General features: G+C 70.2%; 47 protein-coding genes and 1 pseudogene (1 of these 48 cut by a window edge). 28 read left to right on the top strand and 20 right to left on the bottom strand.

From position 1 onward, the window contains the following. The 3 genes from fdhA to ABKA17_RS33500 form a co-directional block, all read right to left on the bottom strand. Nucleotides 1-599, bottom strand: the 5' portion of a protein-coding gene (gene fdhA / locus ABKA17_RS33510) for a formaldehyde dehydrogenase, glutathione-independent (protein WP_353696080.1). Its footprint begins 634 nt before the window's first position; 599 of the gene's 1,233 nt are visible here — the first part of the coding sequence; it begins with the start codon at nt 597-599; its stop codon lies off the left edge, out of view. Nucleotides 600-861: 262 nt separating this feature from the next. Continuing rightward, nucleotides 862-1,416 (bottom strand): methylated-DNA--[protein]-cysteine S-methyltransferase, encoded by a 555-nt coding sequence (locus ABKA17_RS33505; protein ID WP_353696079.1) that lies wholly within the window; start codon nt 1,414-1,416, stop codon nt 862-864. Between the two features lie 80 nt (nt 1,417-1,496). Further along, nucleotides 1,497-2,369, bottom strand: a complete 873-nt coding sequence (locus ABKA17_RS33500; protein ID WP_353696078.1) for a glycerophosphodiester phosphodiesterase — start codon at nt 2,367-2,369, stop codon at nt 1,497-1,499. Between the two features lie 280 nt (nt 2,370-2,649). Between ABKA17_RS33500 and ABKA17_RS33495 the strand changes: the two genes are divergently transcribed. The 7 genes from ABKA17_RS33495 (at nt 2,650) to ABKA17_RS33465 (ending at nt 11,342) form a co-directional block, all read left to right on the top strand. Further along, entirely contained in the window at nt 2,650-3,519 is an 870-nt protein-coding gene (locus ABKA17_RS33495) for an MHYT domain-containing protein (protein WP_353696077.1), read from the top strand. Between the two features lie 40 nt (nt 3,520-3,559). Continuing rightward, nucleotides 3,560-5,689, top strand: a complete 2,130-nt coding sequence (gene uvrB / locus ABKA17_RS33490; protein ID WP_353696076.1) for an excinuclease ABC subunit UvrB — start codon at nt 3,560-3,562, stop codon at nt 5,687-5,689. A gap of 151 nt (nt 5,690-5,840) precedes the next feature. Beyond that, complete coding sequence (locus tag ABKA17_RS33485; RefSeq protein WP_046263565.1) at nt 5,841-6,419, top strand: TerD family protein; 579 nt, start codon at nt 5,841-5,843, stop codon at nt 6,417-6,419. 50 nt (nt 6,420-6,469) lie between these two features. Next, nucleotides 6,470-8,497 carry a TerD family protein gene (locus ABKA17_RS33480; RefSeq protein ID WP_353696075.1) on the top strand — a complete coding sequence of 676 codons (2,028 nt, stop codon included), beginning with the start codon at nt 6,470-6,472 and terminating at the stop codon, nt 8,495-8,497. 243 nt (nt 8,498-8,740) lie between these two features. After that, nucleotides 8,741-9,742, top strand: a complete 1,002-nt coding sequence (locus ABKA17_RS33475; RefSeq protein ID WP_353696074.1) for a TerC/Alx family metal homeostasis membrane protein — start codon at nt 8,741-8,743, stop codon at nt 9,740-9,742. Nucleotides 9,743-9,870: 128 nt separating this feature from the next. After that, nucleotides 9,871-10,173 (top strand): hypothetical protein, encoded by a 303-nt coding sequence (locus ABKA17_RS33470; protein ID WP_353696073.1) that lies wholly within the window; start codon nt 9,871-9,873, stop codon nt 10,171-10,173. Between the two features lie 68 nt (nt 10,174-10,241). Further along, nucleotides 10,242-11,342, top strand: coding sequence for a calcium:cation antiporter (locus ABKA17_RS33465; RefSeq protein ID WP_353696072.1), 1,101 nt, complete (start codon nt 10,242-10,244; stop codon nt 11,340-11,342). Here the strand turns inward: ABKA17_RS33465 and ABKA17_RS33460 are convergent. Both ABKA17_RS33460 and ABKA17_RS33455 read right to left on the bottom strand, forming a co-directional pair. After that, nucleotides 11,332-12,639, bottom strand: a complete 1,308-nt coding sequence (locus tag ABKA17_RS33460; protein WP_353696071.1) for an MFS transporter — start codon at nt 12,637-12,639, stop codon at nt 11,332-11,334. The two genes, ABKA17_RS33465 and ABKA17_RS33460, sit on opposite strands and share 11 nt — an antisense overlap. A gap of 63 nt (nt 12,640-12,702) precedes the next feature. Continuing rightward, the gene (locus tag ABKA17_RS33455) at nt 12,703-13,749 is read right to left on the bottom strand and encodes a S66 family peptidase (RefSeq protein ID WP_353696070.1); all 1,047 of its coding nucleotides are present in this window, start codon (nt 13,747-13,749) and stop codon (nt 12,703-12,705) included. Nucleotides 13,750-13,853: 104 nt separating this feature from the next. On the opposite strand from ABKA17_RS33455, the gene aroQ reads away from it, so the two are divergent. Then, entirely contained in the window at nt 13,854-14,327 is a 474-nt protein-coding gene (gene aroQ, locus ABKA17_RS33450; RefSeq protein ID WP_353696069.1) for a type II 3-dehydroquinate dehydratase, read from the top strand. Between the two features lie 56 nt (nt 14,328-14,383). Here aroQ and ABKA17_RS33445 read toward each other — a convergent pair whose 3' ends face one another. The 5 genes from ABKA17_RS33445 to ABKA17_RS33425 form a co-directional block, all read right to left on the bottom strand. Beyond that, a complete protein-coding gene (locus tag ABKA17_RS33445) occupies nt 14,384-15,136 on the bottom strand; it encodes an amino acid ABC transporter ATP-binding protein (RefSeq protein ID WP_353696068.1) in 753 nt (250 codons plus the stop codon). Beyond that, on the bottom strand, nt 15,133-16,029 hold the full coding sequence (locus ABKA17_RS33440; protein WP_353696067.1) for an amino acid ABC transporter permease: 897 nt from the start codon (nt 16,027-16,029) through the stop codon (nt 15,133-15,135). The genes ABKA17_RS33445 and ABKA17_RS33440 overlap by 4 nt, the downstream gene beginning before the upstream one ends. Continuing rightward, the gene (locus tag ABKA17_RS33435) at nt 16,026-16,913 is read right to left on the bottom strand and encodes an ABC transporter substrate-binding protein (RefSeq protein WP_353696066.1); all 888 of its coding nucleotides are present in this window, start codon (nt 16,911-16,913) and stop codon (nt 16,026-16,028) included. The genes ABKA17_RS33440 and ABKA17_RS33435 overlap by 4 nt, the downstream gene beginning before the upstream one ends. Before the next feature lie 410 nt (nt 16,914-17,323). After that, nucleotides 17,324-17,980 carry an MBL fold metallo-hydrolase gene (locus tag ABKA17_RS33430; RefSeq protein ID WP_353696065.1) on the bottom strand — a complete coding sequence of 219 codons (657 nt, stop codon included), beginning with the start codon at nt 17,978-17,980 and terminating at the stop codon, nt 17,324-17,326. A gap of 77 nt (nt 17,981-18,057) precedes the next feature. After that, the gene (locus tag ABKA17_RS33425; RefSeq protein ID WP_353696064.1) at nt 18,058-18,744 is read right to left on the bottom strand and encodes a maleylpyruvate isomerase family mycothiol-dependent enzyme; all 687 of its coding nucleotides are present in this window, start codon (nt 18,742-18,744) and stop codon (nt 18,058-18,060) included. 224 nt (nt 18,745-18,968) lie between these two features. On the opposite strand from ABKA17_RS33425, the gene uvrA reads away from it, so the two are divergent. Then, nucleotides 18,969-22,010 (top strand): excinuclease ABC subunit UvrA, encoded by a 3,042-nt coding sequence (gene uvrA, locus ABKA17_RS33420; RefSeq protein WP_353696063.1) that lies wholly within the window; start codon nt 18,969-18,971, stop codon nt 22,008-22,010. A 186-nt stretch (nt 22,011-22,196) separates the two neighbouring features. Here uvrA and ABKA17_RS33415 read toward each other — a convergent pair whose 3' ends face one another. The 4 genes and pseudogenes from ABKA17_RS33415 to ABKA17_RS33400 all read right to left on the bottom strand — a co-directional run bounded on the left by ABKA17_RS33415 (nt 22,197) and on the right by ABKA17_RS33400 (nt 26,256). Further along, nucleotides 22,197-23,108 carry a carbohydrate kinase family protein gene (locus ABKA17_RS33415; RefSeq protein ID WP_353696062.1) on the bottom strand — a complete coding sequence of 304 codons (912 nt, stop codon included), beginning with the start codon at nt 23,106-23,108 and terminating at the stop codon, nt 22,197-22,199. 356 nt (nt 23,109-23,464) lie between these two features. Beyond that, nucleotides 23,465-24,466: pseudogene (locus ABKA17_RS33410) on the bottom strand (LacI family DNA-binding transcriptional regulator); the annotation flags it as partial. Nucleotides 24,467-24,713: 247 nt separating this feature from the next. Beyond that, complete coding sequence (locus tag ABKA17_RS33405; protein ID WP_353696061.1) at nt 24,714-25,670, bottom strand: hypothetical protein; 957 nt, start codon at nt 25,668-25,670, stop codon at nt 24,714-24,716. Nucleotides 25,671-25,881: 211 nt separating this feature from the next. Continuing rightward, nucleotides 25,882-26,256, bottom strand: a complete 375-nt coding sequence (locus ABKA17_RS33400; protein ID WP_353696060.1) for a response regulator — start codon at nt 26,254-26,256, stop codon at nt 25,882-25,884. Between the two features lie 208 nt (nt 26,257-26,464). Here ABKA17_RS33400 and ABKA17_RS33395 point away from each other — a divergent pair, with 208 nt between their 5' ends. Beyond that, the gene (locus tag ABKA17_RS33395; protein ID WP_353696059.1) at nt 26,465-27,856 is read left to right on the top strand and encodes an ABC transporter substrate-binding protein; all 1,392 of its coding nucleotides are present in this window, start codon (nt 26,465-26,467) and stop codon (nt 27,854-27,856) included. Between the two features lie 81 nt (nt 27,857-27,937). Further along, the gene (locus ABKA17_RS33390; protein ID WP_502994463.1) at nt 27,938-30,598 is read left to right on the top strand and encodes a nitrate- and nitrite sensing domain-containing protein; all 2,661 of its coding nucleotides are present in this window, start codon (nt 27,938-27,940) and stop codon (nt 30,596-30,598) included. 107 nt (nt 30,599-30,705) lie between these two features. Here ABKA17_RS33390 and ABKA17_RS33385 read toward each other — a convergent pair whose 3' ends face one another. Further along, a complete protein-coding gene (locus ABKA17_RS33385; protein ID WP_353696057.1) occupies nt 30,706-30,867 on the bottom strand; it encodes a hypothetical protein in 162 nt (53 codons plus the stop codon). Nucleotides 30,868-31,073: 206 nt separating this feature from the next. Between ABKA17_RS33385 and ABKA17_RS33380 the strand changes: the two genes are divergently transcribed. The 16 genes from ABKA17_RS33380 to ABKA17_RS33305 all read left to right on the top strand — a co-directional run bounded on the left by ABKA17_RS33380 (nt 31,074) and on the right by ABKA17_RS33305 (nt 49,655). Continuing rightward, nucleotides 31,074-31,748 carry a response regulator transcription factor gene (locus ABKA17_RS33380; protein WP_353696056.1) on the top strand — a complete coding sequence of 225 codons (675 nt, stop codon included), beginning with the start codon at nt 31,074-31,076 and terminating at the stop codon, nt 31,746-31,748. Nucleotides 31,749-31,779: 31 nt separating this feature from the next. Next, nucleotides 31,780-32,154 carry a hypothetical protein gene (locus tag ABKA17_RS33375; RefSeq protein WP_353696055.1) on the top strand — a complete coding sequence of 125 codons (375 nt, stop codon included), beginning with the start codon at nt 31,780-31,782 and terminating at the stop codon, nt 32,152-32,154. Between the two features lie 67 nt (nt 32,155-32,221). Then, the gene (uvrC, locus tag ABKA17_RS33370) at nt 32,222-34,294 is read left to right on the top strand and encodes an excinuclease ABC subunit UvrC (protein WP_353696054.1); all 2,073 of its coding nucleotides are present in this window, start codon (nt 32,222-32,224) and stop codon (nt 34,292-34,294) included. After that, nucleotides 34,291-35,250: an RNase adapter RapZ gene (gene rapZ / locus ABKA17_RS33365; RefSeq protein ID WP_353696053.1), complete on the top strand. Its 960-nt coding sequence runs from the start codon at nt 34,291-34,293 to the stop codon at nt 35,248-35,250. Before uvrC ends, rapZ begins: the two co-directional genes overlap by 4 nt. Then, nucleotides 35,247-36,314, top strand: a complete 1,068-nt coding sequence (locus ABKA17_RS33360) for a gluconeogenesis factor YvcK family protein (RefSeq protein WP_353696052.1) — start codon at nt 35,247-35,249, stop codon at nt 36,312-36,314. The genes rapZ and ABKA17_RS33360 overlap by 4 nt, the downstream gene beginning before the upstream one ends. Continuing rightward, nucleotides 36,305-37,294: a DNA-binding protein WhiA gene (gene whiA / locus ABKA17_RS33355; protein WP_030039584.1), complete on the top strand. Its 990-nt coding sequence runs from the start codon at nt 36,305-36,307 to the stop codon at nt 37,292-37,294. The genes ABKA17_RS33360 and whiA overlap by 10 nt, the downstream gene beginning before the upstream one ends. Before the next feature lie 179 nt (nt 37,295-37,473). Beyond that, nucleotides 37,474-40,425: a M14 family metallopeptidase gene (locus ABKA17_RS33350; RefSeq protein WP_353696051.1), complete on the top strand. Its 2,952-nt coding sequence runs from the start codon at nt 37,474-37,476 to the stop codon at nt 40,423-40,425. A 230-nt stretch (nt 40,426-40,655) separates the two neighbouring features. After that, complete coding sequence (gene gap, locus ABKA17_RS33345) at nt 40,656-41,666, top strand: type I glyceraldehyde-3-phosphate dehydrogenase (protein WP_353696050.1); 1,011 nt, start codon at nt 40,656-40,658, stop codon at nt 41,664-41,666. Between the two features lie 142 nt (nt 41,667-41,808). Beyond that, nucleotides 41,809-43,020 carry a phosphoglycerate kinase gene (locus ABKA17_RS33340; protein ID WP_353696049.1) on the top strand — a complete coding sequence of 404 codons (1,212 nt, stop codon included), beginning with the start codon at nt 41,809-41,811 and terminating at the stop codon, nt 43,018-43,020. Between the two features lie 6 nt (nt 43,021-43,026). Beyond that, nucleotides 43,027-43,803: a triose-phosphate isomerase gene (gene tpiA / locus ABKA17_RS33335; protein WP_353696048.1), complete on the top strand. Its 777-nt coding sequence runs from the start codon at nt 43,027-43,029 to the stop codon at nt 43,801-43,803. Nucleotides 43,804-43,905: 102 nt separating this feature from the next. Then, nucleotides 43,906-44,136, top strand: coding sequence for a preprotein translocase subunit SecG (secG, locus tag ABKA17_RS33330; protein WP_194080280.1), 231 nt, complete (start codon nt 43,906-43,908; stop codon nt 44,134-44,136). A 199-nt stretch (nt 44,137-44,335) separates the two neighbouring features. After that, nucleotides 44,336-44,671, top strand: a complete 336-nt coding sequence (locus ABKA17_RS33325) for an RNA polymerase-binding protein RbpA (RefSeq protein ID WP_078637775.1) — start codon at nt 44,336-44,338, stop codon at nt 44,669-44,671. Nucleotides 44,672-44,821: 150 nt separating this feature from the next. Further along, complete coding sequence (locus ABKA17_RS33320) at nt 44,822-46,090, top strand: MFS transporter (RefSeq protein WP_353696047.1); 1,269 nt, start codon at nt 44,822-44,824, stop codon at nt 46,088-46,090. Nucleotides 46,091-46,142: 52 nt separating this feature from the next. After that, on the top strand, nt 46,143-47,795 hold the full coding sequence (gene pgi, locus ABKA17_RS33315; RefSeq protein WP_353696046.1) for a glucose-6-phosphate isomerase: 1,653 nt from the start codon (nt 46,143-46,145) through the stop codon (nt 47,793-47,795). Between the two features lie 91 nt (nt 47,796-47,886). After that, a complete protein-coding gene (locus ABKA17_RS33310; RefSeq protein WP_353696045.1) occupies nt 47,887-48,786 on the top strand; it encodes a hypothetical protein in 900 nt (299 codons plus the stop codon). Nucleotides 48,787-48,857: 71 nt separating this feature from the next. Further along, nucleotides 48,858-49,655, top strand: coding sequence for a DsbA family protein (locus ABKA17_RS33305; RefSeq protein WP_502994461.1), 798 nt, complete (start codon nt 48,858-48,860; stop codon nt 49,653-49,655). Nucleotides 49,656-49,685: 30 nt separating this feature from the next. On the opposite strand, the gene pgl is transcribed toward ABKA17_RS33305, so the two are convergent. The 5 genes from pgl to tkt are packed head-to-tail and all read right to left on the bottom strand — an operon-like array spanning nt 49,686 to nt 56,271. After that, on the bottom strand, nt 49,686-50,468 hold the full coding sequence (gene pgl, locus ABKA17_RS33300) for a 6-phosphogluconolactonase (RefSeq protein ID WP_353696043.1): 783 nt from the start codon (nt 50,466-50,468) through the stop codon (nt 49,686-49,688). After that, on the bottom strand, nt 50,465-51,508 hold the full coding sequence (gene opcA, locus ABKA17_RS33295) for a glucose-6-phosphate dehydrogenase assembly protein OpcA (RefSeq protein WP_353696042.1): 1,044 nt from the start codon (nt 51,506-51,508) through the stop codon (nt 50,465-50,467). Before opcA ends, pgl begins: the two co-directional genes overlap by 4 nt. Then, nucleotides 51,505-53,028 carry a glucose-6-phosphate dehydrogenase gene (zwf, locus tag ABKA17_RS33290; RefSeq protein ID WP_353696041.1) on the bottom strand — a complete coding sequence of 508 codons (1,524 nt, stop codon included), beginning with the start codon at nt 53,026-53,028 and terminating at the stop codon, nt 51,505-51,507. The genes opcA and zwf overlap by 4 nt, the downstream gene beginning before the upstream one ends. Before the next feature lie 3 nt (nt 53,029-53,031). Further along, nucleotides 53,032-54,150, bottom strand: a complete 1,119-nt coding sequence (gene tal, locus ABKA17_RS33285; protein WP_353696040.1) for a transaldolase — start codon at nt 54,148-54,150, stop codon at nt 53,032-53,034. Between the two features lie 33 nt (nt 54,151-54,183). Continuing rightward, nucleotides 54,184-56,271, bottom strand: coding sequence for a transketolase (gene tkt, locus ABKA17_RS33280; RefSeq protein WP_353696039.1), 2,088 nt, complete (start codon nt 56,269-56,271; stop codon nt 54,184-54,186). A gap of 402 nt (nt 56,272-56,673) precedes the next feature. Between tkt and ABKA17_RS33275 the strand changes: the two genes are divergently transcribed. Next, on the top strand, nt 56,674-57,627 hold the full coding sequence (locus ABKA17_RS33275; RefSeq protein ID WP_353696038.1) for a heme o synthase: 954 nt from the start codon (nt 56,674-56,676) through the stop codon (nt 57,625-57,627). Nucleotides 57,628-57,671: the final 44 nt, after the last annotated feature.

The raw sequence follows: 57,671 nt of genomic DNA, 5'->3' as shown, positions 1-57,671 counted from the left end.
GTCGAACCGACGCCGGCCCCCGAGCTCACCACGCCGTGGAAGCCGGTCGGGAAGATGTCCGACAGCATGGTCAGATCGAGCAGCTTCTCGCGCGCCTGGTCCCGGTCCGGGAACTTCAGCAGGTTGAAGTCCGCGTACGGCACCATGGCGTACTCGGCCTGGCCGCCGACCCAGCCGCCCATGTCGACATATCCGTAAGCCGCCCCCGGTCGGGCCGGGTTGACGTTCAGGCAGATGCCGGTCTTGCGCTCCTTGCAGTTACGGCATCGCCCGCAGGCGATGTTGAACGGCACCGAGACGATGTCGCCCACGTCGAGGGTCTCGACGTCCGGCCCCCGTTCGACGACCTCTCCGGTGATCTCGTGTCCGAGGACCAGCCCCTCGGGCGCGGTCGTCCGCCCGCGCACCATGTGCTGGTCGCTACCGCAGATGTTGCTGGCGAGCACCTTGAGGATCACACCGTGCCGGCACTTGCGGCCGACGTTCTCGCGTGCCACCCCCGGCCCGTCCTGGAGCTCGAGCGTGGGGTGGTCGATGGTCCTGACCTCCACCGCGCCCGGCTTGAGATACGCGACTGCCCTGTTCCCGGTTCCGCCCATGCGTGATCGCCGTCCCTTCGGCTCCGAAGTCTTCGGATGCCAGTGGCTGTGCGCATGGCGGAGTCTGCTACCGCGCAGGCCTTCCGACCAGCCGTCGCGCGAGCACCGGATGAGTCACCTCAGAACCCCGGACCGGACCAGCTGTGCCTCAGAAGCGCGGACCCGGATCGGCGCTTCTCGTTGGAGCTGCTCGGAGTGGCCAGGTCTGAGGGGAGCCGTTCGAATCGGCCAGGTCTCAGCGGAGCGGTTCGGATCGGTCGTCTCAGAAGAGCGGCTCCGGCAGCACGCCCTCCAGGGCGAGCAGCTTCCGCTTGGTCTCCAGGCCGCCCCCGAAGCCGCCGATGCCCCCGTCGCTCTCGACGACCCGGTGGCAGGGCACGACCACCGGCAGCGGATTGGCTCCCATCGCCGCCCCCACCGCCTGGGCCGCACCCGGCTGGCCGACCCGCCCGGCCAGGTCGCCGTAGCCCACGACACTGCCGTACGGCACCCCCGACGCCAGCTCACGCAGCACCTGACGGTTGAAGCCGGAGATCAGCGACCAGTCCAGCGGCAGCTCGAAATCATGCCGGGCACCCGCGAAGTACGCCTCGACCTGGCGTATCGCCTCGGCCAGCAGCGGCGAGCCGGGCTCCTCGACGGGCTCGCTGCCCAGCCGGGACGCCAGGCGGCCGAGCGCGCTGTCGCGCACCGCCTCGGTGGCGTGGAACACGACGTTGACCAAGCCGTCGCGGGTCGCGGCCAGCAGCAGCGGACCGATGTCGGTGCCCACGACGGCCCACACGACCTGCTGCTCGTACCGCCCATCGCTGTTCATGCGACCCACCGTACGACCCGCCACTGACATCGCCCGGGGAACAGGCTCCTCGGCCCTTTTCCCCAGGCGTGGACCGCGGCTCAGGACCCTTCCACCGCGTCCCGCACCACGTCCGGTGTGTTGGTGATGATGCCGTCGACGCCGTACCCGGCGACCCGCCTCGCGGACTCGGCGTCGTTGACGGTCCAGGTGAAGACCTCCAGCGGTCTGTCGTGCGCCCCCGTGAACGCCTGCACGGCGGAGACGTACCCGGCGGAGATGGTGCTGTAGGACGGGTTGATCTGGTCGGTGAACTGCGCGTAGTACGCCAGGTCCGCCACGTTGGGCGTACCGAGCAGGGCCGTCTTGATACGGGGTTTCAGATCGTGGACGGTCCGCACGCTGTCCGCGCTGAAGCTCTGCACGATCAGCTTCGACATGTGCCGCCGGTCGAGCCAGTCCTCGTTGGCGAGAACCTTCAGGGTCTGCTTTTCGATACCCGGGTAGAGCGCGGGGTTCTTGATCTCCAGGAGCAGCTTCTGGCGGTTGCGGTCGATCCGGTGCACGAACTGCTCCAGGGTCGGCACGCGCGCGCCCGCGTAGGCGGGACCGAACCAGCTGCCCGCGTCCAGCAGCGCGATCTCGGCGGCGGTGAAGTCCTTCACCTTCCAGGGCGCCCGGTCGGGGAAGCGCTCCTCGACATCGGTGGTGCGCCGCAGGTTGTCGTCGTGCAGGACGACGAGCTCGCCGTCCCTGGTGCGCTGGACGTCGTTCTCGACCCAGGAGATGCCCAGCTCGGCCGCCTTGTCGACGGCGGCGAGCGTGTTCTCGGGGGCATAGGCGGAGGCACCCCGGTGGGCGATCACCGTCGGTTGTTCCCCGACCTCGACGGCCCGTACGTCGGGGGCGGGGAGCAGAAGGGCGGCGGTCCCCAGGAGCGCGGTGGTCGTGGCGGCAACTGCGCGCGCGTGCATGCTGACTCCTTGCGTCGAGCTATCACGGACAGCTCAACTGTGACAGCAGAGGGTCAACAGCAGGGGGGTACAGAATGACCACAGATTGAATGGGGTTGCCCAACTCCGCTCACTGGTGCCGCACAACTGCGGCAAGGGCGTGTTTCTTTGCCGGAAAATCGTTCGACCATTCCGGTGGGAGTCATACTCTCTGCCTCAACCCTGACCGCTCGGGCGGCCCTGGGAGGGGGCGCTTTTCAGCACATTCCGGGACGCAAGAGGGTGGGAAGGACAGCCGCGCATGCAAGGCACGGTCGACGGATTCAGCTACGGACTCGTCACACCGCTGGTGGCCTACCTCATGGCCTGCCTGGGGGGTGCCCTCGGCCTGCGTTGCACCACCCGGTCCATGCTGGTCTCGAACTCCTGGCGACCAGGGTGGCTCGCCCTCGGCTCCGCGGCGATCGGCTCCGGCATCTGGACCATGCACTTCGTCGCCATGATGGGCTTCACGGTCAAGAACGCGCCGATCCACTACGACAAGCCGACGACGTTCGCGAGCCTGGGCGTCGCGATCGTCATGGTGGGGGTCGGGATCTTCATCGTCGGGTACAAGGGCGCGAGCGGGACGGCCCTGTTCACCGGGGGCACCATCACCGGCCTGGGCGTCGCCTCCATGCACTACCTGGGCATGGCCGGGATGCGGTTCAACGGAAAGCTGGAGTACAACACCCTCACGGTCGCCGCCTCCGTCGTCATAGCCATGTGCGCCGCCACCGCGGCCCTGTGGGCGGCCGGCCAGGTCAGAGGCTTCCTGTGGAGCGTGGGCGCGAGCCTCGTCATGGGGCTCGCCGTCAGCGGCATGCACTACACCGGCATGGCCGCCGTCAGCGTCCATCTGCACGGCGCCACCGGCGCCCCCTCCTCGGGCGACTCTCCCGCCGAACTGCTGGCGCCCATGATGGTCGGCCCGCTGGCCTTCCTGCTGATCGCGGGTGTCGTCGTGATGTTCGATCCGCTGATGGTCATGGGCAAACCCGACTGGACCCGCGTCGAGAACAAGCCCGGTATCCCGGCCCACGGCGACCTTCCGCACGCGACCCGCCGCCCCTCGATCCGCCCCCGCCGAGGCGTGAGCCACCGTAGCCCCCGCACCCCGCAGAACCGCTGATCCGACCGCGTTGTCAGTGGGGGGTCGTACGGTGGACTCCATGCGGCCCGTTTCCCAGATCGAACGCACGGTGGCGCCCTTCGAGGTCGTCAGTCCCTACCAGCCCAGCGGCGACCAGCCGGCGGCCATCGCCGACCTCGTCAAGCGCATCGGGGCCGGTGAGAAGGACGTCGTCCTCCTCGGCGCGACCGGCACCGGCAAGTCCGCCACCACGGCGTGGATGATCGAGAAGCTCCAGCGACCCACCCTTGTCATGGCGCCGAACAAGACCCTGGCCGCCCAGCTGGCGAACGAGTTCCGCGAGCTGCTGCCGAACAACGCGGTCGAGTACTTCGTCTCGTACTACGACTACTACCAGCCCGAGGCCTACGTCCCGCAGTCGGACACCTACATCGAGAAGGACTCCTCGATCAACGAGGAGGTCGAGCGCCTGCGCCACTCCGCGACCAACTCGCTGCTCACCCGCCGCGACGTCATCGTGGTCGCCTCGGTCTCCTGCATCTACGGCCTCGGTACTCCGCAGGAGTACGTGGACCGCATGGTCCCCCTCAGGGTCGGCGACGAGATCGACCGCGACCAGCTGCTGCGCCGCTTCGTGGACATCCAGTACACGCGCAACGACCTGGCCTTCAGCCGCGGCACCTTCCGCGTCCGCGGCGACACCATCGAGATCTTCCCGGTCTACGAGGAGCTCGCGGTCCGCATCGAGATGTTCGGCGACGAGATCGAGGCGCTGTCCACCCTGCATCCGCTCACCGGCGAGATCATCAGCGACGACCGTCAGCTGTACGTCTTCCCGGCCACCCACTACGTCGCCGGCCCCGAGCGCCTGGAGCGGGCGGCCAACGACATCGAGAAGGAGCTGGGCGAGCGCCTCACCGAGCTGGAGAAGCAGGGCAAGCTCCTGGAGGCCCAGCGTCTGCGCATGCGAACGACGTACGACCTCGAGATGCTCCGCCAGATCGGCTCCTGCTCCGGTGTCGAGAACTACTCGATGCACTTCGACGGCCGTGAGCCCGGCTCCCCGCCGAACACCCTGCTGGACTACTTCCCGGACGACTTCCTGCTCGTCATCGACGAGTCGCACGTCACCGTGCCGCAGATCGGCGCCATGTACGAAGGCGACGCCTCCCGCAAGCGCACCCTCGTCGACCACGGCTTCCGGCTGCCCTCCGCGCTCGACAACCGTCCCCTGAAGTGGGAGGAATTCCAGGAGCGCATCGGGCAGACCGTCTACCTGTCGGCCACGCCCGGCAACTACGAGCTCTCCCGCGGGGACGGCGTCGTCGAGCAGATCATCCGCCCGACGGGTCTCATCGACCCGGAGGTCGTGGTCAAGCCCACCGAGGGCCAGATCGACGACCTGGTCCACGAGATTCGCAAGCGCACCGAGAACGACGAGCGCGTCCTGGTCACCACCCTCACCAAGAAGATGGCCGAGGACCTCACGGACTACTTCCTGGAGCTCGGCATCCAGGTCCGCTATCTGCACAGCGACGTCGACACCCTGCGCCGTGTCGAACTGCTGCGGGAGCTGCGCTCCGGCGAGTACGACGTCCTGGTCGGCATCAACCTGCTGCGGGAGGGCCTCGACCTGCCCGAGGTGTCCCTGGTGGCCATCCTCGACGCCGACAAGGAGGGCTTCCTGCGCTCGGGCACCTCGCTGATCCAGACCATCGGCCGCGCGGCGCGCAATGTCTCCGGCCAGGTCCACATGTACGCCGACAAGATCACCCCGGCGATGGAGAAGGCCATCGACGAGACCAACCGGCGCCGGGAGAAGCAGGTCGCGTACAACACGGCGAACGGCATCGACCCCCAGCCGCTGCGCAAGAAGATCAACGACATCGTGGCGCAGATCGCCCGCGAGGACATCGACACCGAACAGCTGCTCGGGTCCGGCTACCGCAAGCAGAAGGACGGCAAGGCCGCCAAGGCCCCCGTGCCGGCTCTCGGCGGCAAAGCGGCCAAGGGCGCCAAGGGCAAGGCCAAGGAGGGCGTGCCGACCGACCGCCCCGCGGCCGAGCTCGCCGAGCAGATCGAGGAGATGACCGAGCGGATGCGTGCCGCCGCCGCGGATCTCCAGTTCGAGATCGCGGCCCGGCTGCGCGACGAGGTCTCGGAGATGAAGAAGGAGTTGCGGCAGATGCGGGAGGCCGGTCTGGCCTGACCGGCGCCCGACCCCGCTTCCCACGCGCTGTGTTGCAAGACCGACACAAAGTGCCGACCTGGGTAGCGGCACTGTCAGTGCCCCTCAGTAGGGTTCTGGTCAACCGCGCACTCCGCGGCAACAGGGGACAGTTCGAGAGGGGAATCAGCGCGTGACCGTCAACATGACCAAGGGTCAGGCCATCAGTCTTCAGAAGAACGACGGCGGCAGCCTGACTTCTGTGCGCATGGGTCTCGGCTGGCAGGCGGCTCCCCGTCGCGGCCTGTTCGGCTCGCGCACCCGGGAGATCGACCTCGACGCCTCGGCCGTCCTTTTCGCGGACAAGCAGCCGGTCGACGTCGTCTTCTTCCGCCACCTGGTGAGCGACGACGGCTCGGTGCGCCACACCGGTGACAACCTCGTCGGCGGTGTCGGACAGGGCGGCGACGACGAGGCGATCCTCGTGGACCTGGCGCGTATCCCGGTCCATATCGACCAGATCGTCTTCACCGTGAACTCCTTCACGGGCCAGACGTTCCAGGAGGTGCAGAACGCGTTCTGCCGTCTGGTCGACGAGACCAACGGCCAGGAGCTGGCCCGCTACACCCTCGCCGGCGGCGGCGCCTACACGGCGCAGATCATGGCGAAGGTGCACCGTACGGGCCCCGGTTGGACGATGACGGCCCTCGGCACTCCCGCCAACGGCCGCACCTTCCAGGACCTGATGCCGGCGATCCTGCCGCACCTGTAGGCCGCGTCGGCGGCACCCGACACCGAACAGCGACACAGGGGGACGAAGGCATGACGGCCGAGCTGGTGCGGGGGCAGAACCACCCGCTCTCCCAGGCCCGTCTCGAGATCCGGGTCTCGGCCGGCAAGCCGATCGTGGCCGGGGCCACGCTCAGCGACGAGCAGGGCAAGGTCCACGGCGTGGAGTGGGTGGCCCATCCGGGCGCACCCACCCTGCCCGGTCTCGAGGTCTCCCGGCAGGCCGCCGCCGATCACCGCCTCGCGGTGGATCTGGGCGCCATGCCGGAGGCCGTGCACCGGATCAGCGTGCTGCTCGCGCTGCCCACCGGGGTGGCGGGCCCGGCCCGCTTCGGCGGTCTCGCCGCCCCCTTCGTCGCGGTCACCGGCCTCGACGGCACGGAGGTCGCCAGCTACACCATCACCGGCCTGGAGGCGGAGTCGGCCGTCGTCGCCCTGGAGCTCTACCGCCGCCAGGACGCCTGGAAGGTGCGCGCGGTCGGCCAGGGGTACGCCGACGGCCTCGCCGACCTTCTCGCCGACCAGGGCCTGCCGGAGGCCCACACCCTCGCCGGCAGCATCAACGAGGCCGTGGCGCAGGGGTTGGCCCGCTCCGTACCGGCGCCGACGCGCACCGCCGACGGCGACCGCTCCCGGCAGACGGCCGCCCCGGCGCTCGGCTCCGACCAGGCGGGTACGGCCCCGCAGAGCCCCGTACCACCACAGCCGCCGATCTCTCCCTACGGTGGGCAGACATCCGGCCGGTCCACCACTCCGCACGGCGCGCAGGGCACCCCGCAGGGCTCCACGGACCCCGCCGCGGCCACCCAGCCGTCCGCACCCACGACGCCCACCGCGGGCGGCCCGGTCGACTACAGCCACCCGCGCCGACAGACCACCGCACCGCCGCCGCCCCCGCCGACCGCGCCCCCGGCGCAGCCCGGACAGCCCCAGCAGCCCGTCGCGGGGGACGCGACCGGCTGGTCCATGGACGAGCGGCTCTACAACCAGGTGTGGGGCATGTTCGAGGACCTGGCCCGCAGCACGGCCGCGTACCGCAGTGCCGTCGACTTCGCCGACTCGCGCATGGAGAAGGAACTCGACCAGGCCTTGTCCGACCCGCGCAGCCGGATCGGCGGCCAGGGCGACGCCGCGCGCGAGGCGGCCCGCGCCAAGCACGCCCAGCTCGTCGAGCAGGCCCAGGCGGTCCTCGACCGGGACCTCGCCCAGCTCGCCGCCGAGGCCGACGTCGTGGAACCCGCGCTACCGGCGGCGTACGCCCGCTGGGACAACCCCGTCTGGCACAACTACCGGGTGCCGATGGAGATCCCCATGGCCCTGCGCCTGGGCGACCTCCATCTGCCCGAGGCCCCGGCTGTCAGCATCCCGATGCTGGTCAGGCTGCCGCTGGAGCGCGGGCTGTGGATCGACAGCGGGCGGGCCGGCACGATCGACGGCTCGTTCACCGACTCCCATGAAGTCAAGCGTCTGGCCATGGACACCGCGGTGGCGATCGCGGCCCGGCTGCTCGCCGTCTACCCGGCGGGTGAGTTCGCCGTGCACGTCATCGACCCGGCGGGCTCGGGAGGTCAGGCGCTGGTGCCGCTGGTACAGCCCGGCGTGCTCGCGGGTCCGCCCGCCGTCGGCGCGGCGGGTGTGACGGACGTCCTCGCCCGGCTCACCCAGCGCGTCGATCTGGTGCAGATGGCGGTGCGCGGCGGTGCGTCCGACGCGCTCCCGCCCGGCTTCGACACCGCCGAGCAGCTGCTGATCGTCAACGACTTCCCGCACGGCTTCGACGACCGTGCCGTGACCCAGCTGCGCTACCTCGCCGACGAGGGCCCGGCGGTCGGCGTCCATCTGCTGATGGTCGCGGACCGCGAGGAGGCCTCGGCGTACGGCCCGTTGCTCGACCCGCTGTGGCGTTCGCTGCTGCGACTGACGCCGGTGCCCGACGACCACCTCGCCGACCCGTGGGTGGGGCACGCCTGGACGTACGAGCCCTCGCTCGTGCCGTCGGGCAGCCAGGTCCTCCAGCGGGTCCTCCAACTGGTGGCGGTGGCCCGTACCAAGCATACGTAAAGTCGCCCGACCAGGCACTTTGACCTTTCTTTTGCCAATCACTTTACCGTTCCTTGGTGATTGGGGTACGGTTGTCTTCACGGAGGGGAGTACTCCCTGTCGATGCGGCGTTCCCGTCAATACGGATCAGGCCATTCGGATCAGGCCTGAATCCCGGGGCGTCGGCCCACCCTGGGTGGAAGAGACCTCCGGCAGCGCGACGACGCTGGTTATTTGCCGTTACGTATTGCCGGAGGCGCAGTAATGGATGTTTCCGTGACCCTGTGGGTCCTGACGATCGTGGGCCTCGCCGCCCTGATCGCGGTCGACTTCTTCATCGGCCGCAAGCCGCACGACGTGTCCATCAAGGAAGCCGGAATCTGGACGATCGTCTGGATCGCCCTGGCCGGCCTCTTCGGGCTCGGCCTGCTCATCTTCGGCGGTGGCCAGGCCGGCGGAGAGTTCTTCGCGGGCTTCATCACCGAGAAGTCCCTGAGCGTCGACAACCTCTTCGTCTTCGTCCTGATCATGGCGAAGTTCGCGGTCCCCTCGCAGTACCAGCAGCGGGTCCTGCTCGTCGGTGTCCTCATAGCCCTGGTGCTGAGGGCCATCTTCATCGCCGCGGGTGCCGCGATCCTCGCCAGCTTCGCGTGGGTGTTCTACATCTTCGGCGCCTTCCTCATCTGGACCGCCTGGAAGCTCATCCAGGAGGCCCGAGCCGACGAGGAGGACGAGGAGTTCGAGGAGAACAAGCTCCTCAAGGCCGCCGAGCGCCGCTTCGGTGTCGCCGACCGGTACCACGGCACCAAGCTGTGGATCGAGGAGAACGGCAAGCGGATCATGACCCCGATGCTGGTCGTCATGCTCGCGATCGGCACCACCGACGTGCTCTTCGCCCTCGACTCCATCCCCGCGATCTTCGGCCTCACGCAGGACCCGTACATCGTCTTCACGGCCAACGCGTTCGCGCTGATGGGTCTGCGTCAGCTGTACTTCCTCATCGGCGGTCTGCTGCGGAAGCTGGTCCACCTCAGCTACGGCCTGTCGATCATCCTCGGCTTCATCGGCGTCAAGCTGGTGCTGCACGCCCTGCACGAGTCCGGCGTCCACGTCCCGGAGATCTCGATCCCGGTCTCCCTCGGCGTGATCTGCGGGGTCCTGATCGTCACCACGATCACCAGCCTCCGCGCTTCCAAGAAGCAGGCGGCGGCCGAGGCGGCGCAGGCGCAGAGCGATGGCGCTCCGAAGGACAGCATCGACGTCTGACCACGTCGGTCGTAGAAACAACCAGCACCGGGAGCGACTCGTGGCGAATTGCCGCGCACCGCTCCCGGTGCTTGCTTGGTTCTGTGCGCGTTCCCTGCCGGGGGACGCCGTGACCGGCGGAGGCAGTCATGAAGTTCGTGCAGATCATCGACTTCGAAACCGAGCGGCTCGACGAGATGGAGCAGCTGCTCGAAGACGCCAGGCAGCGCGGCGCGGGCCAGGAGGGTGGCCCCAGCCACCGCATCCTCCTCAAGGACCGTGACACTCCCGGGCGCTACCTCGCGGTGATCGAGTTCGAGTCGTACGAGGAGGCCATGCGCAACAACGAGCGTCCCGAGACCGCCAAGATGGCCGAGCAACTGGGTGCGCTGTGTACCCGGCCGCCCCGCTTCACCAACTGCGACCTGGTGGACTCGCGCGAGCTCAAGTAGCCCGTGCCCGTGGCGGGGTCCGAAACGGCCGGCGTGCGGGCCCCCGCCACCTTTGCGACGATCACCGCATGGTCACTCGGCTCAGGGCGCTCACCACCCAGTGGACGATCCTCGTGCCGGTGCTCGCGGTCGTGCTCCTGGCGTTCACCTGGGGGCGTGACCTGCCGGGCGCGATCGTCGCCCTGGTGACCGTGGTCCTCGCGGGCGCCGTCCTGGCCGCCGTGCACCACGCCGAGGTGGTCGCCCACCGGGTCGGCGAACCCTTCGGCTCGCTCGTCCTCGCCGTCGCCGTCACCATCATCGAGGTCGCCCTCATCGTCACCCTGATGGCCGACGGCGGCGACAAGGGTTCGACCCTCGCCCGGGACACCGTTTTCGCGGCCGTGATGATCACCTGCAACGGCATCGTCGGCATCTGCCTCCTGGTCGCCTCCCTGCGCCACGGCATCGCCGTCTTCAACCCCGAGGGCACCGGCGCCGCCCTCGCGACGGTCGCCACCCTCGCCACGCTCAGCCTGGTGCTGCCGACCTTCACGACCAGCAAGCCGGGCCCCGAGTTCTCCGGTGTGCAGCTGACCTTCGCCGCGTTCTCCTCGCTGGTCCTGTACGGCCTGTTCGTGGCGACCCAGACCGTGCGGCACCGCGACTACTTCCTCCCCATCACCCGCCAGGGCGAGGTCATCACCGTCGACGACCACGCCGACGCGCCGACCGCCCGCACCGCACAGATCAGCCTCGGGCTGCTGGGCCTGGCCCTGATCGGCGTCGTCGGTCTGGCCAAGGGTGTGTCGCCCACCATCGAGTCCGGGGTGGAGGCCGCCGGGCTGCCGCACGCCGTCGTCGGTGTGATCATCGCCCTGCTGGTGCTGCTCCCCGAGACCATCGCCGCGCTGCGCTCCGCCCGCCGCGACCGGGTGCAGACCAGCCTCAACCTCGCGCTCGGCTCGGCGATGGCCAGCATCGGCCTGACCATTCCCGCGGTCGCCCTGGCCTCCATCTGGCTCGACGGCCCGCTCGTCCTCGGACTGGGCTCCGCCCACATGGTGCTGCTCGCCCTGACAGTGGTCGTCAGTTCCCTGACCGTGGTGCCGGGCCGGGCGACCCCGCTCCAGGGCGGCGTACACCTGGTGCTGTTCGCGGCCTATCTGGAGCTGGCGATCAATCCATGACCGGCTCCGGCGCGGCGACCGCCGGCACCGGACGGGTCTCCGGCAGCAGCGCGAAACACCCCAGGCTCAGCAGCGCGATCCCCGTCAGATACGCCCCCACACCCCACGGCACCCGGCCGCCCTGCTCGGCGAGCGCCGTCGCCACGATCGGAGTGAGCGCGCCGCCCAGGACCCCGCCGAGGTTGTAGCCGACCGCGGCGCCCGTGCAGCGCACCCGCGGCTCGTAGAGCTCCGGCAGATACGCGGCGATCACCGCGAACATCGTGATGAACGCGAGCATCGCGCCCAGGAACCCCACGAACATCAGCAGCGGCTCGCCGGTCGAGAGCAGCGCGACCATCGGGAACATCCACAGGGCCGCCGCCGCACACCCGGTCAGACACAACGGCCGCCGCCCGTACCGGTCGCCGAGCAGCGCCATCACCGGGGTGAGCGAGCCCTTCACCAGGACCGCGGCCATGATGCAGGCCAGCATGACCGTACGGCCCACCCCCAGCCGTTCCGTCGCATAGGCGAGCGACCAGGTCGTGACGGCGTAGAAGAGCGCATAGCCGACCGCGAGCGCCCCCGCGGTCAGCAGGACGAGCCGCCAGTGGTGGCGGACCACTTCGACGAGCGGCACGCGCGCGTGGTCGTCGATCTCGAGGAAGCTCGGGCTCTCGGTGAGCGAGGAGCGCAGCCACAGCCCCGCCACGGCCAGCGCGCCTGCCGCCCAGAAGGGCACCCGCCAACCCCAGGCGGCGAACTGGGCCTCGGTCAGCGCCGCGGAGAGGACGAGCATCACGCCGTTGGCGAGCAGGAAGCCCACCGCGGGCCCGATCTGCGGGAAGCTCGACCAGAGGGCCCGCCGCTCGGGCGGCGCGTGCTCCGCCGTCAGCAGTACGGCTCCGCCCCACTCCCCGCCGAGGCCGAGCCCCTGAAGGAAGCGCAGCACGAGCAGCAGCAGGGGAGCGGCCACCCCGATCGAGTCGTACGTCGGTACGCAGCCGACCGCGACCGTGGCGCCGCCGGTCAGCAACAGCGAGGCCACGAGGACCGGCCGCCGCCCGTGCCGGTCCCCGATGTGCCCGAACAGCACCGAACCCAGCGGCCGGGCGACGAACCCCACCCCGAACGTGCCGAACGCGGCCAGCGTCCCCGCGAGCGGCGAGAACGTCGGGAAGAACAGCGGGCCCAGCACCAGCGCCGCCGCGGTCCCGTAGACGAAGAAGTCGTAGAACTCGATGGCGGTCCCGGCGAGGGAGGCGGCCGCGAGCCGTGGCATGGAGGGCGCCCTTACGGTGCGTGCATCGTGCATGCCGCGTCAACTACCCACGGTGACCACGGGTTACGGGGCGCGCGTGGAGGCGTGCCCTCCGGGTCAGTAGGTGACCGTGAGGCGCCGGGCAGGGCCGTCGACGCGGACGAGACCGCCGTAGGGGATGACCAGTTGCGGGTCGGTGTGCCCGAAGTCGACGTCGAAGACGATCGTGGCGTCGGGGGCGTACGCCCGCATCGCACGCAGCACCGCCTCCTGCTGCTCGGAAGCGTAACGGGCGGCCTCCTGCGGGCTGTTGGGCCGCTCGAAGGACCAGGTCTTGGCGCGGGCCATCAGGAGCGCGGAGAAGCGCTGGAGCAGGCCGCGCTCGCCCATGTTGCGCAGGGTGCGGAAGACCTCCGTGGCGCTGGGCAGTTCCTCCGAGGTCTCCAGAAGCAGCACCCCGCCGTCGTACTCGCTCGGGTCGCGTGCGATCTCGCGGTCGGCCATCAGGAGCCAGCCGAGGATCTCCAGGTTGCCGCCCCAAGTGCGGCCCTCGATCACTCGGCCGGGGTTCACCCAGGTCCAGCCGCTGCCGGGCTTGGTACCGGGCTCCGATGCGAAGGTCGCCGGGTCGGCCCAGTCGCGGTCGACGTCGTTCCAGCGGTCGGCGGGCCTCAGTTCGTACTCGCCGGAGGTGAACAGGGCGGCCCGTAGGGAGTCGGCGGTCAGCGGGTTCATGGCGCCCGGGCGGCCCAGCTCGCACATCACCGTCGAGCCGTGGAACCCGACGATCCCGGTGTTGCGCAGATACATCAGCAGGTTGGTGTTGTCGCTCGTCCCGAAGAACGGCTTCGGGTTCGCCCGGATCAACTCCCGGTCCAGATACGGCAGCACGGTGATCTGGTCGTCGCCGCCGATCGACGCGAAGACCGCCTTGACGGAGGGATCGGAGAAAGCCGCGTGGATGTCGTCGGCGCGCTCCCGCGGGCTCGTGCCCATCTTGCGCGTGGTCGGGTACTCGACGGGGACGAGGCCGTAGTCCTCACGCAGTCGCTCCAGGCCCAGTTCGAAGGGGCGCGGGAACAGCTCGGGCAGCCCGGCACCGGCCGAGATGACGGCCACGCGGTCACCGGGGGAGGGCTTGGGTGGGTACGAGATCGTCGCCATCCGAGGAGCGTACGGGCCTCCGTCCGCTCCGTGCACCGTGATAGACCGGGGTCTGAGCAGCGGTCTTCAACGGATCGCCCACCCGCTACCGGACCGGAGGAACCGTGCCCCGCACCCTGGCCCACGCCCCGATCATGATTCTCAACGGCCCCAACCTGAACCTGCTCGGACAGCGCCAGCCGGAGATCTACGGTTCCGACACCCTCGCCGACGTCGAGGCCCTGTGCGCCAAGACCGCGGCCGCGCACGGCGGCACGGTCGACTTCCGGCAGTCCAACCACGAGGGAGAGCTGGTCGACTGGATCCACGAGGCGCGCCTGAACCACTGCGGGATCGTCATCAACCCCGGCGCCTACTCGCACACGTCGGTCGCGATTCTGGACGCACTCAACACCTGCGACGGACTGCCGGTCCTCGAGGTCCACATCTCCAACATCCACCAGCGCGAGTCCTTCCGGCACCACTCCTACGTCTCCCTGCGCGCCGACGGCGTCATCGCGGGCTGTGGCGTGCAGGGATACGCGTTCGGAGTGGAGCGGGTGGCGGCGCTGGCGGGGACGGGACAGGCCGAGGCGTAAAGGGCGGTAAGTCCCGCCCTCCCGGTGGGCGCCTGTTACAGGGCGCCCTGCCTCGCCTACAGGCGCCCCGCCTCCACGATCCGCCGCAGGAAGCGCTGCGTGCGCTCCTGCCGCGGGTCACCGAAGATCTGCTCGGCCGTCCCGCGCTCCAGCACCACGCCTCCGTCCAGAAAACAAACCTGGTCGGCGACATCGCGGGCGAAGCCCATCTCGTGGGTGGCCAGCACCATGGTCATGCCCTCGCCCTTGAGATCGCGGACGACGTTGAGCACCTCACCCACGAGCTCCGGGTCGAGGGCGGCGGTGATCTCGTCGAGCAGCAGCAGCCGAGGGCGTACGGCGAGTGCGCGCACGATCGCGACCCGCTGCTGCTGACCGCCGCTCAGCCGGTCCGGGTACTCCGCGGCCTTCCCGCCGAGCCCGAGCCGTTCCAGCAGCTCCTTGCCGCGCTCCTCGGCCTCCGCGCGGGACACACCGTGCACCCGCCGCGGGGCGAGCGTGATGTTCTCCAGGACCGTCATGTGCGGGAACAGGTTGTACGCCTGGAAGACCACGCCGATACGGCGCCGTACCGTGTCCTGGTCCACCCGCGGGTCGGTGATCTCCTCGCCGTCCAGCCAGATCGCCCCGTCGTCGATCTCCTCCAGGAGGTTCGCGCAACGCAGCAGCGTGGACTTGCCGGAACCGGAGGCGCCGATCAGCGCGGTCACGGTGTGCGGGGCGACCTCCAGATCGACGTCCCGCAGCACGACCGTCTCGCCGAACGTCTTGCGGACGGACTCCATCCGCAGCACGGGTGCGTCGCTCATGTGGTCCCTCCCTGGGCCCGCCGGCGGTCCATCCGGGCCGTCACCCAGTCCGTGAACCGGGTCATCGGGATGGTCAGCGCGACGAAGACCAGGCCCGCGACGATGTACGGCGTGTAGTTGAGGCTGCGGCCCACGATGATGTCGGCGGCCCGTACGGCGTCCACCGCACCGCCGATCGACACGAGCCCGGTGTCCTTCTGCAGCGACACCATGTCGTTGAGCAGGGGCGGCACCTGACGGCGTACGGCCTGTGGCAGTACCACGTGCCGCAGCGCCTGCCGGTTGGTCAGGCCCAGCGAGCGGGCCGCGGCGCGCTGCGAGGGGTGGATGGACTCGATGCCGGCACGGAACACCTCGGCGACATAGGCCGAGTACGTCAGCGTCAGCGCGGTGCCGCCCAGCAGCACCGGGTCGACGGTCACGCCCTGGAGTCGCAGGGCCGGGACGCCGAGGACGACGATCATGAGGTTGATGATGAGCGGGAGGCCCCGGAAGAAGTCCGTGTAGGCGGCGGCCAGCACCCGCAACGGGAAGAACACCGGACCGCGCAGGGTGCGGGCGATGGCGATGAGCATGCCGAGGACGAGCACGGCCACGCCGCAGATCAGCAGCAGCCGGAGGTTGAGCCACAGCCCTTCGAGGACCTTGGGGAACGCCTCGCGCGCGTACTCCCCGTTGAAGAAAGTCTCCTTGGTGCGCGACCAGCCCGGCGCGTTCACCACAACCAGATAGAGGACGACGGTCGTGACGAGCGTCGAGAGCGCGGCGATCGCCGTGGCGCGGCGGGACCGGGCGCGCTTGTGGCGCTCCCGCTCGAGCCGCCGCTCGGAGGGCGTGTACGAGTCCTCCGAGTCCGGCGTCCCCGCGCCGGACTCGTCCTTCGTGAGCGTCACTTGAGCACCGGGGCGTCGACGGCGTCGGACAGCCACTGCTGCTCGATCTTGGCCAGGGTGCCGTTCTTCCGCAGGGTGTCGACGGCGTCGGTCACGCAGGAGGTGAGCGCGCTGCCCTTGTCGAGGACGAGGCCGAACTGCTCCGGCGTACCGCCCTGGTTCTCGAACTGGCCGACGATCTCGGCGTCCGTCACCTCGGCCGCGGTGATGTAGAACGCGGTCGGCAGGTCGACGACGATGGCGTCCACCTGGCCGTTCTTCAGGGCCGACTTGGCCTGGTCGTTCTTGGCGTAGGCGGCCGCCTTCCGACTCGGCTTCACCACGTCCTCGATGTAGTCGAGGCTGGTGGTGCCGACCTGGGCGCCCAGCTTGAGCCCCTTGAGGTCCGCGATGCTCGTCGCCTTCGCCCCCTTGGTGCCCTTGAGCGCGATGACGGCCTGGCGCACGTCGTAGTAGCCGGACGAGAAGTCCACGGCCTTCTTGCGCTCGGCGCTGATGGACACCTGGTTGATGTCGAAGTCGAACGTCTTCTCCCCGGGCGCGAACGCCTTGTTGAACGGAACGCTCTGCCAGACGACGGCACTCTTGTCGTAACCGAGCTGGTCCGCCACGGCGTACGCGACCGCCGACTCGAACCCCTTGCCGTTGGCGGGCTTGTCGTCCTTGAACCACGGCTCGTAGGCCGGCTCGTCGGTGGCGATCGTCAGCTTGCCGGAGGTCTCGGTGGCCAGCTTGCCCTTCGCGCACGTCGTGCCGGTCGACGACCCCGAAGGCTTGGCGGCCGAGTCCTCCTCCGGCTGCGGGGCGCAGCCGACGGCGGTGGCGAGCAGGGCTATGGTCGCGGCGGCGACGGCGCGGCGCAGTGTGCGGGGGGCGAGGTGCATGGCGGGAGATTGACAGCAGGTCGCCCTGTTTGTCGAGGTCACGACGGGATTTGTCCGCATACTGGGAACAGGTGTTGCGTTCTTGTGAACGCCCCCTGTGCGCGTTGCCGGGGCCGCCGGTCGAGGGCGGGGATCGGAAGACCGGCGGCCCGTGCCGCGCAGGAGCCGTCATCCTGTGCGGGGCTGCCACCAGTTGACCGCGCAACCATGTGCGCGGGGAGCGTGCGCAGGACATCGAGATGTGCGAACGGTTCACACGGGGCGCGTGCGAAGGCCTGCACGCCGGGGGCGTGAAGAAGCAGCGCGTGAAGGCGTGTTGCGCGCGGGGCGCGTGAGCATCAAGCGGGGCGCGTGCCCGTCGAAGCGCGCCGGGCGGGAGCCTGGAGGCCTTGCGCGCCCCCCCCGGCCGATCACCACCCGCGCGCGTGCCACTCCGGCAGCTGAGGGCGCTCCGCGCCGAGCGTCGTGTCGTTGCCGTGGCCGGGGTAGACCCATGTCTCGTCCGGCAGGACCTCGAAGATCTTCGTCTCCACGTCGTGGATCAGGCTCGCGAACGCCTCGGGATCCTTGCGGGTGTTGCCCACTCCGCCGGGGAACAGACAGTCGCCGGTGAACACATGGGGGTGGCCGTGCGGGTCGTCGTAGACGAGGGCGATCGAGCCCGGCGTGTGCCCGACCAGATGACGCGCGGTCAGCTCCACGCGCCCCACCCGGATCGTGTCGCCGTCGTCGACGAGGACATCGGTCGGCACGGGGATGCCGTCGGCGTCCTCCCGGCCCGCGTACGTACGGGCGCCGGTGGCCTCGACGACCCGGGCGAGGGCCTGCCAGTGGTCGCCGTGCTGGTGCGTGGTGACGACAGACGCGATGCCGTCGTCACCGATCGTGCCGAGCAGCGCGTCCGCGTCGTTCGCCGCGTCGATCAGCAGCTGCTCGTCGGTGGCCCGGCAGCGGAGCAGATAGGCGTTGTTGTTCATCGGGCCGACCGCGATCTTGGTGATCATCAGGTCCTTGAGCTCGTGCACGTCCGCCGGGCCGCCGACCGTCACCTGTCCGCTGTACGTCATGGCGGCAGCCTATAGCGGGGAGGGCGCGAGGGGGCTGCCGAGGTGCCCCGGCGGCCCCCTCGTGAATAAGCCCGTCCTCAGAGCGGCGGAAGCTCCGGCAGCCTGCCGCCCTCCACCCTCAGTGCCGACCCGTCCCGGCGCCCGGCGAGCCAGCCGAGCAGGTCGGCGGGGGAGCCGGTCACCGTGACCACGAGTGCCTCCGCCACCCGGCCCGTGGTCCACGCGTGCGTGTCGTCCGTCAGACGGGTCGGCGGTACGTCGGAGTGCCCCGTGAACCGCTCGGCGAGGAAGTCGATCTCCCGCAGCGCGAAGTCCGGGGGTACGTCCTCCAGCTCGTACCCGATCCCGAGGTCCACGTGGTGCAGCTCCACCTCCACCCAGCGCCGGAACGGCACGCGGGACGCCGAGTCGGTGACCCCGTTGCGCAGCTGCACGACGCGCGACCAGTCAGCCGGGACGGCGCCCGCCTCCTGGAAACGGGCGGCGCTGTCCCGGACATCCGTGAGCTGGACGTCCAGGGGGCGCGGAGCGTCGCGCTCGATGTCGGCGTCCCGGGCGTCGCCGGTGACGTACATGGGGCGGCCCTCCAAGACGTTCACGAGGGCGTCCGCGTTTCGGGCGAGGTGAGCCAGGACATGGCCGCGGGTCCACCCGGGGAGCCGTGACGGCTCGGCCACCGACGCGTTGTCCAGTTTGGCCGCTGCGGTGAGCAGCCGTTCCGTCGCGTCACGTACAGACGCCAGGTCATGCGCGTGATCAATCATGCTGCTGACACTAGCCCCGCCACACCTTTGGGTGAAGGTGGTGAAGCAGTGCCGCAAATCGAATGCACGTGCTATATGGTCGACAGCGGCGTCGGGCATGCTGGAAGGCCGGGGATTGTTATGCATCCGGGAATCCGACCGGCGTTGTCAGTGGCTCCCCCTAGTCTGAAAAAGCACGGGGGCCCCGCCCCTGTCACTTCTTCTCAAGAAAGGTGCGGACCGGCGTGGCCGACCGTCTCATCGTCCGTGGCGCGCGCGAGCACAACCTCAAGAACGTCTCGCTCGACCTGCCGCGTGACTCGCTCATCGTCTTCACGGGCCTGTCCGGGTCGGGCAAGTCCTCCCTGGCCTTCGACACGATCTTCGCCGAGGGCCAGCGGCGCTACGTGGAGTCGCTCTCCTCGTACGCCCGACAGTTCCTCGGCCAGATGGACAAGCCGGACGTCGACTTCATCGAGGGTCTCTCGCCCGCGGTCTCCATCGACCAGAAGTCGACCTCCCGCAACCCGCGCTCGACGGTCGGCACGATCACCGAGGTCTACGACTACCTGCGCCTGCTCTTCGCGCGCATCGGCAAGCCGCACTGCCCCGAGTGCGGCCGGCCCATCTCGCGCCAGTCGCCGCAGGCCATCGTCGACAAGGTCCTGGAGCTGCCGGAGGGGAGCCGCTTCCAGGTGCTGTCGCCGCTCGTGCGCGAGCGCAAGGGCGAGTTCGTCGACCTGTTCGCCGACCTCCAGACCAAGGGTTACAGCCGCGCGCGCGTGGACGGCGAGACCATCCAGCTCTCCGAGCCGCCCACCCTGAAGAAGCAGGAGAAGCACACCATCGAGGTGGTCATCGACCGTCTCACGGTGAAGGACTCCGCCAAGCGCCGCCTCACCGACTCGGTGGAGACCGCCCTGGGCCTCTCCGGCGGCATGGTCGTGCTCGACTTCGTCGACCTGCCCGCGGACGACCCCGAGCGCGAGCGCATGTACTCGGAGCACCTGTACTGCGCCTACGACGACCTGTCGTTCGAGGAGCTGGAGCCCCGCTCCTTCTCCTTCAACTCGCCCTTCGGCGCCTGCCCCGAGTGCACCGGCATCGGTACGCGCATGGAGGTCGACCCCGAGCTGATCGTCCCGGACGAGGACAAGTCCCTCGACGAGGGCGCCATCCACCCCTGGTCGCACGGGCACACCAAGGACTACTTCGGCCGCTTGATCGGCGCCCTAGCGGACGCGCTGGGGTTCCGGACCGACATCCCCTTCGCGGGCCTGCCGCAGCGCGCCAGGAAGGCCCTCCTCTACGGCCACAAGACGCAGATCGAGGTCCGCTACCGGAACCGGTACGGACGCGAGCGGGTCTACACCACGCCCTTCGAAGGCGCCGTTCCCTTCGTCAAGCGCCGGCACAGCGAGTCCGAGAGCGACGCCAGCCGTGAGCGCTTCGAGGGCTACATGCGCGAGGTGCCCTGTCCCACCTGTGAGGGCACACGCCTGAAGCCGATCGTCCTCGCGGTCACCGTCATGGGGAAGTCGATCGCCGAGGTCTCCGGGATGTCCATCAGCGACTGCGCGGACTTCCTGGGCGAGCTGAAGCTCAACGCCCGCGACAAGAAGATCGCCGAGCGAGTGCTGAAGGAGGTCAACGAACGGCTGCGGTTCCTGGTCGACGTAGGCCTCGACTATCTGTCGCTGAACCGCGCGGCCGGCACCCTCTCCGGCGGCGAGGCCCAGCGCATCCGCCTGGCCACCCAGATCGGCTCCGGACTCGTCGGCGTCCTGTACGTCCTCGACGAGCCGTCCATCGGTCTGCACCAGCGCGACAACCACCGGCTGATCGAGACCCTGGTCCGGCTCCGCGACATGGGCAACACGCTCATCGTCGTCGAGCACGACGAGGACACCATCAAGGTCGCCGACTGGATCGTCGACATCGGCCCCGGCGCCGGCGAGCACGGCGGCAAGGTGGTGCACAGCGGCTCCCTGAAGGAGCTGCTCGCCAACACCGAGTCGCAGACCGGGCAGTACCTGTCCGGCCGGAAGGCGATCCCGCTGCCCGACATCCGGCGCCCGCAGGACCCGTCCCGCCGGCTCACGGTGCACGGTGCCCGCGAGAACAACCTCCAGGACATCGACGTCTCGTTCCCGCTCGGGGTGTTCACGGCGGTCACCGGTGTCTCCGGCTCGGGCAAGTCCACGCTGGTCAACGACATCCTGTACACCCACCTGGCCCGCGAGCTGAACGGCGCCAGGAGCGTCCCGGGACGGCACACGCGCGTGGACGGCGACGACCTCGTCGACAAGGTCGTCCACGTCGACCAGTCGCCCATCGGCCGCACCCCGCGGTCCAACCCGGCGACGTACACCGGTGTCTTCGACCACGTCCGCAAGCTGTTCGCCGAGACGACCGAGGCGAAGGTCCGCGGCTATCTGCCCGGTCGCTTCTCCTTCAACGTCAAGGGCGGCCGCTGCGAGAACTGCGCGGGCGACGGCACGATCAAGATCGAGATGAACTTCCTCCCGGACGTCTACGTCCCGTGCGAGGTCTGCCACGGTGCCCGATACAACCGGGAGACCCTGGAGGTCCACTACAAGGGCAGGTCCATCGCCGAGGTCCTGAACATGCCCATCGAGGAAGCCATGCACTTCTTCGAGGCCGTCCCGGCGATCAACCGCCACCTCAAGACGCTGAACGACGTCGGTCTCGGCTATGTCCGACTCGGCCAGTCCGCGACCACCCTGTCCGGCGGCGAGGCGCAGCGCGTGAAGCTCGCCAGCGAGCTCCAGAAGCGCTCCACCGGTCGCACGGTCTACGTCCTGGACGAGCCGACCACCGGTCTGCACTTCGAGGACATCAGCAAGCTGCTGAAGGTCCTGGCCGGTCTGGTCGACAAGGGCAACACGGTCATCGTCATCGAGCACAACCTCGACGTGATCAAGACAGCCGACTGGGTCGTCGACATGGGCCCCGAGGGCGGCGCGGGCGGCGGTCTCGTCGTCGCCGAGGGCACGCCCGAGGAGGTCGCAGGGGTCCCCGCCAGCCACACCGGCAAGTTCCTGCGGGAGATCCTCGGCGCCGACCGGATCAGCGACGCGTCCTCGGTGAAGGCCCCGCGCAAGACGGCGGCCAAGAAGACCGTCGCGGCCAAGTCGACGGCGAAGAAGACGGTCACGGCCCGGACGGCCGTGACCAAGGCCACCGGCAGCACGGCGAAGAAGGCGGCCGGTGCCACGAAGAAGGCGGCCCCCGCGAAGAAGACGACGCGGGCCCGCAAGGCCTGAGGCCCGTGAGCGACAGGTCCTGAGAAATCCGGAAAAGTTCGGCGCCCCGTGGGAACTTCCCGCGGGGCGCCGGTCGTTGCAAGATCAGCCGCCCGATCCCTGCGGCTGCGACGCACCTTGACTCCTGAACAGTGGAATCAGCGGGAGGACCGCACCCGCCGCCTCTGCCTCACGATCGAACGTCCCTCACATGTCCCCGAGTTCGGAGGCGTACGGCGGCTCCGCCCCCGCCCGGGAGCAGGTGATCGCGGCTGCCCGCGCCGCGAATCGCAACAGCCTTGTCCAGCCGCCGGCGCCCAGTCCCAGGAGCGCCTCGGCGGACAGGGCGTCCCGGACGGACAGGCCGTGCAGCAGCGCCGCGTTCACCGTGTCGCCGGCCCCGATCGTGTCGACGACCTCGACCTTCTCGCCCGGCACGGAGTGCACCGAGCCGTCCCGGGTGAACGCGGTCAGACCGTCACCGCCCTGCGTGATCACGACGGCCGCGGGCCCTGCCGCGAGCCACTCGCGCGGAGTGCCGCCCAGCCACAGCGCGTCCTCCTCGGAGAGCTTGAGCAGCGACACCGACGGCAGCCAGCTCTTGAACCGGGCCCGGTAGGCGTCCGGATCGGGGATCAGCCCGGCCCGGATGTTGGGGTCGAGCGCGGTGAACACGCCCTGCGCGGCCGCGGTCCGCAGCAGCTCCTCGTAGGCGCTCGCCCCCGGCTCCAGGACGAGCGAGCAGGTGCCGAACGACACCGCGCGCGTGTCGGCCGGAAGCTCCGTGGGGGCCCTGAACAGGCGGTCGGCGGTGCCGTCGACGTAGAAGGAGTAGGCGGCCGAGCCGCTCCCGTCGATCGTGGCGACCGCCAGAGTGGTCGGCTCCGGACCGCGCTGGACCGCCGACACATCCACCGACGCCTGCCGCAAGCCGTCGAGCAGGGCCTCGCCGAATGCGTCGGACGACGTACGGGAGCAGAAGGCGGTGGGGGAGCCCAGGCGGCCGAGGGCGACGGCCGTGTTGTACGGGCCGCCACCGAGCGCCGGCGTCAGGCCCGCCAGGGCTCCCGTGCCCTGCGGTACCAGGTCGATGAGGGCCTCACCGGCGACGACGATCACGAACGGGTTCCTTTCTCGGGCTTACGGGGCCGCCCTGCGGCATGGAGCGACGAGGGCGACGACAACTGCCCCTCAGACAGAGGGAGTTCGGAAGCGGCGATCTCCTCGGGCAACGGCGGCCCGGGCGTCGCGGCTCCCTCGGGCGACTGTGGTCCGGTCGCCCCGGCGGCTCGCTTGGGCGACTTCCGTTTGGGCGCATCGGCTCCCTCGGGCGACTGCCGTTTGGGCACCTCGCCTGCCTCGGGCGTCCGTCGCTCAAGCGTCCCGGCTTCCTCGGGTGCCCCGGCTTCCTCCGGCGCCCGCCGCCCACGTGCCCCCGCCCCCTCGGACAGCCATCGCTCGGACGCCACCGCACCCTCCGGGCATCCGCACGAGGTGCGGTGCACGAAGTCGCAGGGGAGCCGCACCGTCTGGGCGGCCCGCTCCGGATCGGCCAGGCGTTCCAGGAGCACCCGCACCGCCTGGGCCCCGATCTCCCTGCTGGGCTGGGCGATCGCGGTGAGCCGGGGCGAGAAGAGGTCGGCCCAGGCGAAGTCGTCGAAACAGCACAGGGCGATGTCGTCGGGGACGGCGAGCCCGTGGTCGCGCAGGATGCGCAGCGCGCCGATGGTCATCGCGTTGTTGGCGGTGACGAGCGCCGTCGGCGGTTCGGCGAGGGACAGCAGGGCGGCCGTGGCCCGTTCGGCGCCGGCCGACGCGGAGTCACCGTGGACCACGAGCCCCGCGTCGTACGGCAGCCCGGCCGCCGCGAGCCCGTCGCGGTACCCGGCGATCCGCTCGTCGCTGGTGCTGAGCCCGGGCAGGCCCGCGACCAGCCCGATCCGTCGGTGACCGAGCCCGGCGAGATGGGCGACCAGCTCGCCCGTCGGTGCCGCGTTCTCGGCGCAGACCTGGTCCACGCGCGGCTCGGCGTCGACGACCCGGTCGAGAAGCACGGTGGGTACGGCATGGCGGCCGAGGTAGGCCAGCAGCTCTCCGGGGTCCACCGAGGGCGCGACGATCATGCCGTCCACCCGCCGCTCGTGCAGCAGTTGGACGACCTTGCGCTCATGGACGGGGTCGTCGTGCGGATCGGCGATGAGCAGGCTGTAGCCGTGCAGCAGAGCCTCGGCCTCGACGCCCTGGAGGATCTCCGTGAAGTACGGATTGCTGATCGCCGACACCGCGAGCCCGATCGAGCGGGTTCGGGAGGTCACCAGCGAGCGGGCGAGGGTGTTGGGGGTGTAGCCGAGCTCGTCGATGGCGTCCAGCACGGCCTGGCGGGTCCGGGGCAGGACCGGCCGCGTGCCGTTGAGTACGTGCGACACGGTCGCCACCGACACGCCCGCGCTGCGCGCCACGTCGGCCATGGTCGGCATGGAGCCCCCTCCCGGATCCCTTTCAGGCCGGGAACGTACCTCATCCGACGCCAGACGTAAACGCTTGCGCAAGCGTTTACGTCTCTCGGGAAGCCCGGGAAGCCCGGGAAGCCCGGGAGGCCGGGGGAGGCCAGAGGAGCCTGAGGAGCTCGGGGAGGCTGGGAAGCCTGGAGGGAAGCCGGGGGAACCCGAGGAACGTGAGGAACGCGAGGAGCTCGGGAGGCCAGGGGACCGCCGAGCTCCCGGCTCACTCCCAGTCCCAGCCGATCCCCACGATCCCCGTCCGCACGCGCGGCTCGACGATGTGCACCGACCGGTGGGTCCCGGCGAGTGCCAGCTCCTGGCGCCCGCTGCGCGGGGCCGCCGCCGAGTGCTGGGTGAACCGGTGGCAGCGGGCCGGCAGCGCGTTCTGGTCGAACCGCACCTGGAGCGCGTACTGCCCGCCGGACGGGCCGAAACCGCGGACGTACTCGCGGGAGACGCCGGCGGTGCCGTCCTCGACGCCGTAGCGGAACAGGTAGGTGTCGCCGGCTCGCAGCCGGGTGTCGAAGAGCAGCTCGGTCACGAGCACGCCGGTCTCGTGGTGGAGGCGGACCCGCCCCGTGCGGCAGTTCTCCAGGGCGTGCACCTGCATGCGCTCCGGCGCGCACCCCGGGTCGCCGTGGTGGACGGCCACGAAACGGTCGACGCCGTCCTTGTGGGCGCGCACGATGTGGTGCGACTCGCGCCCGAGGAGCTCCCGGCGCCCGCCTATCCGTACCCGCTCGTGGTGGCCGAGCGTGTGCAGCCCGCCGTCCGGCGGTGAGCCGAGCTCGGCCAGGAGCCGCTCCAGCACGCCCGAGGCCTCGACGAGGGACCGGTAGGAGCGGACGGCGGGACGCTGGCCGGGTGCGTGTGTGTCGGCCTCGGCGAGCAGTCGGATCAGTGACTCCTCCGGCAGTTGGAGGATCTCCTCCAGCGCCCGCACCGCGCGCAGCGACTCGGGGCGCTGCGGGCGCCGCGCGCCCTGCTGCCAGTAGCTCAGGCTCGTGACGCCGACCTTGACCCCGTAGCGCGACAGATGGTGCTGCACGCGCTGGAGCGGCAGTCCGCGGGCGGCGATCGCGGCCCGCAGGGCGACGTGGAAGGGGCCGCCTCGCAGGGCCGTGTCCAGTTCCGTGTCCGCGACGGCGGAGACGTCCCCGTGCTGTGTGGCGTGCGGCATGCAGGGGCCTTTCTGTGTGTTCGCGACGGCTGGTCAGACCGTTCGCGCGGATTCGCACCGGGGCCGCCCCGTCGGCGCCGGGGCGTCTTCACATCCGTAAGCCGTTCTTCACGGCCCCGAGTTCCCCCGCATTGAAGCGTGTTGACCAAGTCCCGACAACACCTCATGCCCAACAGGCGCGCACTCCTGACCGGTATGTGGCCGGGAAAAGTCAAGTCGGCGCGACCGAGCCGTCGTTGCCGAGCAGGTTTCTGATCGCCCGGGCGGACAGCGTGGACTTGTGCAGGAACCCGCGGGCCGGACTGGCCGCGACGAGCTCCTCGACGTCGTCCAGGGAGTGCGTGGAGATCAGGATGATCACGGACGAGACACGGCCGGCGAGCTCCACCGCGAGGTCGAAGCCGTTCTCCCCGTCGAGATCGAGATCCACCAGGACGATGTCCGGGGCCAGTTCCGCGGCCCGTGCGAGAGCCTCCGGGCCTGACATGGCGACGCCGACGACGGGTACCCCGTCGCGCTCCAGCAGAGTGCGCGCGGCCTCCAGGAACCGGATGCTGTCATCGACGAGAAGACAGCGCATGGACATGCCCCACAGGGTCCCAACGGGCGGATGATTGCGCTTTCCGGCTACCCGGAAAGAGTTGACGCGCGTTGCTTCCGGGCAGCTGGAATGTGCTGAAGTCCCTTGCCGGATCCGCCGGTTCCCGCTTACTCAGCGCAGCGGCATATCACCAGGGGTAGCATATGGGCTGCCCTGGGGTGGCCGCGCAAGTCCGGTCGAGTGGGGGTGCGCGATGAAGGCCTCGATCAGAAACGTCGGTACGGCTCGGCGTCATCGCGCCCTGGCCGTAGGGCTGTTGGGGATGGTCCTGCTGCTGGCCGCGTGCGGTGGCGGGGGAGGCGATGACGGCGACGGCAGCCGTGGGAGGGCGCGCGGCGACACGACCTGCGACGGGAAGATCGAGGGGACCGAGCATCTGACGGTGTGGTTCCACGCCGGACCGAGCGGTGAGCTGAGCACCTTGCGGAAGCAGGTCGCGGAGTTCAACAAGACGCAGAGGCAGGTACGGGTCCAGCTCGTCACCCTGCCCGAGCACCGCCCGTACACCGACCTGGTGGAGTCCGCGGCGGCCAGCGGCGACCTCCCGGACCTGCTCGACTTCGACGGCCCCAACCTCTACAGCTACGCCTGGTCCGGCAAGCTCAAGCCGATCGACTCCTGTGTGCCCGAGAGCGTCCGGGGTGATCTGCTGGCCTCGATCCGCCAACAGGGCACCTACGCCGGGAAGTTGTACGGCATCGGCACCTTCGACTCCGGGCTCGGGCTCTATGTGCGCCCCTCGGCGCTGAAGAAGGCCGGCATCCGCATCCCCGAGGGTGTCGACGACGCCTGGACCTCCGACGAGTTCACCGGCGTCCTGCGCACCCTCCGCAAGGCCGGCCACAAGACCCCCCTCGACATCGGGCTCGTCTACGCCAAGCCGGGCGAGGAGTGGAACACCTACGGCTTCGCGCCCGCGGTGTGGTCGGCGGGCGGCGAACTCATCGATCCGCGCACGTTCCGGACGGCCGACGGTTTCCTCAACGGCCCCGAGGCGGTCAAGGCGCTCACCACCCTGCAGAACTGGGCCGAGGAGGGGCTCGTGGAACCCGGCAGGACCGACGACCAGGCGTTCAACGAGGGCCGTAGCGTCATCTCCTGGACCGGCCACTGGTGGTACCCGGACTACAGCAAGGCGCACCCCGGGGACGTGGCGATCGTGCCGCTGCCCGACTTCGGCCGGGGCACCGTGACCGGGATGGGGTCCTGGCAGTGGGGTGTCACCTCGGGCGCGGCCGACGGAGACGCCGTCTGGCGCTTTCTCGCCTATCTGCTGAAGCCGGACCATGTGCACCGGATGAGCGAGGCCAACGGCGCGATCCCGGCCACACACAGCGCGGTGAAGCTCTCCACCGCGTTCGGCACCGGCGGTGCCGAGCACCTGTTCATCGAGCAACTGACGGGCGGTGTCGCCCGCCCCCGGCCGCAGACGCCCGCCTACCCGGCGATCACCGACGCCTTCTCCCGGGCCTTCGCCAAGATCATGTCCGACAGGGCGCCGGTGCGGGCCACGCTCGACGAGGCGGTCGAGGTCATCGACAAGGATCTGGCGGACCACCAGTACTACCCACCCACCGGGCGCTGAGGACCGGACGTGCGCGGCGGGCGGACGACACGCAGGGGGCGCTCCCCGCTCCTCTCCCGCCTGCGCGTCGGACGGAAGCTGATGCTGCTCGTGCTGCTGCCGGTGACCGGACTGCTGGCCTTCACCGCCTTCAGCGGGATCGCCCAATGGCAGGAGGCGAGGGATCTGCGTGCCTTCCACACCGCAACGGACGTCGCCGTCGCGCTCACCGGCGTCTCCGACGCCGTCGCCCGAGAGCGGATCACCGCCGTACAGGCCCGGTTGCGCCCCGGGACGGTCGCCCCGGCGCAGCGCGCGGCCGCCGAACGGGCCACCGACCAGGCCCTGGAGCGGGCCCTCGACCGGGCCGCCGGCCGGACCGGGCCCGACATCGCCGGAGACCTCGACGCCGCGGACCGCCGGCTGCACGCGCTGCGCGTCCAGACCGGCACCGCCTCGCTCACCGCGCGCGCTGTGGCCCAGGAGTACGCGGGCATCGAGGACGCCCTCCTCGACAACGTCACCACTCTCGAGTCGGAGACCCCGACCAGGGCCTCGGGCCGTGCCGCCGACGCCCACATCGCCCTCGTACGGGCCATCGAGGCCGCCGAACGCGAGCGCGCGGAACTCGCCATCCTGCTCGACGCCCCCGCCGGGCAGCACCCCACCACCGCCGGCCGCTGGCCCGCGCTGGAGACGGCCGAGCTGGACACGTTCCGGCAGTACACCTCGGACGAGCTGCGGGGTGAGCTGTACAGCACCGAGTTCCAGGCTCCCGGCCGGGCCGTCCGCCAGGTCCGGGAGATGCTCGCCGCTCCTGACCTCCCGAACGCCCGCCGCCCCTCGTACGACCGCTGGCTGGCCGACTCCAAGGCCCGCATCGACGCCCTGCGCGGCATCCAGGACCGGGCCGCGCGCGACCTCGACGTCACCGCCGCGCGCGACCGCCACAGCGCGGAGACCCGGGTCCGCCGCGACCTCGCCGTCTGCCTGGCCGTCCTCGGCGTCGTGACCGTCCTCGCGCTGGCCCTGCGGAGGTCCATCACCCGCCCCCTCAGCGAGGTCTCCGAGGGTGCGCGGGCCCTGTCGTACGGCGATCTCTCGTACGACATCCGCTACGCCGGCCGTGACGAACTCGGTGGTGTCGCCGACACCTTCCGCGAACTGCGGGTCACCACCGAGCGGTTGGCCGGCGAGATCCGGGCCATGAACACGGCGATCGACTCGGGCCGGCTCGAACACCGTGCCGACGTCGCCTCCTTCGAGGGCACCTGGGCCCAGTTGCTCGGCGGCATGAACGGCACCATGGCGTCGTTCGCGGCGGCCCACGGGCGGCGCGAGAAGGCCGAACAGGAGGTGGAGAGCATCTTCAACCTCTCCCTGGACCTGCTCTGCATCAGCGGCCTCGACGGCTACTTCAAGCGGGTCAACCCGGCCTTCGAGCGGACCCTCGGCTACTCGGGCGTGGAACTCCTGGCCAGGCCGTTCATCGAGTTCGTGCACGAGGAGGACCGGGACGGCACGCGCGTGGCCCTCGAACGCCTCGCGAGCGGCGTCGAGATGGCCGAGTTCGAGAACCGCTACCTGCGCGCGGACGGCACCGAGTGCTGGCTCCAGTGGAGCGCCCGGCCGGTTCCCGAGGAGGGCCTCATCTACGCCACCGCCCGTGACGTCACCGAGAGCCGCCGGGCCGCCCTGGAGCAGGCCGCGCTGCGCCGGGTCGCCACCCTGGTGGCCCGCGGCGCCCCGCCGCCGGAGGTGTTCGCGACGGTGGCGGAGGAGGTGGGCGCCCTGCTGCACACGACCGCGGCCGTGCTCCGGCAGGAACCCGACGGCAGCCACACGGTCCTCGGGACGGTCCTCGGCATCCCGGAGGAGCTGGAGCGGGAGACCCGCGAGGCGCGTCGGCAGGCGGGCTCCAAGGCGCTGCGCGAGATCTCCGGAACCCGGCGCGCGGCCCACGTCGGTCAGGCCGTGGGTGCGCCCATCGTCGTCGAGGACCGGCTGTGGGGGTTCATCCTCGCGGCCTCCCCGCTGGAGGTGCTGCCCGGGGGCACCGAGTCGCGGCTGGCCGACTTCACCGAGCTCGTCGCCACCGCCATCGCCAACGCCGACAGCCGCGACCAGCTGAACGCGTCACGCGCGCGCGTGGTGGCCGCCGCGGACGCCTCCCGGCGCCGGATCGAGCGCGATCTGCACGACGGGGTCCAGCAGCGGCTCGTCGCCCTCCAACTGGACCTGCGGCTCGCCGAGTCCCTGCTGACGAACCCGTCCTCGGAACTCGCCGAGCAGCTCGCCCATGTCGGCAAGGGCCTCGACGACGCCTTCCAGGACCTGCTCCAGGTGGCCCGCGGCATCCACCCCGCCATCCTCTCCAAGGGCGGTCTGGGCCCCGCCCTGCGCTCCCTGGCCCGCCGCTCCGCCGTCCCCGTGGAGCTCGACCTGGAGCTGCCCGTGACGCGCCTGCCGGAGCCGCTGGAGGTGGCCGCGTACTACGTCACCTCGGAGTGCCTCACCAACGCCGCGAAACACGCCCACGCGCGCGTGGTGACCGTCGAGGCCGGGATCCGCGACGACCGGCTGGAGATGGTCGTCCGGGACGACGGCGTCGGCGGCGCCGAACCCGGCCGTGGTTCCGGACTGATCGGGCTCATCGACCGGGTCGAGGCGATCGGCGGCAAGCTGGACGTCGGCAGCCCACCGGGGGAGGGCACGACCGTCACGGTGCGGCTGCCGCTGACCCCACCGCCGACGAACGTGTGACCGCCCGGGCGCACGCGGGGGAGTCGTCCGGGCGGGGGGACCCAGGACGGGGTGACGTCGCGTACGCGCCGGGCGGTCGTGGCGGACGGAGAGGCTGCCGTCCGGTCTCAGGGGCGGTGGGCACCGCCGAGCCGTGCCGACAGAAGGCGCTTGGCGCGCACTATGTCGGGGTCCCGGGGGTCGAGGACGTCGCCGAAGCCGTACGTGTCCTCGGCGGGGCGGACGCGGTTCGACCGCCTCCTGGGCTTCTCGATCCGTGTCCGCCGCATGTGTCGCAACCCTTCGGTCCCGCGACCCGCCGCCTCTCGCCCGAGGCGGCCGGTCCTTCTGCATCGCACTGGTACGAGCATCGCTCGCGCACGTCCGCGTGTCGTCACGGCAGGCCCCCAATTCCGCTTCCGGCTAGCCGGAACCCCGCCGGTGGGGCAGGCTGTTGGGCGCGCACGGATCGGTCGGGGCAAGGGGAGCCGGGACCATGGACGACGCAGCGCGGCAACGGGTGCGGGGACGGGTCGTCCTCGCCGACGACGACATCCTGCTCAGAGAGGGCCTGGCCAGCCTGTGCGAGAGAGTCGGGTACGAGGTGGTCGGCCAGGCCGGTGACGCCGAGCGGCTCCTGGAACTGGTCCACGAGAAGCGCCCCGACATCGCGATCGTCGACATACGGATGCCGCCCGACCACTCCACCGAAGGCCTCAAGGCGGCCCGCACGATCCGGGAACGCCACCCCGCCACCGGCATCCTCGTCCTGTCGGCGTTCGTCGAGGTCGAGGACGCCCTGGAGCTGCTGGCCGGCGGACGCGGGGTCGGCTACCTCCTGAAGAGCCGGGTCACGGTCGTCGACGAGTTCATCGAGGCCCTTGACCGCATCGGCAAGGGCGGCGCGGTCGTCGACCCCTCCCTGGTGAACGAGCTTTTCACGGCCCAGCGCCGCGGCGACCCCCTGTCCCACCTCAGCTCTCGTGAACGCGAGGTGCTCGCGCTCATGGCCGAGGGCCGCAGCAACGCCGGCATCGGCCGCCGCCTGTGGGTCACCGAGGGCACGGTCGAGAAACACGTCCGCAGCATCCTCGGCAAACTCCGCCTCACCGAGGACACCGACGACCACCGCCGGGTGCTCGCGGTACTCACGTTCCTGGAGTCCCACTAGGACGTGAGGGGGACATGAGAAGGTCGCCCGCGTGACGGAGACCTGGTGCGTGGACGGCGACGGCGATCCGGTGTCGGCCGTCGAGGTGACCGACCTGCTGCGGGCACGCATGGCCGTCGGCCAGCTGGAGACATGGCTGACCGGTTCCTCGGGACGCTTGCTCGCGTGGATCAGCAACACTGAGCGCGTGCTGGTAATGCTGCTCGACGACGCGGACGATCCCGGAGAGCACGCCGTCGACGCGTCGGCCACCGGCGTCAGCGGCGGTTTCGTGCTTGCGAACGGCCAGACCGACGCGTACCCGGACGCCGACACCGTGCCGCTCGCCGACGCGTTCCGCATCGTCCGCCACCTGCTCGGCACCGGGGCGCCGCCGGCCGGTACGGCCTGGGTCGTCGATCGCTGAACCCGGTGTCCCCGGCGTCGTCCACAGCCCCGTCGGACTGTCAGCCCCCGCCAGTAGGGTGTGAGACATGGCCGACCCCTCCAGCTACCGCCCCAAGCCGGGGCAGATCCCGGACTCTCCCGGGGTGTACAGGTTCCGCGACGAGCACCGCCGGGTGATCTACGTCGGAAAGGCGAAGAGCCTGCGCCAGCGTCTGGCGAACTACTTCCAGGACCTGGCGAGCCTGCACCCCCGCACCCGCACGATGGTGACCACGGCCGCGTCCGTGGAGTGGACGGTGGTGTCCACGGAGGTCGAGGCCCTGCAGCTGGAGTACTCCTGGATCAAGGAGTATGACCCGCGGTTCAACGTCAAGTACCGCGACGACAAGAGCTACCCGTACCTCGCGGTGACGATGAACGAGGAGTACCCGCGCGTGCAGGTGATGCGCGGTCACAAGAAGAAGGGCGTCAGGTACTTCGGGCCCTACGGGCACGCCTGGGCGATCCGCGACACCGTCGACCTCCTGCTCCGCGTCTTCCCCGTCCGCACCTGCTCCGCGGGCGTCTTCAAGAACGCCGCCCGCACCGGCCGCCCCTGCCTTCTCGGCTACATCGGCAAGTGCTCGGCCCCCTGCGTCGGCCGGGTGACCGCCGACGAGCACCGCGAACTCGCCGAGGACTTCGGCGACTTCATGGCCGGCCGGACCGGGACGTATCTGCGCCGCCTGGAGAAGCAGATGATGGAGGCGGCCGAGGAGATGGAGTACGAGCGGGCCGCCCGCCTGCGCGACGACATCGAGGCCCTGAAGAAGGCCATGGAGAAGAGCGCCGTCGTGCTCGCCGACGCGACCGACGCCGACCTCGTCGCGGTCGCCGAGGACGAGCTCGAAGCCGCCGTGCAGATCTTCCACGTCCGCGGCGGACGCGTCCGCGGCCAGCGCGGCTGGGTCACGGACAAGGTCGAGGAGATCACCACCGGCGCCCTCGTCGAGCACGCCCTCCAGCAGCTCTACGGCGAGGAGACCGGGGACTCCGTCCCCAAGGAGGTCCTCGTCCCGGCGCTGCCCGACCCCGTCGAGCCGGTCCAGGAGTGGCTCACCGGGCGCCGCGGGTCCAACGTCTCCCTGCGCATCCCGCAGCGCGGTGACAAGAAGGCGCTCATGGAGACCGTGCAGCGCAACGCCCAGCAGTCCCTCGTCCTGCACAAGACCAAGCGCGCCTCCGACCTGACCACGCGCTCGCGTGCCCTGGAGGAGATCGCCGAGGCCCTCGACCTGGACAGCGCCCCGCTCCGCATCGAGTGCTACGACATCTCGCACCTCCAGGGCGACGACGTCGTCGCCTCCATGGTCGTCTTCGAGGACGGCCTCCAGCGCAAGAGCGAGTACCGCCGCTTCCAGATCAAGGGCTTCGAGGGCCAGGACGACGTCCGCTCGATGCACGAGGTGATCACCCGCCGCTTCAAGCGGTACATCGCCGAGAAGGAGAAGACCGGCGAGTGGGTCGACGACGGTTCACAGGACGTCTCCCAGGACGACTTCCGGGACGCCTCCGGGAACACCCTCACCGAGGACAACGGCCGCCCCAAGAAGTTCGCCTACCCGCCCCAGCTCGTCGTCGTCGACGGCGGACAGCCCCAGGTCGCGGCGGCCAAGCGAGCCCTCGACGAGCTCGGCATCGACGACATCGCCGTCTGCGGCCTCGCCAAGCGGCTGGAGGAGGTCTGGCTGCCCGGCGAGGACGACCCGGTGGTCCTGCCCCGCACCAGCGAGGGTCTCTATCTGCTCCAGCGGGTCCGCGACGAGGCCCACCGCTTCGCGATCACCTACCAGCGGGCCAAGCGGGGCAAGCGGTTCCGGGCCAGCCCCCTGGACGACGTCCCGGGGCTCGGGGACGCACGCAAGCAGGCGCTTCTGAAACATTTCGGCTCGTTGAAGAAACTTCGGTCTGCCACCATCGACCAGATCTGCGAGATTCCCGGCATAGGCCGCAAAACGGCTGAGACCATCGCCGTGGCCCTCGCCCAGGCGGCACCGGCCGCACCCGCGGTGAACACAGCTACTGGAGAGATCATGGAAGAGGAACCCGGCACCATGGGTTCCGGTGGGGAGCCCGTGACGGCGGGCACCCCGGACGAACGACGGGGGCAGGAGACATGAATGTGAACGAGCACGACGAACAACAGGACCACACCGGAGACGGAGCACAGGTGAGTACGGGCACCACCGGCGACAGCGGCGGGATTCCCGACGCGGCCATCCCCGAGCTGGTGATCATCTCCGGGATGTCCGGGGCCGGCCGGTCGACCGCCGCGAAGTGTCTGGAGGACCTCGGCTGGTTCGTCGTCGACAACCTGCCGCCCGCGCTGATCCCCACCATGGTGGAGCTCGGCGCCCGCTCCCAGGGCAACGTCGCCCGGATCGCGGTGGTCGTCGACGTCCGCGGCCGCCGCTTCTTCGACAACCTCCGCGAGTCCCTCGCCGACCTCGAGGCCAAGCACGTCACCCGGCGGATCGTCTTCCTGGAGTCCTCCGACGAGGCCCTGGTCCGCCGCTTCGAGTCGGTCCGCCGCCCGCACCCCCTCCAGGGCGACGGCCGTATCGTCGACGGCATCGACGCCGAGCGCGAGCTGCTGCGCGAGCTGCGCGGCGACGCCGACCTGGTCATCGACACCTCCAGCCTCAACGTCCACGAGCTGCGCGCCAAGATGGACGCCCAGTTCGCCGGCGAGGAGGAGCCCGAGCTCAGGGCCACCGTCATGTCCTTCGGCTTCAAGTACGGCCTCCCGGTCGACGCCGACCTGGTCGTGGACATGCGCTTCCTGCCCAACCCGCACTGGGTCCCGGAGCTGCGCCCCTTCACCGGCCTCAACGAGGAGGTGTCGGCGTACGTCTTCAACCAGCCCGGCGCGAAGGAGTTCATCGACCGCTACTCCGAGCTGCTCCAGCTGATCGCCGCCGGATACCGCCGCGAGGGCAAGCGGTACGTGACGATCGCCGTCGGCTGCACGGGCGGCAAGCACCGCTCCGTCGCCACCTCCGAGAAGCTCGCCGCCCGTCTCGCCTCCCAGGGCGTGGAGACGGTGGTCGTACACCGGGACATGGGACGGGAATGACAGGACGTTCTCCGCGGCTGAGCAGGCTGCGCCGGGTCGTGCCCGAGGGGCGCGCGACCCGGCCCGTGGAGGCCCGCGGCGCCAGGCCGCGCCGCCGCGGTGCCCAGCCCAAGGTCGTCGCCCTCGGCGGCGGCATGGGTCTGTCCGCCTCGCTTGCCGCACTGCGCCGGATCACCGGCGACCTCACCGCGGTCGTCACGGTGGCCGACGACGGCGGCTCCAGCGGGCGGCTCCGCGACGAGCTGGGCGTCCTGCCTCCCGGCGATCTGCGCAAGGCGCTGGCCGCGCTGTGCGGCGACGACGACTGGGGCCAGACCTGGGCCCGGGTCATCCAGCACCGCTTCGAGTCCAAGGGCGACCTGCACGAGCACGCGGTCGGCAATCTGCTGATCGTCGCCCTGTGGGAGCAGCTGGGCGACCATGTCCAGGCCCTCGACCTGGTCGGCAAGCTCCTGGGCGCGCACGGGCGCGTGCTGCCCATGTCCGCTGTACCCCTGGAGCTCCAGGCCCTGGTCAAGGGGCACGACCCGGAGCGGCCCGAGGACGTGGACACCGTCCGCGGACAGGCGACCGTCGCCCTCACCCCCGGCGAGGTGCAGTCGGTGCACGTGGTGCCGCACGACCCGCCCGCCGTCCCCGAGGCGGTGGCCGCCGTCCTCGACGCGGACTGGGTGGTGCTCGGACCCGGCTCCTGGTTCTCCTCGGTCATCCCGCATCTGCTGGTGCCCGAACTCCTGGACGCCCTCAGCCAGACGAAGGCGCGCCGGGTGCTGTCGCTGAACCTCGCCCCGCAGCCCGGAGAAACCGAAGGCTTCTCCCCGCAGCGTCATTTGGAGGTTTTGGGACGACACGCCCCTAAACTCGCCCTGGACGTGGTGCTGGCCGACCAGGCCGCCGTGCCCGACCGCGACTCCCTGACCGATGCCGCCAAGCGGTTCGGCGCCGCGGTCGAGCTGGCGCCGGTGGCCCGGCCCGACGGGACCCCGAGGCACGACCCGGAGCTGTTGGCCGCCGCGTACGACCGTATTTTTCGGATGCATGGAAGGATCGGCCCATGGCGATGACGGCAGCGGTGAAGGACGAGATCTCCCGGCTTCCCGTCACCCGGACCTGCTGCAGAAAGGCGGAGGTCTCCGCCATTCTGCGGTTCGCCGGCGGCCTCCACCTGGTGAGCGGGCGCATTGTGATCGAGGCGGAGCTGGACACCGCGATGGCGGCCCGCCGGCTCAAGCGGGACATCCTGGAGATCTTCGGCCACAGTTCGGAGCTGATCGTGATGGCGCCGGGCGGACTGCGCCGCGGCTCGCGTTACGTGGTGCGCGTGGTCGCCGGCGGTGACCAGCTGGCCCGGCAGACCGGCCTGGTCGACGGCCGGGGCCGGCCGATCCGCGGGCTGCCCCCGCAGGTCGTCTCCGGGGCCACCTGCGACGCCGAGGCCGCCTGGCGCGGGGCCTTCCTGGCGCACGGCTCGCTGACCGAGCCGGGCCGTTCCTCCTCGCTGGAGGTGACCTGCCCGGGTCCGGAGGCCGCGCTCGCCCTGGTCGGCGCCGCCCGTCGGCTTTCCATCGCCGCGAAGGCCCGTGAGGTACGCGGTGTGGACCGTGTGGTGGTCCGCGACGGCGACGCGATCGGCGCGCTGCTCACCCGGCTGGGCGCCCATGAGTCGGTGCTGGCCTGGGAGGAGCGCCGGATGCGCCGCGAGGTGCGCGCGACGGCGAACCGGCTCGCCAACTTCGACGACGCCAACCTGCGCCGCTCGGCCCGCGCGGCCGTCGCCGCCGGGGCCCGTGTCCAGCGCGCGCTGGAGATCCTCGCCGACGACGTGCCCGAGCACCTCGCCGCCGCGGGGCGCCTGCGCATGGACCACAAGCAGGCCTCCCTGGAGGAGCTGGGCGCGCTCGCGGACCCGCCGCTGACCAAGGACGCCGTCGCCGGCCGGATCCGCCGACTGCTGGCGATGGCCGACAAGCGGGCCCAGGATCTCGGCATCCCGGGCACCGAGTCCAGCATCACCGAGGAGATGGCCGACAACCTGGTGGGCTGACCGGCCCGGCTGTCGCACCGTCGACCCGAACGTCGAACCGTCAAAAGGCCGGTGTCGCTGCTCCCTTGGAGTGACGACACCGGCTTTTACGTGTCTGTGAGGCCCCCTTGACTGGATCATGAACTGTCATGAGCCTGGCATCTGTTCGCTGCTGTGGCGGACCCACGCAAGGGGGGCACATGAGACGAAGAGCGAGACCGATCCTCGCTGTTGGCGCACTCCTTCTCGGCGGGGCGGGCATCGCGCCCATCGCCCAGGCCGCGGAGAGCGCGAGTTCTCCCGATCCCGACGAGGTCAAGGTCTTCCGGGCCGAGGTCACCAACAAGCAGGTACCCCTGCTGCTGGCGGCCGGGCAGGACGGCCACGAACTGAGCGAGCAGGTGCCCGCCAAGGGCACCGCGACGGTCGAGGTCTACCTCACCGACAAACAGGCCGACAAGCTGGAGAAACAGGGCGTCGACCTCACCGAGCACACCCTCTCCGCCAAGGCCGAGCAGCGCGTCGAAGCCGCCGCCGAGGGCGTGTACCGGCCGTACAGCGGGGCCGGGAACATCAAGGAGGAGATCCTCCGCACCGGACAGGAGAACCCCGGCCTCACCAAGGTCGTCTCCATCGGCAAGACCGTGAACGGCCAGGACATCCTCGCGCTCAAGCTCACCAAGAACGCGAAGAAGACCAAGGACGGCGCCAAGCCGTCCGTGCTGTACATGTCCAACCAGCACGCGCGCGAGTGGATCACGCCGGAGATGACCAGACGGCTGCTCCACCACTACATCGACAACTACAAGACCGACAAACGCATCAAGCAGATCGTCGACTCGACCGAGCTGTGGTTCGTCATCTCCGCCAACCCGGACGGCTACGACTACACCTTCCAGAACGACGACACCCGCCTGTGGCGCAAGAACCTGCGGGACAACAACGCCGACGGCAGTATCGCCGTGGGCGACGGCGTCGACCTCAACCGCAACTTCTCCTACAAGTGGGGCTACGACAACGAGGGTTCGTCACCCACCCCCACCAGCGAGACCTACCGCGGCGCGGGCCCGGGCTCCGAGCCCGAGACGAAGGCCATCGACGCCTTCCAGAAGCGGATCGGCTTCACGTACGGCATCAACTACCACTCCGCCGCCGAGCTCATCCTCTACGGCGTCGGCTGGCAGGTCGCCACCGACAGCCCCGACGACGTCCTCTACAAGGCGCTCGCCGGCACCCCCGACAACCCCGCGATCCCCGGCTACCGGCCGCAGGTCTCCTCGGAGCTCTACACCACCAACGGCGAGGCGGACGGCCACGCGTCGAACGTCAACGGCCTGGCGATGTTCACCCCCGAGATGTCGACCTGCCAGACCGCCTCGGGCATCGACCCGAACGACCAGTGGAACGCGGCCGACTGCCAGTCGGTCTTCAACTTCCCGGACGACGAGAAGCTGATCCAGCAGGAGTTCGAGAAGAACATCCCGTTCGCGCTCTCCGTCGCCGAGTCCGCCGCCCGGCCCGACCAGCCGAAGTCCTCGCTCGGCCTGAAGGCCGCCGACTTCACCCCGAAGACGTTCACCACGTCGTACTCCCGCGGCGCGGACCAGGAGGTCTCCGTCGTCGTACGCAGATCCGTGCGCGACAAGGAGCTCAAGTACCGCGTCAACGGCGGCCGTACGCATGACACGTCACTCAGGGCCTGGAAGGGCGGAGAGACGTACGGCGGTGACGACAACCTCTACTTCGACGAGTACCGCGCCAAGGTCGCCGACGGCGATCCGGGCGACAAGGTCGAGGTGTGGTTCACCGGCGAGACCAAGAGCGGAAAGCGCACCTCCAGCGAGCACTTCACGTACACCGTGGCCCAGCGGCCGCGCGCGGACACGCTCGTGGTCGCCGAGGAGGGCGCTGCCGCCACCCAGGCGCAGACCTACGTCGACGCGCTGAAGGCCAACGGCCGCAAGGCGATCGTCTGGGACGTCGCCGCACAGGGCGCGCCCGACGCGCTCGGCGTCCTGGACCACTTCAAGGCGGTCGTCCACTACACGGGCGCGAGCGTCCCGGGCAACCCCACCCAGCTCCAGCTGCGGGCCTTCCTCAACGAGGGCGGCAAGCTGATCGAGGCGGGCGAGCGGGCCGGCAGCAACGTCGACCTCGGCGACGGCACCCTGTCGAACGACTTCAGCCAGTACTACCTGGGCGCCTTCACCCGTACGACCCTGCCCGGAGCCACCGCCTTCCAGGGCGTCGGCAAGCTCGCCGGTGCCGGCGGTCCGCTCGGGGCGGCCCCGGGCAACCCGCTCGACGCCGCCGGGTCCTTCAGCGTCACCTCGGACAACCTGCCGGCCGCCACGTTCCCGCAGTTCGCCAGCGCGGGCGCGGGCACCTACCCCGGCACGGTCAACCCCTACGGGCCGTACGAAGGCGCCTCCATGGCCGCCGTCACGCACAGCGACTACGCCTGGAACCGGCTCACCCGCACCATCGACCTCACCCAGGTCACCGCCGCACAGGCGCCCACCCTCCGCACCCGGATGCTGTGGAGCACCGAAGAGGGCTACGACCACGCCGTGCTGGAGGCCCACACGGCCGGGAACGACGACTGGACCACGCTCCCGGACAGGGGTGGCCAGACCGGCACCGCCGTACCCGCGGAGTGCGACGCCGGGTACTTCATCGCGGCCCACCCCGCGCTGAAGCGGTATCTGACGCTCGGCGACGGCGGCTGCACCGCCGCCGGTACCAGCGGCCAGTGGAACAGCTTCACCGGGGCGTCGGCCGGGTGGCAGGAGGTCTCCTTCGACCTCGCCGCCTACGCCGGCAAGACGGTGGAGGTCTCCCTCAGCTACATCACCGACCCCGGATCCGGCGGTCGCGGCGTCCTCGTCGACAACGCGTCCGTCGTCATCGGCGGCAACGCCACCGAGACCGAGGGCTTCGAGACGTCGCTGGGCGCCTGGAGCGTCCCCGGACCGCCCGCGGGCAGCCCGGCGGTCGTGAAGGACTGGGCGCGCACCGGAGAGCTGTTCAAGACGTACGGCGCGATCACCACGGACGACACCGTGCTGCTGGGCTTCGGCCTGGAACACGTCACCGCGGCGGCCGACCGTACGGCCCTGCTCGGCAAGGCGCTCGCCGCGCTCGGAGGGTGAGCGCGCGCCGGTCAACGGTGACTGATCCGCCGTGACCGGTTCGAGTGAACGGGTCTTTCGGCCCGGGCGGTCCGTACCCCTACTGGCGGGTACGGACCGCCTGCCCATGTATGGGACATCTCGATGTCACTCCGGCGGCATCGGAGAGGTAGGGTCGTAGGCGGTCGGGGACATCCCAAACAGAGCTCGCCGGCACCGCATAGCCGGCGTACCAACGAGGAGATCGGTTCGTGACGATCCGCGTAGGCATCAACGGCTTCGGTCGTATCGGTCGCAACTACTTCCGCGCACTGCTGGAGCAGGGTGCTGACATCGAGATCGTGGCTGTCAACGACCTGGGTGACACTGCGACCACCGCTCACCTGCTGAAATACGACACCATCCTGGGCCGCCTCAAGGCCGAGGTGAGCCACACCGCCGACACCATCACCGTCGACGGGCACACCATCAAGGTGCTCTCCGAGCGCAACCCCGCCGACATCCCGTGGGGCGAGCTGGGCGTCGACATCGTCATCGAGTCGACCGGCATCTTCACGAAGAAGGCCGACGCTGAGAAGCACATCGCCGGTGGCGCGAAGAAGGTCCTCATCTCGGCTCCGGCCAAGGACGAGGACATCACCATCGTGATGGGCGTCAACCAGGACAAGTACGACGCGGCCAACCACCACGTCATCTCCAACGCCTCCTGCACCACCAACTGTGTGGCGCCGATGGCCAAGGTCCTCGACGAGAACTTCGGCATCGTCAAGGGTCTGATGACGACGGTCCACGCGTACACCAACGACCAGCGCATCCTGGACTTCCCGCACTCGGACCTGCGCCGCGCCCGCGCCGCCGCCGAGAACATCATCCCGACCACGACGGGTGCCGCCAAGGCCACCGCCCTGGTCCTGCCGCAGCTCAAGGGCAAGCTCGACGGCATCGCGATGCGCGTCCCGGTCCCGACCGGCTCGGCCACCGACCTGGTCGTGGAGCTCCAGCGCGAGGTCACCAAGGACGAGGTCAACGCCGCGTTCAAGAAGGCCGCCGACGACGGCGACCTCAAGGGCATCCTCGTCTACACCGAGGACCCGATCGTGTCCTCGGACATCGTGAGCGACCCGGCCTCCTGCACCTTCGACTCCTCCCTGACCATGGTCCAGGAGGGCAAGTCGGTGAAGATCCTCGGCTGGTACGACAACGAGTGGGGCTACTCCAACCGCCTCGTCGACCTCACGGTCTTCGTCGGCAACCAGCTCTGACCGACAGAGCAGGCAGCTTGATGTGAGTGCAGGGCCCGGGCGGCGCAGGGACGCGCCGTCCGGGCCCTGACTCACGTACAGAACGGCCCTCTTAGGATCACGAGCGATCCGAGTACCACACCCTCCTCGGGAGTCCCCTGCAATGAAGACGATCGACGAACTCCTCGCCGAAGGAGTGGCCGGCAAGCGGGTCTTCGTCCGCGCCGACCTCAACGTGCCCCTCGACGGCACGACCATCACCGACGACGGCCGTATCCGCGCCGTGCTGCCCACCGTCAAGGCGCTGGCCGAGGCGGGCGCCCGCGTGGTCGTCGCCTCCCACCTGGGCCGCCCCAAGGGCGCCCCGGACCCGGCCTTCTCCCTCGCGCCCGCCGCCGCGCGCCTGGGTGAGCTCCTCGGCGCCGACGTGGCCTTCGCGACCGACACCGTCGGCGAGTCCGCCACGGCCACCGTCGCCGGCCTCGCCGACGGCCGGGTCGCGGTCGTCGAGAACCTGCGCTTCAACGCGGGCGAGACGTCCAAGGACGACGCCGAGCGTGGCGCCTTCGCCGACCAGCTCGCCGCCCTCGCCGACGTCTACGTCGGTGACGGCTTCGGCGCGGTGCACCGTAAGCACGCGTCCGTGTACGACCTTCCGGCCAAGCTGCCGCACTACGCCGGCTTCCTGATCGCCACCGAGGTCGGCGTCCTGAAGAAGCTCACCGACGAGGTCCAGCGGCCCTACGTGGTCGTGCTCGGCGGCGCCAAGGTCTCCGACAAGCTCGCCGTCATCGACGAGCTGCTCGGCAAGGCCGACCGCATCCTCATCGGCGGCGGCATGGCCTTCACCTTCCTCAAGGCCAAGGGCCACGAGGTCGGCGCGTCCCTCCTCCAGGAGGACCAGATCCCGGCGGTCCTGGAGTACATCGAGCGCGCCGAGAAGACCGGCGTCGAGCTGGTCCTGCCGGTCGACGCCGTGGTCGCCCCCGCGTTCCCGGACCTGAAGACCAAGGCTCCGGCGGGTGCGAGCACCGTCGCCGCGGACGCCATCCCCGCCGACGGGATGGGCCTGGACATCGGCCCCGCCTCCGGCAAGCTGTACGCCTCGAAGATCACCGACGCCGCCACCGTCTTCTGGAACGGCCCGATGGGCGTCTTCGAACACCCCGAATTCGCCGAGGGCACCAAGTCGGTCGCCCAGGCACTCCTCGACTCCCAGGCCTTCACGGTCGTCGGCGGTGGCGACTCCGCCGCGGCCGTCCGGATCCTGGGCTTCGACGAGAACGCGTTCGGCCACATCTCGACCGGTGGCGGCGCCTCCCTCGAATACCTCGAGGGCAAGACGCTCCCCGGCCTCGCCGCACTGGAGGACTGACCCCGCATGACCACTCGCACGCCGATCATGGCGGGTAACTGGAAGATGAACCTCAACCACCTCGAGGCCATCGCACACGTCCAGAAGCTCGCCTTCGCCCTCGCGGACAAGGACTACGAGGCCGTAGAGGTCGCCGTCCTGCCGCCCTTCACCGATCTGCGCTCCGTGCAGACGCTGGTCGACGGCGACAAGCTGAAGATCAAGTACGGCGCCCAGGACATCTCGGCGCAGGACTCCGGCGCCTACACCGGTGAGATCTCCGGTGCCATGCTGGCCAAGCTGAAGTGCACGTACGTGGCGATCGGCCACTCCGAGCGCCGTCAGTACCACGCCGAGACCGACGAGATCGTCAACGCCAAGGTCAAGGCCGCCTACAAGCACGGCCTGACCCCGATCCTGTGCGTCGGCGAGGAGCTGGAGGTCCGCGAGGCGGGCAACCACGTCTCCCACACCCTCGCCCAGGTCGAGGGCGGTCTGAAGGACCTCCCGGCCGAGCAGGCCGAGTCCGTCGTGATCGCCTACGAGCCCGTGTGGGCCATCGGCACCGGCAAGGTCTGCGGCGCCGAGGACGCCCAGGAGGTCTGCGCGGCCATCCGCGGCAAGGTCGCCGAGCTGTACACCCAGGAGCTGGCCGACCAGGTCCGCATCCAGTACGGCGGCTCCGTGAAGTCCGGCAACGTCGCCGAGATCATGGCGCAGGCCGACATCGACGGTGCGCTCGTGGGCGGTGCGTCCCTCGATGCCGACGAGTTCGTCAAGATCGTGCGCTTCCGCGACCAGTGAGTTCCTGGTAAGCGGGATCCGTCGTACCCTTGCGGGGGCACAGCTCAGTGGCTGTGCCCCTGTCGTCCATCCAGATCCGAGGAAGTTGGTCCAGCCGTGGTTATGGGGTTCTCGATCGCCCTGATCGTCTTCAGCGGTCTCATGATGCTGCTGGTGCTGATGCACAAGGGCAAGGGCGGCGGCCTCTCCGACATGTTCGGTGGCGGCATGCAGTCCTCCGTCGGTGGCTCCTCCGTCGCCGAGCGCAACCTCGACCGGATCACCATCGTGGTCGGTCTGCTGTGGTTCGCGTGCATCATCGTGCTCGGCCTTCTCATGAAGACGAACAACTGACCGGCACGCACATTCCGCACGTAAGGCCCCATGTTCGGTACGCGCACCTGAGCGCGGCCTATCATGGGGCTTGCGTCTAGGTGTGAGGGCTGTAACTCCAATCACTGGACGCGCGTTGGGCCTTACGTAGACTGAGGCGCTCGCAACGAAGCGAAACGCCGACTCGCTTCGCGGCACCATCACGCAGGGAGTTACGACCGTGGCAAGTGGCAACGCGATCCGAGGAAGCCGGGTCGGGGCGGGGCCGATGGGCGAGGCCGAGCGTGGCGAGTCCGCGCCCCGGCTGCGCATCTCCTTCTGGTGCTCCAACGGGCACGAGACGCAGCCCAGCTTCGCCAGCGACGCGCAGGTTCCCGAAACCTGGGACTGCCCGCGCTGCGGCTTCCCCGCCGGACAGGACCGGGACAACCCGCCGGCCCCACCGCGCACCGAGCCGTACAAGACGCACCTCGCGTATGTACGGGAGCGGCGCAGCGACGCGGACGGCGAGGCGATCCTCGCCGAGGCGCTCGCCAAACTGCGGGGCGAGATCTAGGAATTGACAGCCGGCCGGGCACCGAGAGGTGCCTGGCCGGAGCTGTTTCGCCCCGGGCCGGGCAAGTTATCCACAGCCCGGATCGACTGTCAGTGGTGACCTCTACGGTTTGTGCATCGCTTCGGTGCAGATGAATCGTGAGGGGGAGCTGTGGCGACGGTCGAGGCTGCGGGCGTACGTGTGCCTGCGTGGCGTGGGGGGTTCGGGCGGCTGTGGGGCGCCGCCGTGCTCTCCAGTTTCGGTGACGCGCTGCGGACGGCGGCGCTGCCCCTGCTGGCCGCCACCCTGACCGACGAGCCCCTGGCCATAGCGGCGGTCACCGCCTGTGGCTATCTGCCCTGGATCGTCTTCGGACTGCTCGGCGGCGCCGTCGCCGACCGCGTGGACCAACGGCGCGCGATGTGGACCGTCGATGCGCTACGAGGGGTGCTGGTCGCCTGTTTCGCGGTGGCCGTGGCGTTCGGGCAGGCCTCCATCGGTCTGCTGATCGCGCTCGCCTTCGCCCTGACCACCCTCCAGACGCTCTTCGACAACGCGGCCACGGCGCTCCTGCCCGCCCTGGTCGACAACGAGGCCCTCGGCAGCGCCAACGCCCGTCTGATGACCGGGCAGAAGATCGCCGGCGGGCTGCTGGGCGCCCCGGTCGTCCCCCTGCTGCTGGTGGTCGGCGCCCCCGTGCCCTTCGTGGCCGACGCGGCGACCTTTCTGGTGGCGGCGGCGCTGGTGGCATCCCTGCGGACCGGTGCGCCCGCGCGGAAGCCGAGAACCGCGGGCAGCACCCTGCGCCGGGAGATCGCGGAGGGGCTGCGCACCCTGGCCCGGGACCGGGCCCTGCGAGGACTGTGCGCGGCGACGGCCCTGTGCAATGTCGGCGTGGGCGCCCTCATCGCCACCATGGTGCTCCTGGTGACCGACTGGATCGGCGCGGGCCATGCCGGGTTCGCGGCGGCGACCACCGCCTACACCGTCGGCTCCCTGGCCGGCGGAGCGATCAACCGCAGGCTCGTCTCCCGCATAGGGCGGGTACGGGCGGTGCTGCTCGCCGGGACCGTGCAGATCGGCGCGCTCGTCGTGATGGGGACGGTGCGGAGCCTGGTCGCGATGGTGGCCGCGATGGCCGTCTTCGGGCTGCTGGGCATGGTGTGGAACGTCAACACCACGACTCTCATGCAGCAGCGCAGCCCCGCCGAGATGCTGGGCCGGGTCAGCTCGGCCTTCCGGACCCTGGCCGTCGCCGGGGCGCCCCTGGGCGCGCTGCTGGGCGGCGCTGTCGCAACGGCCTGGGGACTCAACACCCCGGCGCTGCTCGCGGCCGGTTTCTTCGTCCTCTCCGTCGTCTCGTTGACACCTGCGCTCAAGCCGGACGTACCTGTTGTTGCACCGCGGGACGGCGCCACGACAGCTCATGTCACGCGCTGATCAACTAGGTTGGACCAGCTGGGACAGGCACGAAAGAAGGCTGAAGTCGGACATGAACGCAGACGGCCGTACGAGGCTCAACCAGACGCCCGAGTGGACCGCCCTGACCAAGCACCGCGAGGAGCTCGGCGAGGTGGGGCTGCGCGAGCTGTTCGCCGCCGACCCCGGGCGCGGCACCGGGTACACGCTGCGGGTCGGGGACCTGCACATCGACTACTCCAAGCACCTCGTCACCGAGGAGACGCTGCGGCTGCTGCGCGAACTGGCCGCCGCCACCGATGTCTTCGGCCTGCGGGACGCCATGTTCCGCGGCGAGAGGATCAACACCACCGAGGACCGGGCCGTCCTGCACACCGCGCTGCGGGCGCCGCGGGACGCGGTCGTGGAGGTCGACGGGGAGAACGTGGTCCCGGGGGTGCACGCGGTCCTCGACAAGATGGCCGCCTTCGCCGAGCGCGTCCGCTCCGGGGCGTGGACGGGGCACACCGGCCGGCGCATCAGGAACGTCGTGAACGTCGGCATCGGCGGCTCCGACCTCGGCCCGGCGATGGCCTACGAGGTGCTGCGCGCCTACACCGACCGCGACCTCAGGGTCCGGTTCGTGTCCAACGTGGACGGCGCCGATCTGCACGAGGCCACCCGCGACCTGGACCCGGCCGAGACGCTGTTCATCATCGCCTCCAAGACCTTCACCACCATCGAGACGATCACCAACGCCACCTCGGCCCGCCGGTGGGTGCTGGACGCGCTCGGTGACGAGGCCGCCGTCGCCAGGCACTTCGTGGCGCTGTCGACGAACGCCGAGAAGGTCTCCGACTTCGGCATCGACACGGCCAACATGTTCGAGTTCTGGGACTGGGTCGGCGGACGGTACTCCTACGACTCGGCGATCGGCCTCTCCCTGATGATCGCCATCGGCCCGGACCGCTTCCGCGAGATGCTCGACGGCTTCCACCTCGTCGACGAGCACTTCAGGACGGCGCCCGCCGAGTCCAACGTGCCTTTGCTGATGGGCCTGTTGGGCATCTGGTACGGCAACTTCCTCGGTGCCCAGTCGCACGCCGTGCTGCCCTACAGCCACTACCTGTCCAGGTTCACCGCCTACCTCCAGCAGCTCGACATGGAGTCCAACGGCAAGTACGTGGGCCGGGACGGTGTACCGGTGGAGTGGGAGACCGGGCCCGTGGTGTGGGGAACACCGGGGACCAACGGGCAGCACGCGTACTACCAGTTGATCCACCAGGGCACCAAGCTGATCCCGGCGGACTTCATCGGCTTCGCCGAGCCGGTCGCCGAGCTGAGTGACGAACTCAAGGCACAGCACGACCTGTTGATGGCGAACTTCTTCGCGCAGACCCAGGCGCTCGCGTTCGGCAAGACACCGGGCGAGGTGCGGGCCGAGGGGGTGCCGGAGGAGCTGGTGGCGCACAAGACGTTCAAGGGCGACCACCCCACGACGACGATCCTGGCGCGGGAACTGACCCCGTCCGTCCTGGGCCAGCTCATCGCGCTGTACGAGCACAAGGTGTTCGTCCAGGGCGCCGTCTGGAACATCGACTCCTTCGACCAGTGGGGCGTGGAGCTGGGCAAGGTGCTCGCCAAGCGCGTCGAACCGGCCCTGACCGAGGGTGCGGAGGTTCCGGGTCTGGACGGCTCGACCCAGGCTCTGGTCGCCAAGTACCGGGAGCTGCGCGGCCGTTCGTGACCGCCGATGACGGAAAGCGGGCGGCGCGTGACCGTCCGCTTCCCGTAGAATCCCCGACGATCATGGAAGCCATGGCTCGGGGGAGTGCGGAATGGCTGGTTCGCAAGGCGGTTGGACGGGCGGCGCGCTGACGGCGGGGCCGTTCTGGAAGCCGAAACACGCGGCACGCGCGGTGTTCCATCCGGCGTGGATCCCGGAGTCCGTCGACCCGGCGGTGGAGCAGCTCAAGAAGATCCGCCTCATCGCCGGGACGTTCGCCGCGATCGGCGTCTACACCTTCGTCGAGGACGGCTTCGGCTTCGACGAGATCCTGGAGAACATGCTGACGGCGTCCGTCGTCCTGCTGTTCATCACGCCGCTGACGGTCGGCGTCATGCTCTTCGTGTGGCGGCGGACCGGCTCGGTCAGCGGGTTGAAGCCCTCGCTGTTCAACTCGCTGAAGCTGCTGCTGCTCTTCGTGGGGTCGATCGTGCTCACGGTCGTGCTGTTGCAGGCGGCGGGTGGTGCCGGGTTCTTCATTCTGGTCGTCGGCCCGCTGGTGCTCTGGCTGATCGGCTTCGTGGCCCGCGGGGCCTGGCACGTCGGTGCGAACTTCTTCGGCACGGCGGGTGTGCACCGCTGTCTGCCGCCGCTGCTCGCCTCGGTCACGGCCTGGCTGATGGCCATCCCCGACCTGGTCACGGGCGACCTGCACGGCCTCGGCCTCGGTCTGGGCATCCTGTTCATCCTGGGCGCCCCGACGACGGTCACCGGGATCGCGCTGCTGGAGATGCGGCGCCTGGAGCAGCAGTACGGCATCCGGCTGGCGACCCACCCGGCCACCCAGCCCCGCTTCACCCCACCGCCCCCGCCCATGCCGCCGTATGTGCCGCCGCAGGGAAATCCGTACGGCCCGTCCGCGGGAAACCCGTACAACAATCCGTACGGGCCGCCCGCCGGGAACCCGTACAACCAGGGCAATCCATACGGGCCGGGGCCGCACGGCTCCTGAAATGCGGTGCGTCTCCCCATGAGCTGTGCCTTAGGGTCCCCCTGATCAAGGGGAGAGAGGAGATGCACATGATGCGTGGGGGACGGCTCGCCGGCGTAGTGACGGTGGTCGCCTTGATGGGGGCGGCGCTCTCCGGGTGCGGCCAGAGAGACACACCGGGGGAGGACGAGCCGCGCAGACCGGGGCGCGAGGCCCCGGCCGCGTATGCGAGCCTGGACGTGGTGCCCGAGAAACTCGCCGCGAACGGGACCACGATCGTGGTCGGCGACCCGCACGCCCCGGTGTCGGTCCATCTGTACGAGGATCCGCGCTGCCCGGTCTGTGAGGAGTTCGAGAGCACCGGCGGCGGCCCGGAACTACGGCAGGCCACCATCCGGCGGGAGACGAGGACCGAGTACACGCTCGCGTCCTTCCTCGACGACCGGCTGGGCGGCAGCGGTTCGAAGAAGGCGGTCAACGCCCTGCGGGCCGCGCTGGAGGAAGGCAAGTTCGCCGAGTACCACCAGGTGCTCTACGCCAACCAGCCGGAGGAGGCCGTCGACGGCTTCACCGACGCCTATCTGCTCGAACTGGCGGGCCGGGTCGAGGGGTTGCGCGGCCCCGCCTTCGACTCCGCCGTGAGGACGATGAAGTACCGCGCGTTCGTGACGGCGTCCGAGCACGCCTACGAACTGTACGGAGGCACCGCCGAACCCGGCGGGCCGGGCACGCCGACGGCCGTGATCAACAACGTGCGGGTGCCGCAGGAGTACAACGGCCTGCTCTTCGACGCGACCATCTTCCACAAGCTCCTGGAGCAGATCCGCAAGGAGCCGCAGGAGTGGCGGGAGACGATTCTGGGACGACGGACGGCCGGGACCCGGAGCTGACCCGGGTCCCGGCCGTCCGTGTCGGTCCGCTCAGGGTGACGCCGGCGGGTACAGCGAGCGCGGCAGCCGGGAGGCCGCCGCCGAGTCCAGGAGCCACAGGGTGCGGCGGCGGCCGGTCGCGCCGGCCGCCGGGGCCTGGATCTCGCCCGCGCCCGAGAGGGCGATGGCCGCGGCGCCGGCCTTGTCCTCACCGGCCGCCAGGAGCCACACCTCGCGGGCGGCACGGATGGCGGGCAGGGTCAGCGTGACCCGGGTCGGCGGGGGCTTCGGGGCGCCGTGGACGCCCACCACCGTGCGCTCGGTCTCCCGCACCGCCGGGAGCTCCGGGAACAGCGACGCGACGTGGGTGTCCGGACCGACGCCCAGCATCAGGACGTCGAAGGTCGGCACCTCGCCGTGGTTCTCGGGGCCCGCGGCACGGGCGAGTTCCTCGGCGTAGGCGGCCGCGGCCGCGTCCACGTCGTCGCCGTACGGGCCGTCCGAGGCGGGCATGGCGTGCACCCGCTTCGGGTCGAGCGGCACCGAGTCCAGCAGGGCCTCACGGGCCTGCGTGACATTGCGGTCCGGGTCGCCCTCGGGCAGGTAGCGCTCGTCGCCCCACCACAGGTCGAGCCGGCCCCAGTCGATCGCGTCCCGGGCCGGAGCCGCCGCCAGCGCGGCCAGCAGGCCGTTGCCGTTGCGGCCGCCGGTGAGGACCACGGACGCGTAGCCCCGGGAGGCCTGCGCGTCCACGATCTTCGTGATCAGACGGGCCGCGGCGGCCTGCGCCATCAGCTCCTTGTCGCGGTGCACGACCAGCTGCGGAGTGCTCACTTCGCCGCCGCCTTCCGCGACGAAGACGCAGCCGTGGCCTTCTTGGCGGCCGCCTTCTTCGCGGGCGCCTTCACGGCTTCCGCCACCGGCGTCTCGACGGCGGCCGGCGCCGGAGCGGGGTTCAGCCGCTCCACCCCGAACCGCAGCGCCGAGGCGTACGTGTCGTCCGGGTCGAGCCGCCGCAGCTCCTCCGCGATCAGCTCGGCCGTCTCCCGGCGCTTGAGCGCCACCCCGCGGTCGGGCTGGCCCTCGATGGACAGCGTCGCCAGCGAGCCGTCCGCGCGGTCCAGGACGATCGGGCCGTGGCTGGTGTCCATACGGACCGCGGTGAGACCGGGGCCGTTCGACAGCGAGCGCTTCACCGGCACGTCCAGCCGGTCCGCGAGCCACATCGCCAGGAGCTCGCAGCTCGGGTTGAACTCCTCGCCCTCCACCTCGACGGCGTTGACGTCGACGGTGACCTGGTCCAGGGCCGCGGCCAGCATCGAGCGCCAGGGCGTGATGCGGGTCCACGACAGGTCGGTGTCGCCGGGCGTGTAGGTGTCGGCGCGGGCACCGAGGTCCCGTACCGGCTGCTCGGAGGCGTAGGTGTCGGTGACCCGGCGCTGGGCCAGGGCGCCCAGCGGGTCGTTCGCCGGGTCGATCGGCGCCTCCACCGGCCACCAGACGACCACGGGGGCGTCGGGCAGCAGCAGCGGCAGGACGACCGACTGGGCGTGGTCGACGACCTCGCCGTACAGCCGCAGGACGACGGTCTCGCCGGTGCCCGCGTCCGCGCCCACCCGCACCTCGGCGTCCAGGCGGGACTGGGTGCGGTCGCGAGGAGTGCGGGAGACGCGCTTGATGACCACGAGCGTGCGCGAGGGGTGCTCGCGCGACGCGTCGTTGGCGGCCTTCAGAGCGTCGTAGGCGTTCTCCTCGTCCGTGACGATGACCAGGGTGAGCACCATGCCGACGGCCGGGGTGCCGATGGCCCGGCGGCCCTTCACCAGCGCCTTGTTGACCTTGCTGGCCGTGGTGTCCGTGAGGTCTATCTTCATGGCCGGCGCCAGCTCCGTCCCTCTCGTGCGAGCATTTCGTCCGCCTCGACCGGACCCCAGGTGCCGGACGGGTACTGGGCTGGCTTGCCGTGCTTGTCCCAGTACTGCTCGATCGGGTCGAGGATCTGCCAGGACAGCTCGACCTCCTCGGTGCGCGGGAAGAGGTTCGAGTCGCCGAGCAGGACGTCCAGGATCAGACGCTCGTACGCCTCGGGCGAGGACTCCGTGAAGGACTCGCCGTACGCGAAGTCCATCGACACGTCCCGGATCTCCATGGACGTACCGGGGACCTTCGAACCGAAGCGGACCGTGATGCCCTCGTCGGGCTGGACGCGGATGACGATCGCGTTGGAGCCCAGCTCCTCGGTGGCCGTCGAGTCGAAGGGGGAGTGCGGGGCCCGCTGGAAGACGACCGCGATCTCGGTGACCCGGCGACCCAGCCGCTTGCCGGTCCGCAGGTAGAACGGGACGCCCGCCCAGCGACGGTTGTCCACCTCCAGCTTGATGGCCGCGTACGTGTCCGTCTTGGACTTGGGGTCGATGCCCTCCTCCTGGAGGTAGCCGACCGCCTTCTCGCCGCCCTGCCAGCCCGCCGCGTACTGTCCGCGCACGGTGTCCCGGCCCAGGTCCTTCGGCAGTCGTACCGCGCCGAGCACCTTGGTCTTCTCGGCGGCCAGCGCGTCCGCGTCGAAGGAGGCGGGCTCCTCCATGGCCGTGAGGGCCATGAGCTGGAGCAGGTGGTTCTGGATGACGTCACGGGCGGCGCCGATGCCGTCGTAGTAGCCGGCGCGGCCGCCGATGCCGATGTCCTCGGCCATCGTGATCTGCACGTGGTCCACGAAGGACCGGTTCCAGATCGGCTCGAACATCTGGTTGGCGAAGCGGAGCGCCAGGATGTTCTGGACGGTCTCCTTGCCCAGATAGTGGTCGATGCGGAAGACCTGGTCCGGGGCGAAGACCTCGTGGACGACCTTGTTGAGCTCCTCGGCCGACTTCAGGTCGTGTCCGAACGGCTTCTCGATGACCGCGCGGCGCCAGGAGCCGGAGGACTGGTCGGCCAGCCCGTGCTTCTTCAGCTGCTGGATGACCACGGGGAAGGAGCGCGGCGGCACCGACAGGTAGAAGGCGAAGTTGCCGCCCGTGCCCTGGGCCTTGTCGAGCTCCTCGATGGTGCCGCGCAGCCGCTCGAAGGCGTCGTCGTCGTCGAAGGTGCCCTGGACGAAGCGCATCCCCTGGATGAGCTGCTGCCAGACCTCCTCGCGGAACGGCGTACGGGCGTGCTCCTTGACGGCGTCGTGGACCTCCTGCGCGAAGTCCTCGTTCTGCCACTCGCGCCGGGCGAACCCGACCAGCGAGAAGCCCGGCGGCAGCAGACCCCGGTTCGCGAGGTCGTACACGGCGGGCATCAGCTTCTTGCGGGAGAGGTCGCCGGTGACGCCGAAGATGACCAGGCCCGACGGCCCCGCGATACGCGGGAGCCGTCGGTCGGCGGGGTCACGCAGCGGATTGCTGCTCGACAAGGTTTAGCCCTCCGAGGGTGCGAGGCGCTCCAGCTCCGCCTCAGTCGACTTGAGCAGGTCGTTCCAGGAGGCCTCGAACTTCTCGACGCCCTCGTCCTCAAGAAGCTGCACCACGTCGTCGTACGAGATCCCGAGCTTCTCGACCGCGTCGATCTCGGCGCGCGACTGCTCGTACGTACCGGCGACGGCGTTGCCGCGGATCTCGCCGCTCTCCTCGGTGGCCTGGAGGGTGGCCTCCGGCATGGTGTTCACCGTGTTGGGCGCGACGAGCTCGTCGACGTAGAGGGTCGCCTTGTAGGCGGGGTCCTTCACGCCGGTCGAGGCCCACAGCGGGCGCTGCTTGTTGGCCTGCGCCTTGTCCAGCTCCTGCCAGCGGGCCGAGGAGAAGATCTCCTCGTACGCCTCGTAGGCGAGCCGCGCGTTGGCGACACCGGCCTTGCCGCGGGCGGCCTTGGCCTCGTCGGTGCCGAGCGCGTCGAGCCGCTTGTCGATCTCGGTGTCCACGCGGGACACGAAGAAGGACGCCACGGAGTGGATCAGGGACAGGTCCAGGCCCTTGGCCTTCGCCTTCTCCAGACCCGCGAGGTACGCGTCCATGACCTCGCGGTAGCGCTCCAGCGAGAAGATCAGCGTGACGTTGACGCTGATGCCGTTGCCGATCACCTCGGTGATGGCCGGCAGCCCCGCCTTGGTGGCCGGGATCTTGATGAGGGTGTTGGGGCGGTCCACCAGCCAGGCGAGCTGCTTGGCCTCGGCGACCGTCGCCTTGGTGTTGTGGGCCAGGCGCGGGTCGACCTCGATCGACACCCGGCCGTCCTGGCCGCCGGTGGCGTCGAAGACCGGGCGCAGGATGTCGGCGGCGTCACGGACGTCCGCCGTCGTGATCATGCGGATGGCCTCTTCGACGGTGACCTTGCGGGCGGCGAGGTCGGAGAGCTGCTGGTCGTAGCCGTCGCCCTGCGAGATCGCCTTCTGGAAGATCGACGGGTTGGTCGTGACGCCCACGACGTGCTGCTGGTCGATCAGTTCGGCGAGGTTGCCGGACGTGATCCGCTTGCGCGACAGGTCGTCCAGCCAGATCGCGACGCCCTCCTCGGAGAGGCGCTTGAGTGCGTCTGTCATGGAATTACATCTCCTACGTGTCGTATGTGAGCGTCAGCGCTGGGCGTCGGCGAGGGATTCCCGGGCCTTGGCCGCCACGTTCTCGGCAGTGAAGCCGAACTCCTGGAAGAGCACCTTGCCGTCGGCGGAAGCACCGAAGTGCTCCAGGGAAACGATGCGACCGGCGTCCCCGACGTACTTGTGCCAGGTGAGACCGATACCGGCCTCGACCGCGACACGAGCCCTGACGGAGGGCGGCAGGACGCTGTCCCGGTACCCCTGCTCCTGCTCCTCGAACCACTCCACGGACGGCATGGACACCACCCGCGTCGGCACACCGTCGGCCTCCAGCTGCTCGCGCGCCTCGACGGCGACGTGCACCTCGGAACCGGTGGCGATCAGGACGACCTCGGGGGCGCCGTTCGACGCCTCGAAGAGGACGTAACCGCCCTTGGCCGCGTCCTCGTTGGGGGCGTACGTCGGCACGCCCTGACGGGTCAGCGCGAGACCGTGCGGGGCGCCCTTGCCGAAGACCTTCGTGTAGCGCTTGAGGATCTCGCGCCAGGCGATCGCGGTCTCGTTGGCGTCGGCCGGGCGGACCACGTTCAGGCCCGGGATGGCGCGCAGCGAGGCCAGGTGCTCGACCGGCTGGTGCGTCGGGCCGTCCTCGCCGAGACCGATGGAGTCGTGCGTCCACACGTACGTCACCGGCAGGTGCATCAGCGCGGAGAGACGAACCGCGTTGCGCATGTAGTCGGAGAAGACGAGGAACGTGCCGCCGTAGATCCGGGTGTTGCCGTGCAGCGCGATGCCGTTCATCTCCGCGGCCATGGAGTGCTCGCGGATACCGAAGTGGATCGTGCGGCCGTACGGGTCGGCCTCCGGCAGCGGGTTGTCGGCCGGCAGGAACGAGCTGTTCTTGTCGATCGTCGTGTTGTTCGAGCCGGCGAGGTCGGCGGAGCCGCCCCACAGCTCGGGGATCACCGCGCCGAGCGCCTGGAGCACCTTGCCGGAGGCGGCACGGGTGGCGACACCCTTGCCGGGCTCGAAGACCGGGAGCTTGTCCTCCCAGCCCTTGGGCAGCTCACCCGCGACGACGCGGTCGAACTCGGCGGCCCGCTCGGCGTTGTTGTCGCGCCACTCCTGGAGCTGCTTCTCCCACTCGGCCCTGGCCTCGCGACCGCGGTCGAGGGCCTGGCGGGTGTGGGCGATGACCTCGTCGGCGACCTCGAAGCTCTGCTCCGGGTCGAAGCCGAGGACGCGCTTGGTGGCGGCCACCTCGTCGTCGCCGAGCGCCGAGCCGTGGGCGGCCTCGGTGTTCTGCGCGTTCGGGGCGGGCCAGGCGATGATCGAGCGCATCGCGATGAAGGACGGCTTGTCCGTCACCTGCTTCGCGGCCTCGATCGCGTTGTAGAGGGCGTGCGGGTCGAGGTCGCCGTCCGGCTTCGGGGCGACCCGCTGGACGTGCCAGCCGTACGCCTCGTAGCGCTTGACGGTGTCCTCGGAGACGGCCGTCTCGGTGTCGCCCTCGATCGAGATGTGGTTGTCGTCCCACAGCAGCACGAGGTTGCCGAGCTTCTGGTGGCCGGCCAGCGAGGACGCCTCGGCGGAGATGCCCTCCTGGAGGCAGCCGTCACCGGCGATGGCGTACACGAAGTGGTCGAACGGGGACTCGCCCTCGGCGGCCTCCGGGTCGAACAGACCGCGCTCGTAGCGGGCGGCCATGGCCATGCCCACCGCGTTGGCGACACCCTGGCCGAGCGGGCCGGTCGTGGTCTCGACGCCCTTGGTGTGGCCGTACTCCGGGTGGCCCGGGGTCTTGGAGCCCCAGGTCCTGAACGCCTTCAGGTCGTCCAGCTCCAGGCCGAAGCCGGCCAGGTACAGCTGGGTGTAGAGGGTCAGGGACGAGTGGCCCGCGGACAGCACGAAGCGGTCCCGTCCGACCCACTCCGGGTCGGCGGGGTCGTGCCGCATCACCTTCTGGAAGAGGGTGTACGCGGCGGGCGCGAGGCTCATCGCCGTACCCGGATGGCCGTTGCCGACCTTCTGTACGGCGTCGGCGGCCAGGACGCGGGCGGTGTCGACGGCCCGCTGGTCCAACTCGGTCCACTCGAGGTCTGTGGTGGTCGGCTTGGTGCTCACCCTGGGTCAGGGCTCCTCTCCACATGTCACGCATGTCGGAATGCCGGTGCACGGGGCGCCCCGGCCGTTGTCGAGCCTACCCCCGTATGTACGTGCGTTTTTTCGCGTCATTCCAGACTGCCGGGACTCTGCACGATCCGCCTCCTGACTGGGCCGGATCGCCGTTCGGCAACTGAATACGGCCCCGCTCGTTCGAGTGCTCAACCGAGTGCGGATCGGCTCTTTCGGAGGGCGCTGAGCGGCTCGTCCGCGGGGCGCCGATCCGCTCTTACGGGGGTGCTGCCCAACACGACCCCACCCCCGCGAATGTCGGGGTATGGGCAACGTCTACAGTGGCGTGGTACGCGCGGGCCTTTACCGGGACTTCACACGGCTGAGGCTTGCTGGGATGTCTCTGTAGGGGTGTGCGTGACGGCCGTCGAATCCCGTCCAGCCGGGGTGCTGGGGGAGAGCAAGAGCTCGAGTCACCGGCCGTTCGGGGCCCGTGTCAAGGCATTCGTGGCGCTGACCAAGCCCCGGATCATCGAGCTGCTGCTCATCACCACCGTGCCGGTGATGTTCCTCGCCGAGCAGGGTGTGCCCGACCTGACGCTGGTGCTCCTCACCTGCCTCGGCGGTTACCTCTCCGCGGGCGGCGCCAACGCGCTGAACATGTACATCGACCGCGACATCGACGCCCTCATGGACCGCACCTCGCAGCGGCCGCTGGTCACCGGCATGGTGTCGCCGCGCGAGTGTCTGGCCTTCGGCATCACACTCGCCGTCGTCTCGACGCTGCTGTTCGGCCTCGCCGTCAACTGGCTGTCCGCCTGGCTGTCCCTCGGCGCGCTCCTCTTCTACGTCGTCGTCTACACGATGATCCTCAAGCGGCGCACGTCGCAGAACATCGTGTGGGGCGGCATCGCCGGCTGCCTGCCGGTGCTGATCGGCTGGTCCTCCGTCACGAACTCGCTGTCGTGGGCGCCGGTCATCCTCTTCCTCGTCATGTTCTTCTGGACGCCGCCGCACTACTGGCCGCTGTCCATGAAGGTGAAAGAGGACTACGCGCGCGTGGGCGTGCCGATGCTCCCGGTGGTGGCCTCCAACAAGGTGGTCGCCAAGCAGATCGTGATCTACAGCTGGGTCATGGTCGCCGTCTCGCTGCTGCTGACCCCGCTCGGCTACACGGGCTGGTTCTACACGCTGGTGGCGCTGCTGGCCGGCGGCTTCTGGCTCTGGGAGGCACACGGCCTCCAGAACCGGGCCAAGGCCGAGGTGACGGGCGCGAAGCTCAAGGAGATGCGGCTGTTCCACTGGTCGATCACCTATGTGTCGATCCTGTTCCTCGCAGTCGCGGTGGACCCGTTCCTCCGTTAGCTCTCCTCGACGGGGGGGGGGGGGGGGGGGGGGGCCCGGCCCCC

It is taken from the genome of Streptomyces sp. RG80 (assembly GCF_040446465.1).
In the GTDB taxonomy this organism is placed as follows: Bacteria; Actinomycetota; Actinomycetes; order Streptomycetales; family Streptomycetaceae; genus Streptomyces.
Note: the sequence above shows the minus strand (reverse complement) of the source record. Positions and strands in the feature narration are given on the sequence as shown.

Bases quoted from the DNA above. Each gene is read 5' to 3' on its own strand.
- ABKA17_RS33505 (WP_353696079.1), bottom strand. From the start codon at position 1,416: ATGAACAGCGATGGGCGGTACGAGCAGCAGGTCGTGTGGGCCGTCGTG.
- ABKA17_RS33500 (WP_353696078.1), bottom strand. From the start codon at position 2,369: ATGCACGCGCGCGCAGTTGCCGCCACGACCACCGCGCTCCTGGGGACC.
- ABKA17_RS33495 (WP_353696077.1), top strand. From the start codon at position 2,650: ATGCAAGGCACGGTCGACGGATTCAGCTACGGACTCGTCACACCGCTG.
- uvrB (WP_353696076.1), top strand. From the start codon at position 3,560: ATGCGGCCCGTTTCCCAGATCGAACGCACGGTGGCGCCCTTCGAGGTC.
- ABKA17_RS33480 (WP_353696075.1), top strand. From the start codon at position 6,470: ATGACGGCCGAGCTGGTGCGGGGGCAGAACCACCCGCTCTCCCAGGCC.
- ABKA17_RS33475 (WP_353696074.1), top strand. From the start codon at position 8,741: ATGGATGTTTCCGTGACCCTGTGGGTCCTGACGATCGTGGGCCTCGCC.
- ABKA17_RS33470 (WP_353696073.1), top strand. From the start codon at position 9,871: ATGAAGTTCGTGCAGATCATCGACTTCGAAACCGAGCGGCTCGACGAG.
- ABKA17_RS33465 (WP_353696072.1), top strand. From the start codon at position 10,242: ATGGTCACTCGGCTCAGGGCGCTCACCACCCAGTGGACGATCCTCGTG.
- ABKA17_RS33460 (WP_353696071.1), bottom strand. From the start codon at position 12,639: ATGCACGATGCACGCACCGTAAGGGCGCCCTCCATGCCACGGCTCGCG.
- ABKA17_RS33455 (WP_353696070.1), bottom strand. From the start codon at position 13,749: ATGGCGACGATCTCGTACCCACCCAAGCCCTCCCCCGGTGACCGCGTG.
- ABKA17_RS33445 (WP_353696068.1), bottom strand. From the start codon at position 15,136: ATGAGCGACGCACCCGTGCTGCGGATGGAGTCCGTCCGCAAGACGTTC.
- ABKA17_RS33435 (WP_353696066.1), bottom strand. From the start codon at position 16,913: ATGCACCTCGCCCCCCGCACACTGCGCCGCGCCGTCGCCGCCGCGACC.
- ABKA17_RS33430 (WP_353696065.1), bottom strand. From the start codon at position 17,980: ATGACGTACAGCGGACAGGTGACGGTCGGCGGCCCGGCGGACGTGCAC.
- ABKA17_RS33425 (WP_353696064.1), bottom strand. From the start codon at position 18,744: ATGATTGATCACGCGCATGACCTGGCGTCTGTACGTGACGCGACGGAA.
- ABKA17_RS33405 (WP_353696061.1), bottom strand. From the start codon at position 25,670: ATGCCGCACGCCACACAGCACGGGGACGTCTCCGCCGTCGCGGACACG.
- ABKA17_RS33400 (WP_353696060.1), bottom strand. From the start codon at position 26,256: ATGTCCATGCGCTGTCTTCTCGTCGATGACAGCATCCGGTTCCTGGAG.
- ABKA17_RS33395 (WP_353696059.1), top strand. From the start codon at position 26,465: ATGAAGGCCTCGATCAGAAACGTCGGTACGGCTCGGCGTCATCGCGCC.
- ABKA17_RS33390 (WP_502994463.1), top strand. From the start codon at position 27,938: ATGCTGCTCGTGCTGCTGCCGGTGACCGGACTGCTGGCCTTCACCGCC.
- ABKA17_RS33385 (WP_353696057.1), bottom strand. From the start codon at position 30,867: ATGCGGCGGACACGGATCGAGAAGCCCAGGAGGCGGTCGAACCGCGTC.
- ABKA17_RS33380 (WP_353696056.1), top strand. From the start codon at position 31,074: ATGGACGACGCAGCGCGGCAACGGGTGCGGGGACGGGTCGTCCTCGCC.
- uvrC (WP_353696054.1), top strand. From the start codon at position 32,222: ATGGCCGACCCCTCCAGCTACCGCCCCAAGCCGGGGCAGATCCCGGAC.
- rapZ (WP_353696053.1), top strand. From the start codon at position 34,291: ATGAATGTGAACGAGCACGACGAACAACAGGACCACACCGGAGACGGA.
- ABKA17_RS33360 (WP_353696052.1), top strand. From the start codon at position 35,247: ATGACAGGACGTTCTCCGCGGCTGAGCAGGCTGCGCCGGGTCGTGCCC.
- whiA (WP_030039584.1), top strand. From the start codon at position 36,305: ATGGCGATGACGGCAGCGGTGAAGGACGAGATCTCCCGGCTTCCCGTC.
- ABKA17_RS33350 (WP_353696051.1), top strand. From the start codon at position 37,474: ATGAGACGAAGAGCGAGACCGATCCTCGCTGTTGGCGCACTCCTTCTC.
- ABKA17_RS33340 (WP_353696049.1), top strand. From the start codon at position 41,809: ATGAAGACGATCGACGAACTCCTCGCCGAAGGAGTGGCCGGCAAGCGG.
- tpiA (WP_353696048.1), top strand. From the start codon at position 43,027: ATGACCACTCGCACGCCGATCATGGCGGGTAACTGGAAGATGAACCTC.
- secG (WP_194080280.1), top strand. From the start codon at position 43,906: ATGGGGTTCTCGATCGCCCTGATCGTCTTCAGCGGTCTCATGATGCTG.
- pgi (WP_353696046.1), top strand. From the start codon at position 46,143: ATGAACGCAGACGGCCGTACGAGGCTCAACCAGACGCCCGAGTGGACC.
- ABKA17_RS33310 (WP_353696045.1), top strand. From the start codon at position 47,887: ATGGCTGGTTCGCAAGGCGGTTGGACGGGCGGCGCGCTGACGGCGGGG.
- ABKA17_RS33305 (WP_502994461.1), top strand. From the start codon at position 48,858: ATGCGTGGGGGACGGCTCGCCGGCGTAGTGACGGTGGTCGCCTTGATG.
- opcA (WP_353696042.1), bottom strand. From the start codon at position 51,508: ATGAAGATAGACCTCACGGACACCACGGCCAGCAAGGTCAACAAGGCG.
- tal (WP_353696040.1), bottom strand. From the start codon at position 54,150: ATGACAGACGCACTCAAGCGCCTCTCCGAGGAGGGCGTCGCGATCTGG.